This is a genomic window from Allobosea sp. 05T438 (assembly GCF_056396025.1).
Genome location: NZ_JBFTKQ010000027.1, coordinates 1 through 55218, shown reverse-complemented (window position 1 = coordinate 55218; position 55218 = coordinate 1). Strand labels below are relative to the sequence as shown.

55 protein-coding genes and 2 pseudogenes are annotated in these 55218 nt (G+C 63.7%); 16 read left to right on the top strand and 41 right to left on the bottom strand.

From position 1 onward, the window contains the following. Together AC1DIN_RS27505 and AC1DIN_RS27500 are read left to right on the top strand one after the other, a co-directional pair. Nucleotides 1-927: pseudogene (locus tag AC1DIN_RS27505) on the top strand (arylsulfatase); the annotation flags it as partial. After that, on the top strand, nucleotides 917-1222 hold the full coding sequence (locus AC1DIN_RS27500; protein WP_476812058.1) for a ribosomal maturation YjgA family protein: 306 nt from the start codon (nucleotides 917-919) through the stop codon (nucleotides 1220-1222). The pseudogene AC1DIN_RS27505 and the gene AC1DIN_RS27500, both read left to right, overlap by 11 nt. Here the strand turns inward: AC1DIN_RS27500 and AC1DIN_RS27495 are convergent. After that, a complete protein-coding gene (locus tag AC1DIN_RS27495; RefSeq protein WP_476812057.1) occupies nucleotides 1202-1891 on the bottom strand; it encodes a hypothetical protein in 690 nt (229 codons plus the stop codon). The two genes, AC1DIN_RS27500 and AC1DIN_RS27495, sit on opposite strands and share 21 nt — an antisense overlap. Before the next feature lie 411 nt (nucleotides 1892-2302). On the opposite strand from AC1DIN_RS27495, the gene AC1DIN_RS27490 reads away from it, so the two are divergent. The 3 genes from AC1DIN_RS27490 to AC1DIN_RS27480 are packed head-to-tail and all read left to right on the top strand — an operon-like array spanning nucleotide 2303 to nucleotide 5759. Then, nucleotides 2303-3385: a PspA/IM30 family protein gene (locus AC1DIN_RS27490; RefSeq protein ID WP_476812056.1), complete on the top strand. Its 1083-nt coding sequence runs from the start codon at nucleotides 2303-2305 to the stop codon at nucleotides 3383-3385. Beyond that, complete coding sequence (locus AC1DIN_RS27485) at nucleotides 3385-4035, top strand: OB-fold-containig protein (protein WP_476812055.1); 651 nt, start codon at nucleotides 3385-3387, stop codon at nucleotides 4033-4035. The genes AC1DIN_RS27490 and AC1DIN_RS27485 overlap by 1 nt, the downstream gene beginning before the upstream one ends. A 2-nt stretch (nucleotides 4036-4037) precedes the next feature. Then, nucleotides 4038-5759 (top strand): flotillin family protein, encoded by a 1722-nt coding sequence (locus AC1DIN_RS27480; protein WP_476812054.1) that lies wholly within the window; start codon nucleotides 4038-4040, stop codon nucleotides 5757-5759. Nucleotides 5760-6234: 475 nt separating this feature from the next. Here AC1DIN_RS27480 and AC1DIN_RS27475 read toward each other — a convergent pair whose 3' ends face one another. The 17 genes from AC1DIN_RS27475 to AC1DIN_RS27395 form a co-directional block, all read right to left on the bottom strand. Then, nucleotides 6235-7242: a c-type cytochrome gene (locus AC1DIN_RS27475; protein ID WP_476812053.1), complete on the bottom strand. Its 1008-nt coding sequence runs from the start codon at nucleotides 7240-7242 to the stop codon at nucleotides 6235-6237. Between the two features lie 292 nt (nucleotides 7243-7534). Beyond that, nucleotides 7535-7999: an autotransporter outer membrane beta-barrel domain-containing protein gene (locus tag AC1DIN_RS27470; protein ID WP_476812052.1), complete on the bottom strand. Its 465-nt coding sequence runs from the start codon at nucleotides 7997-7999 to the stop codon at nucleotides 7535-7537. Next, a complete protein-coding gene (locus tag AC1DIN_RS27465) occupies nucleotides 7975-8388 on the bottom strand; it encodes an autotransporter outer membrane beta-barrel domain-containing protein (protein ID WP_476812051.1) in 414 nt (137 codons plus the stop codon). Before AC1DIN_RS27465 ends, AC1DIN_RS27470 begins: the two co-directional genes overlap by 25 nt. 430 nt (nucleotides 8389-8818) lie before the next feature. Next, nucleotides 8819-9787 carry a Bug family tripartite tricarboxylate transporter substrate binding protein gene (locus tag AC1DIN_RS27460; RefSeq protein ID WP_476812050.1) on the bottom strand — a complete coding sequence of 323 codons (969 nt, stop codon included), beginning with the start codon at nucleotides 9785-9787 and terminating at the stop codon, nucleotides 8819-8821. A gap of 33 nt (nucleotides 9788-9820) precedes the next feature. After that, the gene (locus AC1DIN_RS27455) at nucleotides 9821-10630 is read right to left on the bottom strand and encodes an N-acyl homoserine lactonase family protein (protein WP_476812049.1); all 810 of its coding nucleotides are present in this window, start codon (nucleotides 10628-10630) and stop codon (nucleotides 9821-9823) included. A gap of 71 nt (nucleotides 10631-10701) precedes the next feature. Next, nucleotides 10702-11700, bottom strand: a complete 999-nt coding sequence (locus AC1DIN_RS27450) for a Bug family tripartite tricarboxylate transporter substrate binding protein (protein ID WP_476812048.1) — start codon at nucleotides 11698-11700, stop codon at nucleotides 10702-10704. A 68-nt stretch (nucleotides 11701-11768) separates the two neighbouring features. Continuing rightward, nucleotides 11769-12956, bottom strand: coding sequence for a tricarballylate utilization 4Fe-4S protein TcuB (gene tcuB / locus AC1DIN_RS27445; RefSeq protein ID WP_476812047.1), 1188 nt, complete (start codon nucleotides 12954-12956; stop codon nucleotides 11769-11771). After that, on the bottom strand, nucleotides 12953-14362 hold the full coding sequence (tcuA, locus tag AC1DIN_RS27440; RefSeq protein ID WP_476812046.1) for an FAD-dependent tricarballylate dehydrogenase TcuA: 1410 nt from the start codon (nucleotides 14360-14362) through the stop codon (nucleotides 12953-12955). The genes tcuB and tcuA overlap by 4 nt, the downstream gene beginning before the upstream one ends. A gap of 1 nt (nucleotide 14363) precedes the next feature. After that, a complete protein-coding gene (locus AC1DIN_RS27435) occupies nucleotides 14364-15182 on the bottom strand; it encodes an N-acyl homoserine lactonase family protein (protein WP_476812045.1) in 819 nt (272 codons plus the stop codon). 13 nt (nucleotides 15183-15195) lie between these two features. After that, complete coding sequence (locus AC1DIN_RS27430; RefSeq protein WP_476812044.1) at nucleotides 15196-16632, bottom strand: aldehyde dehydrogenase family protein; 1437 nt, start codon at nucleotides 16630-16632, stop codon at nucleotides 15196-15198. Between the two features lie 12 nt (nucleotides 16633-16644). Next, entirely contained in the window at nucleotides 16645-17448 is an 804-nt protein-coding gene (locus AC1DIN_RS27425) for an N-acyl homoserine lactonase family protein (protein WP_476812043.1), read from the bottom strand. A gap of 67 nt (nucleotides 17449-17515) precedes the next feature. Further along, complete coding sequence (locus AC1DIN_RS27420; protein WP_476812042.1) at nucleotides 17516-18430, bottom strand: NAD(P)-dependent oxidoreductase; 915 nt, start codon at nucleotides 18428-18430, stop codon at nucleotides 17516-17518. Between the two features lie 23 nt (nucleotides 18431-18453). Then, on the bottom strand, nucleotides 18454-19188 hold the full coding sequence (locus tag AC1DIN_RS27415; protein ID WP_476812041.1) for an ABC transporter ATP-binding protein: 735 nt from the start codon (nucleotides 19186-19188) through the stop codon (nucleotides 18454-18456). Beyond that, nucleotides 19181-19963 (bottom strand): ABC transporter ATP-binding protein, encoded by a 783-nt coding sequence (locus AC1DIN_RS27410; protein WP_476812040.1) that lies wholly within the window; start codon nucleotides 19961-19963, stop codon nucleotides 19181-19183. The genes AC1DIN_RS27415 and AC1DIN_RS27410 overlap by 8 nt, the downstream gene beginning before the upstream one ends. A 2-nt stretch (nucleotides 19964-19965) precedes the next feature. After that, nucleotides 19966-20946, bottom strand: coding sequence for a branched-chain amino acid ABC transporter permease (locus AC1DIN_RS27405; protein WP_476812039.1), 981 nt, complete (start codon nucleotides 20944-20946; stop codon nucleotides 19966-19968). Beyond that, entirely contained in the window at nucleotides 20939-21823 is an 885-nt protein-coding gene (locus AC1DIN_RS27400; protein ID WP_476812038.1) for a branched-chain amino acid ABC transporter permease, read from the bottom strand. The genes AC1DIN_RS27405 and AC1DIN_RS27400 overlap by 8 nt, the downstream gene beginning before the upstream one ends. 7 nt (nucleotides 21824-21830) lie before the next feature. Further along, complete coding sequence (locus AC1DIN_RS27395; protein ID WP_476812037.1) at nucleotides 21831-23060, bottom strand: ABC transporter substrate-binding protein; 1230 nt, start codon at nucleotides 23058-23060, stop codon at nucleotides 21831-21833. Between the two features lie 156 nt (nucleotides 23061-23216). Here AC1DIN_RS27395 and AC1DIN_RS27390 point away from each other — a divergent pair, with 156 nt between their 5' ends. The 4 genes from AC1DIN_RS27390 (at nucleotide 23217) to AC1DIN_RS27375 (ending at nucleotide 27805) form a co-directional block, all read left to right on the top strand. Beyond that, the gene (locus AC1DIN_RS27390; protein WP_476812036.1) at nucleotides 23217-24845 is read left to right on the top strand and encodes a GMC family oxidoreductase; all 1629 of its coding nucleotides are present in this window, start codon (nucleotides 23217-23219) and stop codon (nucleotides 24843-24845) included. Between the two features lie 38 nt (nucleotides 24846-24883). Next, nucleotides 24884-26437: an aldehyde dehydrogenase gene (locus tag AC1DIN_RS27385; RefSeq protein ID WP_476812035.1), complete on the top strand. Its 1554-nt coding sequence runs from the start codon at nucleotides 24884-24886 to the stop codon at nucleotides 26435-26437. 91 nt (nucleotides 26438-26528) lie between these two features. Then, entirely contained in the window at nucleotides 26529-27257 is a 729-nt protein-coding gene (locus tag AC1DIN_RS27380) for an IclR family transcriptional regulator (RefSeq protein ID WP_476812034.1), read from the top strand. Nucleotides 27258-27367: 110 nt separating this feature from the next. Beyond that, the gene (locus AC1DIN_RS27375; protein WP_476812033.1) at nucleotides 27368-27805 is read left to right on the top strand and encodes a PaaI family thioesterase; all 438 of its coding nucleotides are present in this window, start codon (nucleotides 27368-27370) and stop codon (nucleotides 27803-27805) included. Between the two features lie 7 nt (nucleotides 27806-27812). On the opposite strand, the gene AC1DIN_RS27370 is transcribed toward AC1DIN_RS27375, so the two are convergent. The 16 genes from AC1DIN_RS27370 to AC1DIN_RS27295 form a co-directional block, all read right to left on the bottom strand. Beyond that, nucleotides 27813-28616 carry an HpcH/HpaI aldolase/citrate lyase family protein gene (locus tag AC1DIN_RS27370; protein WP_476812032.1) on the bottom strand — a complete coding sequence of 268 codons (804 nt, stop codon included), beginning with the start codon at nucleotides 28614-28616 and terminating at the stop codon, nucleotides 27813-27815. Nucleotides 28617-28650: 34 nt separating this feature from the next. Beyond that, nucleotides 28651-29874: a CaiB/BaiF CoA transferase family protein gene (locus AC1DIN_RS27365; protein ID WP_476812031.1), complete on the bottom strand. Its 1224-nt coding sequence runs from the start codon at nucleotides 29872-29874 to the stop codon at nucleotides 28651-28653. A 28-nt stretch (nucleotides 29875-29902) separates the two neighbouring features. Continuing rightward, nucleotides 29903-30769 carry an HTD2 family dehydratase gene (locus tag AC1DIN_RS27360; protein WP_476812030.1) on the bottom strand — a complete coding sequence of 289 codons (867 nt, stop codon included), beginning with the start codon at nucleotides 30767-30769 and terminating at the stop codon, nucleotides 29903-29905. A gap of 14 nt (nucleotides 30770-30783) precedes the next feature. Further along, on the bottom strand, nucleotides 30784-31977 hold the full coding sequence (locus AC1DIN_RS27355; protein ID WP_476812029.1) for a CaiB/BaiF CoA transferase family protein: 1194 nt from the start codon (nucleotides 31975-31977) through the stop codon (nucleotides 30784-30786). Further along, the gene (locus AC1DIN_RS27350) at nucleotides 31974-33143 is read right to left on the bottom strand and encodes a CoA transferase (RefSeq protein ID WP_476812028.1); all 1170 of its coding nucleotides are present in this window, start codon (nucleotides 33141-33143) and stop codon (nucleotides 31974-31976) included. The genes AC1DIN_RS27355 and AC1DIN_RS27350 overlap by 4 nt, the downstream gene beginning before the upstream one ends. Before the next feature lie 14 nt (nucleotides 33144-33157). Next, entirely contained in the window at nucleotides 33158-34375 is a 1218-nt protein-coding gene (locus AC1DIN_RS27345) for an FAS1-like dehydratase domain-containing protein (protein WP_476812027.1), read from the bottom strand. A 159-nt stretch (nucleotides 34376-34534) separates the two neighbouring features. After that, a complete protein-coding gene (locus tag AC1DIN_RS27340) occupies nucleotides 34535-35332 on the bottom strand; it encodes an N-acyl homoserine lactonase family protein (protein ID WP_476812026.1) in 798 nt (265 codons plus the stop codon). A gap of 44 nt (nucleotides 35333-35376) precedes the next feature. After that, nucleotides 35377-36111: an ABC transporter ATP-binding protein gene (locus tag AC1DIN_RS27335; RefSeq protein WP_476812025.1), complete on the bottom strand. Its 735-nt coding sequence runs from the start codon at nucleotides 36109-36111 to the stop codon at nucleotides 35377-35379. Further along, nucleotides 36095-36883, bottom strand: coding sequence for an ABC transporter ATP-binding protein (locus AC1DIN_RS27330; RefSeq protein WP_476812024.1), 789 nt, complete (start codon nucleotides 36881-36883; stop codon nucleotides 36095-36097). The genes AC1DIN_RS27335 and AC1DIN_RS27330 overlap by 17 nt, the downstream gene beginning before the upstream one ends. Continuing rightward, on the bottom strand, nucleotides 36880-37851 hold the full coding sequence (locus tag AC1DIN_RS27325; RefSeq protein WP_476812023.1) for a branched-chain amino acid ABC transporter permease: 972 nt from the start codon (nucleotides 37849-37851) through the stop codon (nucleotides 36880-36882). The genes AC1DIN_RS27330 and AC1DIN_RS27325 overlap by 4 nt, the downstream gene beginning before the upstream one ends. Continuing rightward, complete coding sequence (locus AC1DIN_RS27320; RefSeq protein ID WP_476812022.1) at nucleotides 37844-38743, bottom strand: branched-chain amino acid ABC transporter permease; 900 nt, start codon at nucleotides 38741-38743, stop codon at nucleotides 37844-37846. Before AC1DIN_RS27320 ends, AC1DIN_RS27325 begins: the two co-directional genes overlap by 8 nt. Next, nucleotides 38740-39666 carry an NAD(P)-dependent oxidoreductase gene (locus tag AC1DIN_RS27315; RefSeq protein WP_476812021.1) on the bottom strand — a complete coding sequence of 309 codons (927 nt, stop codon included), beginning with the start codon at nucleotides 39664-39666 and terminating at the stop codon, nucleotides 38740-38742. The genes AC1DIN_RS27320 and AC1DIN_RS27315 overlap by 4 nt, the downstream gene beginning before the upstream one ends. 4 nt (nucleotides 39667-39670) lie before the next feature. Next, entirely contained in the window at nucleotides 39671-40420 is a 750-nt protein-coding gene (locus AC1DIN_RS27310) for an SDR family NAD(P)-dependent oxidoreductase (protein WP_476812020.1), read from the bottom strand. Nucleotides 40421-40479: 59 nt separating this feature from the next. Further along, a complete protein-coding gene (locus AC1DIN_RS27305; protein WP_476812019.1) occupies nucleotides 40480-41688 on the bottom strand; it encodes an ABC transporter substrate-binding protein in 1209 nt (402 codons plus the stop codon). A gap of 176 nt (nucleotides 41689-41864) precedes the next feature. Beyond that, nucleotides 41865-42494 carry a GntR family transcriptional regulator gene (locus AC1DIN_RS27300; RefSeq protein WP_476812018.1) on the bottom strand — a complete coding sequence of 210 codons (630 nt, stop codon included), beginning with the start codon at nucleotides 42492-42494 and terminating at the stop codon, nucleotides 41865-41867. A 124-nt stretch (nucleotides 42495-42618) separates the two neighbouring features. Continuing rightward, nucleotides 42619-43191 carry a cysteine hydrolase family protein gene (locus AC1DIN_RS27295; protein WP_476812017.1) on the bottom strand — a complete coding sequence of 191 codons (573 nt, stop codon included), beginning with the start codon at nucleotides 43189-43191 and terminating at the stop codon, nucleotides 42619-42621. 138 nt (nucleotides 43192-43329) lie between these two features. On the opposite strand from AC1DIN_RS27295, the gene AC1DIN_RS27290 reads away from it, so the two are divergent. Continuing rightward, nucleotides 43330-43494: a hypothetical protein gene (locus AC1DIN_RS27290; protein WP_476812016.1), complete on the top strand. Its 165-nt coding sequence runs from the start codon at nucleotides 43330-43332 to the stop codon at nucleotides 43492-43494. 9 nt (nucleotides 43495-43503) lie between these two features. On the opposite strand, the gene AC1DIN_RS27285 is transcribed toward AC1DIN_RS27290, so the two are convergent. From AC1DIN_RS27285 to AC1DIN_RS27265, 5 genes are all read right to left on the bottom strand, one after another. After that, entirely contained in the window at nucleotides 43504-44475 is a 972-nt protein-coding gene (locus AC1DIN_RS27285) for a Bug family tripartite tricarboxylate transporter substrate binding protein (RefSeq protein ID WP_476812015.1), read from the bottom strand. Nucleotides 44476-45177: 702 nt separating this feature from the next. Then, nucleotides 45178-46770, bottom strand: coding sequence for a hypothetical protein (locus AC1DIN_RS27280; RefSeq protein WP_476812014.1), 1593 nt, complete (start codon nucleotides 46768-46770; stop codon nucleotides 45178-45180). An 87-nt stretch (nucleotides 46771-46857) separates the two neighbouring features. Further along, nucleotides 46858-47391, bottom strand: a complete 534-nt coding sequence (locus AC1DIN_RS27275) for a hypothetical protein (protein WP_476812013.1) — start codon at nucleotides 47389-47391, stop codon at nucleotides 46858-46860. After that, nucleotides 47388-48101, bottom strand: a complete 714-nt coding sequence (locus tag AC1DIN_RS27270) for a hypothetical protein (protein WP_476812012.1) — start codon at nucleotides 48099-48101, stop codon at nucleotides 47388-47390. The genes AC1DIN_RS27275 and AC1DIN_RS27270 overlap by 4 nt, the downstream gene beginning before the upstream one ends. Nucleotides 48102-48115: 14 nt before the next feature. Next, the gene (locus tag AC1DIN_RS27265; RefSeq protein ID WP_476812011.1) at nucleotides 48116-48544 is read right to left on the bottom strand and encodes a hypothetical protein; all 429 of its coding nucleotides are present in this window, start codon (nucleotides 48542-48544) and stop codon (nucleotides 48116-48118) included. A gap of 340 nt (nucleotides 48545-48884) precedes the next feature. Between AC1DIN_RS27265 and AC1DIN_RS27260 the strand changes: the two genes are divergently transcribed. The 6 genes from AC1DIN_RS27260 to AC1DIN_RS27235 all read left to right on the top strand — a co-directional run bounded on the left by AC1DIN_RS27260 (nucleotide 48885) and on the right by AC1DIN_RS27235 (nucleotide 54783). Then, the gene (locus AC1DIN_RS27260; RefSeq protein ID WP_476812010.1) at nucleotides 48885-49265 is read left to right on the top strand and encodes a MobC domain-containing protein; all 381 of its coding nucleotides are present in this window, start codon (nucleotides 48885-48887) and stop codon (nucleotides 49263-49265) included. Beyond that, the gene (locus AC1DIN_RS27255) at nucleotides 49265-50938 is read left to right on the top strand and encodes a hypothetical protein (protein ID WP_476812009.1); all 1674 of its coding nucleotides are present in this window, start codon (nucleotides 49265-49267) and stop codon (nucleotides 50936-50938) included. Before AC1DIN_RS27260 ends, AC1DIN_RS27255 begins: the two co-directional genes overlap by 1 nt. A 419-nt stretch (nucleotides 50939-51357) precedes the next feature. Next, nucleotides 51358-51549 (top strand): hypothetical protein, encoded by a 192-nt coding sequence (locus AC1DIN_RS27250; RefSeq protein ID WP_476812008.1) that lies wholly within the window; start codon nucleotides 51358-51360, stop codon nucleotides 51547-51549. A 10-nt stretch (nucleotides 51550-51559) separates the two neighbouring features. Next, entirely contained in the window at nucleotides 51560-53011 is a 1452-nt protein-coding gene (locus tag AC1DIN_RS27245) for an SMODS domain-containing nucleotidyltransferase (RefSeq protein WP_476812007.1), read from the top strand. Nucleotides 53012-53290: 279 nt separating this feature from the next. Continuing rightward, nucleotides 53291-54052: a nucleotidyltransferase domain-containing protein gene (locus AC1DIN_RS27240; protein WP_476812006.1), complete on the top strand. Its 762-nt coding sequence runs from the start codon at nucleotides 53291-53293 to the stop codon at nucleotides 54050-54052. After that, the gene (locus AC1DIN_RS27235) at nucleotides 54049-54783 is read left to right on the top strand and encodes a DUF6602 domain-containing protein (protein ID WP_476812005.1); all 735 of its coding nucleotides are present in this window, start codon (nucleotides 54049-54051) and stop codon (nucleotides 54781-54783) included. The genes AC1DIN_RS27240 and AC1DIN_RS27235 overlap by 4 nt, the downstream gene beginning before the upstream one ends. 114 nt (nucleotides 54784-54897) lie before the next feature. On the opposite strand, the pseudogene AC1DIN_RS27230 reads toward AC1DIN_RS27235, so the two are convergent. Together AC1DIN_RS27230 and AC1DIN_RS27225 are read right to left on the bottom strand one after the other, a co-directional pair. After that, nucleotides 54898-55068, bottom strand: a pseudogene (locus AC1DIN_RS27230) (transposase); the annotation flags it as partial. 14 nt (nucleotides 55069-55082) lie between these two features. Then, nucleotides 55083-55218 (bottom strand): transposase domain-containing protein (locus AC1DIN_RS27225; protein WP_476811829.1); only part of this gene is annotated, 136 nt, incomplete at its 5' end.

Here is a 55218-nt window from a genome sequence, read left to right as displayed (position 1 = left end):
ATCACGCCGCCCAAGCTCGTCGATGGCGTCAGCCAGGATCAGCTCGACGGCACCAGCATGACCTATTCCTTCGCGTCCCCGACTGAGCCGGATCGCAAGAAGGAGCAGTATTTCGAGGTCATGGGCAGCCGCTCTTACTACAAGGACGGATGGATCGCCTCGGCATTCGGGCCGCGCGTGCCCTGGCAGACGGGCCTCGATCCCTCGATCATGAAATGGTCGCCGAAGAACGATGTTTGGGAGCTCTACGATCTCAAAAAGGATTTCTCGCAGGCGAGGGACGTCGCCGCCGCTCATCCCGGCAAGCTCGAGGAGCTGAAGAAGGCGTTCGAGGTGAGCGCGAAAGACAACAAGGTCGATCCGGTCGGCGGCGGGCTATGGTCCGCGATCTTCCACCCGGAGGACGCACCGTCCAACCCCGCCAAGTCGTTCAGCTTCACGCAGGAGGTCGTCGGCGTTCCCGAGTTCACCGCGCCGCGGCTCGGATCGCGCAGCAATCTCGTTGCCATCGATGCGGATTTGCAGCCCGACTCAAAGGGAGTGCTCTACGCGCTCGGCGCCATCTCGGGCGGTGTCGCCCTATGGGTCGAGAACGGGAAGCTCAACTACGAGTACAATCTGTTCGAGATCGAACGGACGCAGCTGGAGACCTCCGCCCCCCTCCCGACCGGAAAGGTCAAGATCGAGGTCGAAACACGCAAAGCCAGCGGCCTCCGTCCCGCGCCTCTGGACATCGTCATCCGCGTCGACGGCAAGGAAGTCAGCAAGGGGCGCGTCCCACGCTCGGCAGCGCTTACCTTCACTGCCAATGACGCCTTCGACGTCGGCCGTGACAGCTATTCCCCCGTCTCACTTGCATATTTCGACCGCAAGCCCTTCGCCTTCAATGGCAAGATCCGGCATCTGAAGGTCGACTATCTGGACTGAGCGCCGACCAGCCGTAAAGTATGGTGGCTCGCTGCTTTGGGGAATGATGGTCTACCTGCTGTTGGCGGCCACCGCCGTCCGGCGGCCTGCCACGCACCTTGCAATGCTGGCTGCGCTGATCGCGGTCAGCGTTGAACTGTTTCGCCTCTATCATACATCTTGGCTCGGCGCGTTCAGGTTGACGACATCCGGCGCCCTTCTGCTTGGCAGAGTGTTCTCGCTCTGGAACTTAGCGGCTTATGGGCTCGGCATTCTTCTCTGTATCTGGATCGACCTAGCAGTGAGAAGGCGTTAGCGCCGGAGTCGGCGAGTTGGAACTGCACGAACGGACAACTGTGCGACATAGCCTATGGGCGTGGCCGGGCCTTGAGCCGCTTTGCCAAGATGTCGGCTTCCGGTGCGATAGGCCACGGTCAGCTGTTGGCGCCTGCGCGCGCTGCCTTTCGTCTACATATGATAGAATTATCCAAGATGCCCAGCCCAGCAATCCGACCAGGACGCCTGCCGGCCTCTGCCGGCGCGTGCCGCTGCGGCTCGCCCACCCCAAATCGCTGACCAGTCGGAAGAAGCCGGAAAACGGCAGGCGCAGCGCAGCCCAGATATGCTCCAGCCAGGACAGGGGCGGGGCTTCGGTCAACATCCGGGCGGAAACGGCGGTCGCAAACAGGGCAATCGTCACCGAGAGCCAATTGATGTCTTCGATGACCGGCAGCATTCCGGCGGTCAGCAGGGCGACGGCGCGCCAGCGCCGCGCGGGCTCGGCGCGGACTGTGTTGAGACTGGCCGAAGCGGCGGCGAGAGCGGCGAGAAAGAGCGCGAGCGAGATCCCGAGCCTGTGCCCGTAGAACAGAGCATCCGCTAGAGTGACCAGGGCTGCCGCGGCTGTGAGCTGAATGGTCAGCCATCCGACCGGGCGCCTTACCTGCGGAAGGGCGGCGTCGCTTGTGGATGTATGGTTCGGCATGATGGTCGGTCTCGGCTGCAAGCGCCCTCGGCCGCGGCTGGCGCCTGGACCGGAAAGGCGAGGATTTCGGCATTGGCGGGCAACATCGCCGCCTCCAGCCACCAACCGTCGTTGACCAGCTTGCGTGGCAGCCGCGACGAGAAGGAGCTGGGGGTAACGATGTCCGCCATGCGCAATCCATGGACCCACCGCTTGCAGTTGCTCCGGCGGCGATCGGCGGAAGCTCAGGATTTTCGTGCAGTTTTTGCGCAGGCCTCGGATCTTCCACCGGTCGTCCCGCCCAGCCGGCGGTCTTCAGGTGCGAGAACGCCGTTTCCCGGCGGCATGATGAGCGGGAAATCGGCGCGCTATCTTGAAAGCACTAATGAAGTGCTTTATATTAGAACTATGATCGGGAAGCTGCAAACGACGATGGCTCTCATCCTGTCGCCATCATCCGAAGAGCGCGGCGCGCTCCAGGGGACGCTCGCCGCCTATCGCCAGGCCATGGCGATCCTCGACGGGACCAAGGGCGCCAATCTCGTCGCGCTTCATGAAGAGGCCTATGAGGAGATCCGCGCCAGGACCGGCTTGCCCTCGCGCATGGTGACGCTCGCCTTGCGCGATCATAGCCGGCGCGGGGTCAACACCCCGATCGATGACATTCCTCTCGATTCCAAGCTGTTCTCGGTGAAGGGGCCGGACAGTCTGAGCATCGCCACCATCGGCGGACGGGTCGTCGTCCCCTATTCGGTGGATGGCTATCGCAGCGGTTGGGACGATTTCGCCGAAGCCCGTCTTTGCTTCAGTGGAACGTCGATCAACATCCTCGTCGGCGTCCAGGCCGGCCTCCATCCCCAGAAGGAGACCAAGATGTCCAATGAAGGTATTCTGGCTCGCCTCGGGCGCGTCATCGCCGGCGTCGTCAACAATGCGGTCGATGTCGCGGAGGGCTCCAACCCCATCGCCGTCGCGCAGCAGGCGGTGCGGGAAATCGAGAAGATCGCCGACGAGGCGCGCGCGGCGCTCGGTGTCGCGATCGCGGCCGGTCACCGCCTGAAGGCCAAGGCGCAGGATCTCGATGCCGAGATCCGCGATCTCGACGACAAGATCAAGACCGGCCTTGAGAAGGGGCGCGAGGACCTGGCGCGCGCGGCGACCGGCGTGCAGATCGATCTAGAAGCGCAACGCGCCGCGCTCGCCAAGGCCATCGCCGAGAACGCCAGGGAGATCGCGGAGACCGAGGCGACCTTGCGCAGCATCGCCTCAGCCCGCGCCGATGCGACGAAGCGGCTGGAGGATGCCCGGCGCGCCGAGCGGGCGACGCCCGCTACCGCCACCCCCTCCCAGCGTAACGACCAGCGGCTCGCCGCCGCGCTGGCGGCGGTGGAAAGGGTGACAGGCGTTCCGGCCAAGCCGGTGCAGGGCTCCGCCGAAGTCGAGGAACTCGGCAAGATCCAGCGCGAGGATGCGATCGAGGCGCGTCTCAAGGCCTTCCGCGAGGGCCAGCGCTGATGGATTCCATCATCCAGCCGGGCACGGGGCCCTTCTGGGTGGCACTCATGGTCGTGGCCGGCCTCGGGCTGGTCGAGCTGATCTCGGTCCTGCTCGGAGCCTCGGCTTCCGGGCTGCTCGATGACGGCCTCGGCCATCACGGACCGGCCGACCACGAGGCCGGCCTGCTCGGTGGCTGGATGTCCTGGCTCAATGCCGGCGGCGTCCCGGTCCTGGTCCTGGCGGTGCTCCTGCTCTCGGCCTTCGCGGCTTTCGGCTTCGCCATCCAGGGACTGGCCGCGAGCCTGGTGCGGCCGTTGCCTCTCATCGCCGCCGGGCCGTTGTCGCTGCTGCTGGCCGTCCCCGTGACGCGCTGGCTGAGCCGCGGCATCGCCCGGATCATCCCGCGCGACGAGACGGCCGCCCTCAGCCAGGCCGAGTTCATAGGCCTCGTCGGGACCGTCACCATCGGACCGCTCGACCAGGGACATCCCGGCTCGGTGAGGGTCAAGGACAGGCACGACAACATTCACATCCTGCGCGCGCAGGCGGCCCCGGGCCATCTCATCGAGACCGGCGGCTTCGTCGTGATCGTGGACGGCTCGGACGGTCTCTTCCAGGCCATCCCCGCGCCGCAGGAATTCGGCAACGCTGATATCGACAGGGGCTGATAATGGACTTCATCTCTTTGGGCATCATCGCCGGCGTCATCGTCACGGCGATCGTCGTCATCGGCATCATCATGACGTCGCTCTATACGAGGGCGACGCGGGACAAGGCCTATGTCCGTACCGGGCTCGGCGGCAAGAAGGTGGTGCTCGACGGCGGCTCGGTCATCCTGCCGATCTTCCATTCCTATTCATGGGTCTCGCTCAGCACGTTGCGGCTCGAGGTCAAGCGCGCCGAAAACGAGTCGCTCATCACCAAGGACCGCATGCGCGCGGACATCACCGCCGAATTCTACGTTCGGGTGAAGCCGGATGCCGACAACATCGCGCTTGCCGCGCAGACGCTGGGCGATCGCACCAATGATGTCGACGCGCTCAAGACCCTGGTCGAGGCCAAATTCGTCGACGGCCTGCGCTCCGTCGCTGCGACGATGTCGCTGCGCGACCTGCAGGAGCAGCGCGCCGAGTTCGTGAAATCGGTTCAGGCCGCCGTGGCGCACGATCTCCAGTCCAACGGGCTCGAACTGGAATCGGTCTCGCTGACCCGGCTCGACCAGACCGACATCAAGCATTTCAACCCCAACAACAGTTTCGACGCCGAAGGCCTGACCGCGCTCACCAAGATCACCGAGGAGCGCAAGCGCGAACGCAACCAGATCGTTCGCGACAACGAGGTCGAGATCGCGACCAAGGACCGCGAGGCCTCGCTGCGGCGCCTGACCATCGAACGCGAGCAGCGCGACGCCGAACTGAGTCAGGAGCGCGACATCGCCAACAAGACCGCCGAAACGCGCGCCGAAGCCGCCAAGGCGGAGCAACTCGCGCGCCTCTCGGAGGAGACAGCGCGCCTCGACACGGAACGCGGCATCGCCGAACGCGACGCCGAGGCACGTCAGGCACGGGAATCCGCTCGCATCGCCGCCGAACGCGGCATCGCGGAGCGCGAGGCCGAAGCGCGCAAGATCACCGAGACGGCCCGTATCGAGGCCGCCATCGCCGTCGCCCAGAAGACCGAGGAGGAGCAGGCCGCCCGGGCCAAGGCCGACGAGGCCAAGGCCGGCGCCATCACGGCCGAGGAACAGGTGACGACCGCCCGCGAGGTCGAGATCGCCGAGCGCGCCAAGCGCATCGCAGTGATCGCCGCCCGCAAGGAAGCCGAACAGGAGGCCACCGCGATCACGGTCAAGGCCGAAGCGGAGCGCGAAGCCGCCGAAAACCTCGCAGCCGCGATGAAAATACAGGCGGAGGCGCAAGCCGAAGCCGCCAAGATTCGGGCGACCGGTGTGATCGAACTCGGCGAAGCCGAGGCTCGGGCGGAGCGAGCCAAGAACGAGGCCCGCAACGCCCTTGCCGCGAACATCATCGAGTTCGAACTGGCCAGGGCGCGCGTCGAGATCGTGCCCGAGGCGCTCGCGCAGGCGATGAAGCCGATCGAGAAGATCTCCGACATCCGGATATTCAGCACCGGCGGACTCATGGGCTCCTTCGGTGGCGGATCGGGCGAGCAGAGCGGCAACCCGGTCGGCGACCTGTCGAGCCAGTTGCTGAGCTTCACGGCACAGAAGCCGATCCTGGACGAGATCCTGGCCCAGGCCGGCTTCAAGGGGGCGGACCCGACCCAGGCTCTCCTCGCCGCCTCGCTCGGTGGTACTGTCGGGGGGAGCAGCAAGCCATCTCCCCGACAGGTTACGAAGCCAGCCGAAGCGGGAGACCGTGAGCCCGCTTGACCCCATCGATCGGGTGCAGCCTGTTGAATGGCTTAAGCGAGCGGGCAGACGTCATGGAATACCTGCGCCAGAAGATACTGGCGCAGGCGGCTCGATGGGGACCGCTCGCTGCCTGATAGGCGTGTGCTCGACTGGTTGGATGAGCAGTCTGGGGCGAGAGCGTTGCCCTCTCGCCGTCTTCCCGCGGTAGTTCCGAAGAGTTCGGCTCATTACCCGCGCCTTGAGGGAATATCAGCTTACGCCTTGAACCGGACATTCCTTCCGCTTCCCTTCGAATGATGCGCATTAGCGCCAGACTCGAGGGACTCTATCCTAGCCGCGCGCGCCTCAGCGCCGAGGTACGTTCGCCCTCGCTGTGTTCTCCTCTCTGACAGAATGGCCAACTATCGATCGACCATTCTCACAGGAGCGCCTCCCTTGCCGCTACAAGGGCTCGGTCGATTGGATGATTTATGGGAACTCTGCCTGTCCGCTCCTATCGCAGCGAGGTCGGTGCGGAGTTCTGCTTCAGCTTGGCGATCGCGTCGCGTATTGGCCCGAATGGCCCGTAGCGATGCTGATCCGCGCTGAAGCCATCGGCATACGGGCCGTAGGGAGCGTCGACCGGCTTCAGGAGCATGTCAGGAAAGTCCTTCTCCAACCCCGGTTTGATCGGCCGAGGATGCGAGAGCATGTAGGCGGCGACATCCCACGCTTCCTCGACGGAAAGCTGCGGATCGGTGAAGTCGGTGCCGTGAGGCATGTTGAAGTGGATGAAGTTCGCCGCCACGCTCAACCGAGCCATCCCGGCTCCATTGTTGAAGCTGTCGTTGCCCCAAAGAGGTGGGATCATATAGCCGAAGTCACTGGTCGGCAGGTTTCGTCGCACGCCCAAGCCGTCCGGGCCATGGCAGGCTGCGCAAACCTTCTGGAACACGCCTTGCCCCCGCGCCGGATCGGCTGCGCGGGACAATTCGGGCATAGAACCGGCTCCGAGCCCCGACAGCGTCTCGCCCTTTGAAACATTGCTGGAGAGGAAGTCGATATAGGCAACCAAGGCCAGCATTTCGGGCGCGTCGTCGGGCATCGCGCGTCCGTTCATGCTGCGTGTCATGCAGGAGTTCAGGCGATCCTCGACGGTAATCTGCCCGCCCGTCCGGCTGCTGTATTGCGGAAATAGGTGAGCCAGCCCGAACAGCGGCAAGCCGAATTTCCGGGTCCCTGCTGAGAGGTGACAATTGCTGCACGACAGGTTGTTCCCGGCGTAGCGTTGGCCCGGGCTCTCCACGTTCGGCCCGATCAGCGAGGGGGTCGCGACGATGAGATCGCGGCCCTTCTTGACGAGCTGATCCGCCGCGCTGTTGGAAAGCGCCGCCACGTCCGGAACGGTCCACTCGGTTATCTTCTGATGAGACTGAGCAAATGCGCCGGCCGTGCCGATGATCGCGGCCGCGGCAATCAGCGGGACGCCGACAATGTTGAGGGTTGCTCTGACGAGGTCCATCATAATCTCCCTGTGACCACCCGAGCCCTGACTTCGGCGCCGAGGCATCGCGAAGCGGATCGTACATGATCGATCCAATGAGATGTATTGCCGGCTGGGTTCGCCACGGGCGCGATGCAGAAGGTGCCAGCGCGGAATGCGATCCGCCGACCCACGGAGTCTGAATAGGGTGGTTTGCGCCAATTGCAGCCATTGGGCGGTCGCCTGAGAGCGGACATTCATAAGCGCGAACGCGGTGGCCTGCCGTACCCGAACCTCATGCCCGCAGGTCGCTGCTGGCTTGTGATCGCCTTCAGAACCTGACGTCTAGCCGTCCCTTGAAGGCCTGGTCGCGGATTCGCTCACCGATGGCGGCCGAGTAGGAGATCCCGAAAGTGGTCGAGGCGTTGGCGCGCCAGTCGAGCCCGGCTTCGGCGACCAGCGCATTGCGATCGATGGCCGCGGCGTAGACCCCGGCCGACACCGTGCCGGCGCCGAAGGCCGTCACGGTATTCGGCGTCAGATCGCCGAAGCCATAGCGCCAGCCGAGCAGACTCGGGGCGAAGAGCGGCATCGTGCCGAGTTGCGCCTCAGCGCGCAGGACCAATGTCGTGAATCCGTGATTCTGGTCGCCGGGGAAGACGCATCGCGCCGCAGCGCCGCCCTGCTCGACGTCGGAGCCGCTCGAGACCCGCAGCAAGGCGAGTTGGGCGAAGGGTTCGATGGCGAAGCGCTCATAGGTGAACGGATAGCCTAGCTCGGCGAAGGCCTGCGCCACCCGGCTGCCGCGGTCCGAGCGCAGCGTGTCGCCGAATCCACGGATCTGGACCTGGGGGGCAGGCTGGTATCGCCGAACGAATAGCCCAGCCCGCCGTCGAGCCGCCAGGTACCGAAGTGCGCACCGGCATAGAGCGCGGCGTGGCCGCTCTCGAGCCGGCCGGAAGGGAGCTTGGCGTCGACATCGAAGTTCGGCCGGGTATAGCCGCCGGCAACGCCGACCTTGAGCAAGCTCGCGCCGGTATCGTAGAGCTTGACGTTAGCGCCGAGGATGGCGCCGCCGGTGCGGTGCGACAGCCCCGCCGCATTGCCGTCCCCATCGGTGTTCGCCTGCGCTTCCACCGCCTCGCCCCAGATGGCGAAGCGCTCCTCGAAGCGCGGCGCCGGCATCAGGATATCGATAAACTCCTACGGGATCGGCAAAACTTCGTGAAGGCTCCCGATACAGATAAGCGTGTCTCGCGGGCCAACCCCGATCACGAGATAATCCGGCCGGTTGTTCCCGGGCAGCGTTCCTGCCGAGCGGTCAAGCGGAGAGCTCGGGGCTTTGGCTGTTTGCCTGGTTTTCGGGGTGGATCTTTGTGAGCAGGTGGCGCTTGAGCAGCTGACGACGTAAAGCCCGCCTTTTGAGGGGCGGGCTTTTGATTTGGTTGCGGGGGCTCGCAACCACCGATGCCGACATTCGCTGGAACTGGCTATCTGACGCCAAAAAGCCCCTTCTCCATAAGCGAATTCCAATCCTCTTGGGCGCGGTCGCAACGCCTGCTACAATCGGGCGAACCCCGCCAGACACCGATTCAGGGCGCGCTGTACAGGGGCCTCAGTCGACTTTCGCGCCGGACTCCTTGACGACCTGCGCCCATTTGACAAGATCGTCTCGCAAGATCTGGCTCAAGGACAGCGGGTCGCTCGTCTCGATATGAGCTCCCTGCGCAGCCAGCTTATCGACAAAGGTCGGATCGTTGGCGGCGTCTTTGATGGCCGCCGACAACTTGGAGATAATCGGCTCCGGAGTGCGTTTGGGCGCGAACAGGGCGACCCATAGGTCACCCGCAAAGCCCGGCACCGTTTCGCCCACTGTCGGTACATCAGGAAGTGTCTTGTCTCGTTGCGCGGAGCTGACACCGAGGGGTTTCAAGGCACCAGACTGCAGATGCGCCAGCACCGAAGGGATGCTGGCGAAGCCGAGCTTGACGTGACCGCCGAGCATGTCGTTCAGCATCGGTCCCACCCCGCGGAATGGTACGTGGACAAGTTTGAGATCGGATTTCGAGCGAAGCATTTCCCCGAGAAGATGGTTCATCGTCCCGTTGCCGGCCGAGCCGTACTGAATTTCGCCTTGGCGCTTTCCGAGCTCAACGAGCTCCGCCATCGTCGAGACGTTCAACGAGGGATGGGCCACGAGCACGAAGCCGGTCCGCGCCAGCATTGAGATCGGCTCGAAATCGGCGATCGGATCGAAGTTTGGCTTCGCGTAGAGTCCCGGCCCGATTGCCTGCGAGGCGGAGATCGTGAGCAGAAGGGTGTAGCCATCGGGGTTCGCGCGCGCGGCTGCCGCGGTTCCGATCGTTCCTCCCGCACCTGCGCGGTTCTCGACGATGAACCGCGACGACCCCAGTTTTGTGCCGAACTGCTCTGCGAGGAATCGGGCGACGATATCATTCGTTCCGCCGGCGGGTTGCGGCACGATCAGGGTCACCGGGCGACTGGGATAAGCCTCCTGCGCCACGGCCATCATGGGCAGCAGCATCGTGGCGACAAGTGCGAGAAAGCCTCGAATAGGACGCATGGACGTTTCCACTTCAGCGGTTTCTGGTTTTTTTCAGCTATCGACTGTCCGATCGAGGCGCACGGCGATACCGGAGAGCTCCGGCATGGCGGGCTCATGACGCCTCAAGACATCAGGATCGTGCCCCGCAATGATGTGCTCGTCGCTCTCGGCCAGTTCCCTGATCCGACGATGAGCCGCCAGCATCTCCACATTGCTCGAGGACAGCGCATAGGGGACTCCGCGAGTGAGCTCTTCCTTGTAGTGAAGCGCGTCCGAGGCCAAGACCAGCCATCCTTGCCGGGTGCGCACGCGCACGACCTCTTGCCCCGCGCAGTGTCCTCCGACCCAGTGGACGGATAGTCCGTCGGCAATCTCGACATCGCGTCCGTGAAGACGCAGGCGGCCGTCATGGAGGTAACCCACGAATGCCTGGATCTCGTCGGCATGGTAGGCATGGCGCAGCCAACCATGCTCCATCAAGGGCCCGGTCGTGTAAGCCATTTCCTCGGCCTGGAGATGGAAGGTGGCGTTGGCAAAGGCGTCCGAGTTGCCGGCATGGTCATAGTGCAGATGCGTCATGACGACGGTCTTGACCGTTGCGGGGTCGATCCCGAGCTTCCGCAACGCCTCTATCGGCTCGATGAGCAGGCTATGTCCCTGACGCTCCGCCTTCTCGGGCGCCATGCCAGTGTCGATGACGATCACATCGTCATCGCTGATGGCTACCCAGAAGAAAAAGTCGATCCCAAGCGCCGCGTTCGGATCCGGATCCCGGACGAATGCACCATTTCGCGTGCGTCCGGCATTGGTCGCATAGCGAATGGCTATGACGTTGTAGATCATTCCCTTCTCGTCCTGCATCTGGCACCTCCGGGTAAAGCTCGTCGGCGATCGGGGAGCTCAGCCCCGTCGCCCTCGCGGGTTCGCAGACCCTAGTTGTCCAGTTCTATGCCGAGCTTGCCGATGATCGGCTGCCACTTCGCAGCGTCCTGCGCGATGAAAGACTTGAAAGGCTGCGTGGAGTCCGCACGGACGTTAGCGCCCTCACTTACAAAAGACGTGACGGTCGCGGGTACCGTCATCGAGGCGATCGCAGCCGACCTGAGCTTCGCGAGAATATCCTCCGGCGTCCTGGAGGGCGCGAACAGCCCCAGCCAGACCGAGAACTCCGCATCCGGATAGCCCGCCTCGCCGATGGCGGGCACGTTCGGCAAAGCCTTGGACCGCTCGGGCGCTGTCACGGCCAGCCCGACCAGGGATCCCTGCTGAACATGCGACCCGAATACGCCGACATTGCCGAAGATCAGATCGATACGTGCGGACAGGAGATCGGGCAGCGTGTCGGCGACCGACTTGTAGGGAACATGGGTCAGCTCGATGCCGGCACGCATCTTCAACAGCTCGGCGGCAAGATGGGCGGAGGATCCGACGCCGCCCGAGCCGTAAGTCAGAGGCTTGCCCGCTGCTGCCCGCTCCTTTGCGAGGCTGACGAACTCGCTCAGCGTCTTCACTTTGAGGGAGGCGGGCGCGACGACGAGGTTCGGGAATTCGACCAGATTCACAACCGGGTCGAAATCCTCGCCCGGCTTGTAGCGCAGGTTCTTGTAGATGAACTTGTTCATCATCAGCGTGCCCTGCGTGCCGATCAGCAGCGTGTGGCCGTCCGGGGCGGCCTTTTGAGCCCGTAGCGTGCCGATGATGCCGCCAGCGCCGACGACGTTCTCGACGATGACGGTGGCAGACAGTGACTTCGCCATGCCTTCGGCAAGCCGGCGAGCGAGCGTGTCGGCCGGAGAGCCGGCCGAGTAAGGCGCGATCACCGTGATCGTCTTCGACGGGAACGACTGGGCGAAGGCCGGCCCGGACAGGGAGACGAGTCCCAATGCTGCGATCGACGTGACGAGAGCCGAGAGCCAGTTCTTCGAAAACACCCGTTCCTCCCCTGCCTTGTTGGTTTGACTTTGTACCGCCTCAAGGCCGGCTTGATTCAAGCTCGCGCTCAGCGCTTCGCGGCGGCGGCGAGTTCCCGATGCCTCTCCTTGGCGGCTCTGACGAGCGCAAGGAAGCGATAGATGCCATGGACAAACTTGCCGTAGGGCATGGTGACGAACAGCGCGAACACCACGCCGAGGTGCAGGGCGAGCAGCAGGCCCATCGCCGGTGTCGCGCGCAGCACGAGAAGGGCGAGGCCGGTGACGCTGGTCAGCAGCAGCATCAGCAGGAAGGCGACATCCATGGAGAACGGCGTGCCTTCGCGCAGCTTGGGGTCGCGTCGCCATTTCTCGGCGAGCAGCCCGATCGGGCCGACGATCAGGCCGATGCCGCCGGCCGTCCCGAGAAGGACGGGCAGATCGTACCAGGGATAAGGCGCCTGCATGCCCATCAGGTAGTGGTAGAGCGTCGCCGTCGATGTCGAGGCGAAGCAGAGCATGAAGCCGTAGAAGGTCAGGTGGTGATAGAGCCGACGCCGATCGCTTGGCTGCTCGCCATCATTCATGCAACCGGCCTTGCCCCCATCGAGATAGCGCAGGCTGCCGGCGTCCTTGAACGCCTGCCAGAGCGATCCGGGGTCGCGCAAAGTGGCGTCAGGCTCGCCGATATCGCGCCAGAAGGCCCGCACGCCCATGCCCATCGCCACGACGCAATAGAGGGTTGCGAGGCCGAAGATCGCGACCATCGTGTTGTGCGGCATCAGCTTGTAGAAGGAACCCGGCCCGGTATGGACGCCGAAGAGCACGGCGGGGTCGGTCCAGGCGATGAAGCCGGCGATGAAGCCGGTGACTGCGATCGCGAGCGCGATGGCGATGAACAGCCCATTGCGCTCGAAGACGCCGGCGAAGGCGCGGGGCCAGACGTAATGCGCGTAGGACTCGGTCCGGACCTGTGCCAGGGTCGCCGGCACATGAACCGCATATTGATGCGGCGGCGAGAACTGGCAGTCGTAATAGCAGGCGCCGCAGTTGTGGCAGAGATTGGCGAGGTAGTTGAGATCGCCGTCCGAGAAGGAGCGCCGCATCTCCATCGCCGGGAACACCGCGCAGAGCCCCTCGCAATAGCGGCAGGAATTGCAGACGGTCATGAGGCGATCCGCCTCGGCCAGCGCGGCACTGGCATGGTGAGTGGTCGAGCCGGCGGTTCCGGCCGGGCCGGACCCCACCGTGTCTCTCAGGAACGCGAAATCTGTCATGACAAGGCACTCCTCGCCGCTTCCCGTCCCGCGATGCGACCGAAGACGCCGCCGATGGTCATGCCGATGCCCGCGGCATAGCCTTCGCCGAGCACGTTGCCGGCCATGATCTCGCCGGCGGCGAACATGTTTGGTGCACCGCGGCCGTCGGCCATCTGCATCCTGGCCTCCTGGTTCACGCGCACGCCGAGATAGGTGAATGTGATGCCGGGACGCACCGGATAGGCGTAAAACGGCGCCTGCTCGATGCGGCGCGCCCAGTGCGTCTTGGGCGGGGTGAGCCCTTCCGTGCGACAATCGTCCAGGATCTTGTCGTCGAAGGTTCCCGGGCGGACGGCGGCATTGAAAGCCGCCAGCGTCTCGACCAGTGCGATGGGATCGAGTTCGAGTTTCTCTGCCAGCTCCGGAATGCTCGGCGCGCTGATCGGGGGATACAGCGACGGCATGAACAGTTCGAGGGAGGGCGCGTCGAAGATGATGTAGGCGATCTGGTCGCGTTGAGCGGCGACGAGGCGGCCCCAGATCGCATAACGCTTCGGCCAGATGTCCTCGCCCTCGTCGTAGAAGCGCTCGGCGTCGCGATTGACCACGATACCGAAGACGACGCAGTCGAGGCGGGTGATGATGCCGCCATCGTATTTCGGCGCGCGAGCATCGATCGCGACGGCGTGGCACTGCGTCGGATCGCCGACCTCCTGCACGCCGTTGTCGAGCAGCAGGCGCAGGATCGTGCCTTTGTTGTTGCGGGTGCCGCGGATCAGGAAATTATCCGCCGCCTCGCCCCAGTAGCGTTTGAGCCACTCGATATTGGACTCGAAGCCCCCGGCAGCTGCCACCAGCGCCTTGGCCCGCAGCGTCTCGCCGCCGACCGATAGCGAGCGGAAGACGCCATCTACGATCTCCAGCGCGGTCACCTCGGCCTCATAGCGGATCTCGACGCCGAGATTCTCCGCCGTGCGGTAGAGCGCGTTGAGCATGGCTCGGCCGCCGCCGAGGAAAAAGGAGTTGGTTCGGCCAAGAGACAGGGTACCGCCCAGCGAAGGCTGCCAGCGCACGCCCTGTTCCTCGATCCAGCCGAGCATCGACTTCGATTCCCGGATCATGAAGCGCGCCAGCGGCTCGTCCGTCTTGCCCTTCGTGACGCGCAAGAGATCGTCGAAGAACTCCTCCTCGCTGTAGGGACCTGACAGGCTCTCGGTCGCGGCGTCGTGAGCGCAGCGCATGTTGCGTGTATGGCGGGTGTTGCCGCCGCGCCAGAACCAGTCCGACGCCTCCAGGACAAGTACGCGCGCTCCCTCGCGGCGTGCGGAGATCGCCGCACAAAGGGCAGCGTTGCCGCCGCCGATGACGATGACGTCGTAGGTGTCGGAGCCGGTGTCCGATCGCCTCGCTGGTGCCGCCGTCATTCTAGCTCGCGGTCCCGGACGGGGCGAGATCGACGCGCAACGCGATGCCTTTCAACTCATCGCGGGCGGCCGGGTACTTCTCCACGACCAGCGGGTCATGGGCGACGATGACGTGCTCGTCGGAATCGGCGAGTTCTCGGATGCGATCATGGGCGGAGAGCATGTCGGCCAGGTTGAACACGACGGCGAAGGGCACTCCGCGCGTGAGTTCCTCCTCATAGTGCAGGGCGTCCGACGCCAGCACGACCCAACCGCGTTCCGTCCGGACCCGAACGATCTCCTGACCGGCCGTGTGACCGCCCACCCAGTGCACGCTGACACCGTCGGCGACGTCATGGTCTCGCCCGTGCAGGTGCAGCCGCCCGGCATGCAGATAGCCGAGGAAGCGTTGGAGCTCGTCGGCCTCGTAGGCATGCCGGAACATCGGGCGTTCCATGTGAGCGCTTGCGACATAGGCCATCTCCTCGGCCTGCAGCAGGAAGCGCGCGGCGGGGAAGTGTTCGGAATGCCCCGTATGGTCGTAGTGCAGATGGGTCATGATGACCGTCTTCACCGTCGCGGGGTCGATACCGAGTTTTGCGATGACCTCCGGCGGGCTCGCCAGAAATTGGTGTCCGAAGCGGGCGGCCTTCTGAGGAGCCATGCCTGTGTCGACGACGATCGCGTCCTCGCCGCTGACCAGAAGCCAGGAATAGAAGTCCATGGCGAGCGTCGCCGTCGGCTCCGTGTCCTTGATGAAGTTCAGATTGCGGGTCCGCACCGTGTTGGTGGCATAACGGATCGCGTAGATCGCCCAGGTCTTTGCGGCTTGGCTGGTCATCGACCGGTATTCCTCAGACGCCGTGCTTGATCGCGATGGTCTTCACGGTGCTGAAGCTGTAGAGCGCCTCCAGCCCCTTCTCCCGGCCGTGCCCGGATCCCCGGACGCCGCCGAAGGGAAGCTCGACGCCGCCTCCGGCGCCGTAGTTGTTGATGTAGACCTGACCGACGCGAAGCTTGCGCGCGAGGCGCATCGCCCGGCCGATATTCGAGGTCCAGACACCGGCGACGAGGCCGAACTCGCTGTCATTGGCGATGGCGAGCGCCTCGGCCTCGTCCTTCGCCCGGATGGCGACGAGCACGGGGCCGAAGACCTCCTCCTTCGCCAGCAGGTGATCGGCGGGCACGTTTCCGATCAGAGTCGGACGGACATAGTGGCCCGCAACCGGCACATCCTCCGGAAGCTGCCCTTCGGCGACGATGGTCAGACCGTCCTTGCGCGCGATGTCGAGATAGCTCTCGACGCGCTCCTTCTGCTTGGCGTTGACCAGCGGACCGAGGTCGCGATCCTGAGGGCCGGTGCCGATGCGGAACGCGCGAAAGCGCTCTGCGAGCATCTGCAGGAAGCGATCGTAGATCGCGTCCTCGATGATGACGCGAGAACCCGCAGAGCAGGTCTGGCCGGCATTGACGGCGATGCCGCGCGCCACGACGTTCGCGGCGTCATCGAGATCCGCGTCGGCGAAGACGAGGTGCGGAGACTTGCCGCCCAGTTCGAGCGTGACCGGTATCACGTTCTTCGCGGCGCAGGCCTGGATGATCGTGCCGACTTCGCGCGAACCGGTGAAGCTGATGTGGCGAATGCGGGGATGGCGCGCGAGGGCCGCGCCTGCCTCCTCGCCGAGGCCTGTCACGACATTGAAGGCGCCGGCCGGAAAGCCGGCCTCGACGACGAGTTCGGCCAGCGCCAGCGCCGTGAGCGAGGTGTCCTCGGCCGGTTTCAGGATGACGGCGTTGCCCATGGCCAGCGCGGGAGCGACCGCTCTTCCGTTCATCTGGAGGGGATAGTTCCAGGGCGAAATGACGCCGATGACGCCATAGGGCTCGTGAACGGTCGCGACCGTGAAGCCGTTCTGGAACGGAATGGTCTCGCCGTGGAGCTTGTCCGGCGCTCCCGCATAGTATTCGAAGTAGCGCGCACAGACGCGCGCGTCGTTGAGTGCGAGCGAGAGCGGCTTGCCGACATCGTCGCTCTCGAGCTTCGCAAGGCGTTCGACGTCGCGCGCGATCAGTTGCGACAGCTTCATGAGCAGGCGCCCGCGCGAAGCGGCGTCCAGGGCGCCCCATTCCCCGTCCATCGCGGCTTCAGCGGCCTGAACCGCGCGCTCCACCTCGGCCTCGCCGCCGCGGGCGATGTGTCCGATCACGGTGCCGTCGGCGGGGTTGAGCACCTCCAGCGTCGCGGTCGTGGGCGCCCAGGCGCCGCCGATGAAATTCTGGTGAGCATTCATCGTTATTGCCTTTCAGGCGGATGGGATGGTCGGAGCCACGTCCAGGCGAACGCAGATGCCTTCGAGCTCCGGCGTCGCGGCTGGATAGCGGCGCATCACTTCAGGGTCGTGCCCGGGTATGACGTGGTCTTTCGACGCCGCCAGCCTCTGGATCGTCCGGTATCCATCCAGCATCTCATCGACGCGCACCACATTCGGGAACGGCTTGGCTCCCTCGAAATGGGCGTAGCAATGGCTGGCATCCGAGGCGACGACGACCCAGCCGCGCTTCGTGTTCACCCGAACGCATTGCAGCCCGAGCGCGTGCCCACCGACGCGATGCACCGACAGGCTTGGCGCCAGATCTTCCGCGCCGTCGTGAAACACCACACGGTCCGCATAGAGGCGCCGTACGATCCCGGTCACATGCTCGACGTCATAGGGGTGACGGAGCAGGTGGTGGCACATCAGCCGCCCTGTCGCGTAGGCCATCTCGCGCTCCTGGAGATGGAACGAGGCGTTCGGAAACAGGTCGAAATTGCCGACATGGTCGTAGTGCAGATGCGTGAGGATGACGTCCGCGACGGAGTCGGGATCGATGCCCAGCCCGCGAAGGCCGACCGTCGGACACTGGATGAAATTGCGGCCCCGCTTCTTGCCGGTCTCTTCATTGAAGCCGGTATCGATGACGAAGGTCCGGTGCTCGTTCCGGGCGACCCAGACGAAATAGTCCAGAGGCATCGGTCCGTCATGGACATCGCCAATGAAGTTCTGCCGCGCGGTCCGCGGATGGTGGGCGTAGCGGATGGCGAAAAGCTCGTAGATGTCGTCGGACATGGCGTCGTCCCTGTCGCGTGTCGTTTCGCCGCGAAAGCGCAGCTGGCAGGTTGAGACCTGGTCCCGGTCAACCGTCCTTCTTGAAGGAGACGTCGAGCCACTTTTCCCAAAGGCAGCCGATCGACGAGTAGTCCTTGTTCGCCAGGCCCTCGCGGGCAGCGATCTCGTACACCGCATGCGTCGCCTGGATGGCGAAGAGTGGAACGCCGAGTTTCTGCGCCGCGTCGATGACGAGCGCCGAATCCTTGCAGGCGTTCGTGGTCGACATGCCGCCCTCGAAATCGTGGTTGCGCAGCCGTTCGCCGAAGCGGTGCGTCAGCGGGCGCATGAGACCGGACTCGCGCTCCATCAGCCGATAGAAGACGTCCATCGGGATATTCTGCGCCGCAGCGATGGCGGCCGCCTCGACCAGCAGGATGTAAGCTGTGTGGGAGACCGAGTTCGCGACGAGCTTGGCACGCATGCCGTTGCCTCTCGCGCCAAGGAAGAACAGCTCTTCCGCCATCGCCCTCAGGATGTCTCCCACCGGGCCCGCTTCCTCTTCCGAGACGCCCGCAAGGAACACCCCGCGCCCATCTGCAAGCTTGTGCACGCCGCCGATCACGGCCGCATCGACCACGCGTGCGCCGGAGCCACCGCAAATCTCGTGGATCGCCTCGACATCCTCCGGCCGCACCGTGCTGGTCTCGAGGATCGTCTTGCCGGGGCCGACGACCTCCTTGAGCTGCTGCGCGACGGAGATCGAGGCGGCCGGCGTGGGCAGCGACAGGATGATGACGTCAGAGTTTGCGGCAAGCTCCGAGACGCTCGCCGCGAGCTTGGGCGCGTGTCCGGTAGACGTCCCAAGATTGGCGAGCTTCGCCGCGTCTCGGTCGTAGACATGAACCGGAAAGCGCGCGGCGAGCGGGCGCAACATCGCCTTGCCGGCATTCCCCAGGCCGATCAGGCCAACCTTCACCGCGTCATTGTGTTCAACCGGCATTTTCAGAGTTCCATGAGGACGAGTCACGCCGCGGCCGCGGCGCCGAAATAGGCGGAGATGATCTTGCCGTAGCCTTCCGGCGTGCGCAGTTCGTCAGCCGTGTGGTGCCCGACGATATGACCGCTGCGCATGAAGTAGGCGGTGTCGGCCAGACGCATCGTCAGCCGGTAGTTCTGCTCGACGAGGATCACCGTCAGATTGAACTGGCGCTGTAGTTCGGCGAGCTGGTTGAAGACACGCTGCACGAGAAGCGGCGCCAGCCCAAGCGATGGCTCGTCGAGTAGCAGAACCTTCGGCCCGGCCATGAGAGCCCGGCCGATCGCGAGCATCTGCTGCTGGCCGCCGCTCAATTGCCAGGATGGCGAGATGAGGCGCTCGGCCAATTCGGGGAAGAGTCGCAGGACCAGATCGCGCCTGGTTTCCAGCTCATCCTTGGGAACGTGTAGTCCGCCGAGCGTGAGGTTCTCGTTGACGCTGAGCGACGTAACAATTTCGCGCCCCTCGGGAACATAGGCGATCCCTGCGCGGACGAGCTGGATGGCGGAGTGGCCGGTCACATCCTTGCCCTGGAAGCTGATGCGCCCCGAGAAGACCGGCATTAGCCCCGCGATGCACTTGAGCAGGGTCGACTTGCCCGCGCCGTTGGCGCCGAGCAGCGCGACGATGCTACCGGCTGTGGCCGAGAAGGCGATATTCTCAATCGCGGCGGCGCCCCTGTAGCCGGCGGTCAGATTTTCGACGCGAAGAATCTCACTCATCGCCCGCTCCAAGGTAAACCTCCGCCACCGTCTTGTCGGCTCGGATTTCGGTGGGCGTGCCGGAGGCGATCAAGGCTCCGAAGTTCAGGACGTGGATGACGTCGCAGATCTGCATGATCAGATCCATGTCGTGCTCGACCACAACCATCACGAGATCGGGGGCCGCGATCTTGCGCAGCATCTCGATCAGTTCGCGCGTCTCGCTGGAATTCAGCCCTGCCGCCGGTTCGTCGAGAAGCAGCGCGCGAGGCTTGCCAACCATCGCACGGGCGAGTTCGACAAGTCGCAACGTACCGGGGGCGACGAGATGTGCGGGCCGGTCGGCGATTGCGGCCAACCCCACTGCCTCAAGCGCAGCCATCGCGCTGTCGCGCGTCGGAGCACGGTCCGAAAGGCCCGAAGGCAATGGGACGAACGCATCGACGAGCCCGCTCGTCCGGGACGCATGAAGCCCGAACATGACGTTCTCGACCACGCTGAGCTCGGGGCTGAGAGCGACGTGCTGGAAGGTCCGGGCAATGCCGAGACGGGCCCTGCGCGGGGGCGTGATGCCGTTCAGCGCCACGCCGTCTAGCGAGATCGCGCCCTTATCGTTCCGGTAGTGGCCGGTGAGACAGTTGAAGAAGCTGGTCTTGCCCGCACCGTTCGGACCGATCAGGCCGGTGACCTGGCCGGCGGCGAAACGCACGCTGACGTCCTTCAAGACCTTCACGCCACCAAAGGCCAGATGGACGCCGTCCGCGGCCAAGCCCTGCTGTGTGTGGGGATTCGCCATGCTCAGGCCTTTCGCCGGCGGATCGCCGCCTGGATTGAAGGCACGACGACATTCGCCATGTAGATCACACCGAACAATGCGAGCCCGTAGATGATGGGGACGATCTCGCCGTATTCGGACATGAGCAGCGGAACCAGCGTGATGAACATTCCGCCCACCACCGCGCCGATGATCCGCGTCGAATAGAGACTGACGACCGCCCCAACCAACAGATAGACGGACGTCCAGAAGGAGAAGCTGTTGGGCGATACGGTCGACGATGCGAAGGCCAGCACGCTGCCGCCGAACCCGGCGATGCCAGAGCTGACCGCGAAGACGAGCAACCGCACCCGTGGGAGGGACATGCCGAAGGCTTCGGCCGCCTTGGGATTGTAGCGCGCCGTCAGCAGCGCGAGCCCATAGCGGGAGCCACGGAAGCGGGCGAGAGCGATCGCGGCTATCGCAAGTCCGGCGAGCGCGACGTAGAATTGCTGAACGCTTGCCGCAAGACCGGGGATGAGGTTCGGCTCGACATAGAGGCCCTCGAAGCCGCCTGTGACGGAAGACCACTGCAACAGGATTTCCGGAACGCAGAGCCCCAGAGCCAGCGTTGCCACGCTGAGATAGACGCCCGAGAGATTGCGCGAGGGCCAGGAGAAGACCAGCCCGGTCAGCACCCCCGCGACGGTTCCCACGATGGCCCCGATCGGAAACGGCACGCCGTACCGCGTCTGCAAGATCGCGACCGCGTAGGCCCCGCCCGCGGCGAAGAAGTTCTGGCCGATCGAGACCTCCCCGCCGTAGCGGATCAGGAAGCTGACGGACAGGATGCCGATCGCATTCGCGAGCGTGAGAGAGAGCGTGTAGGTCCAGAAATTGGACAGCCAGAACGGCAGCGCCGCGAGGGCGAGGACCACGAGGATCTCGGCCTGCACGACCGAGAACCCTCGCGGCCGGGCGGCCCCTTTCGAGCCGCTGGTGGAGGAAAGCAGCACCTCAGACACGGGCACCTACCGTCTTGGACAGGATACCGCCGGGGAAGAAGCTCAGCGACAGCAGGATCAGCGCGAGGAGGAACGAGTTGATGAACTCCGGCGCCACGTAGAAGGTGAAGAGGTTCGAGGCGATGCCGACCAGGATGCCCCCGACGACCGCTCCGGGAAGGCTCTCGAAGCCGCCGATCACCGCGGCCGCGAAAGCCTGGAGCATGAACGTCGCCACCGTAGTCGACGACAGGAAGGTCGTCGGCACGATAAGAAGCGCGGCCACGACTCCGAGGATCGCCGAGGCGACCCAAGAGAAGAGGTGCACCTTCCTGACGCTGAGGCCGCAAACCGCCGCCGCAAACGGGCGTGTCGACACCGCGCGGAAGGCGATGCCGAGGCGCGTCCGGTCGATCAGCCAGAAGAGCGCTCCCACCACGATAGCGGTGACAATGAGAACTGCGACGTCGTAACTCGACAACCGGACACCGACGACGGTGGTCGACCAGGCCGGCAGGGGGAGATCCAGGCTGACGATGTTCGAGCCGAAGGCCCAGAGGATGATCCCCTCCATCATCAGACCGAAGCCCAATGTCGCTATGGTCGCCGTCGTCGCGTTGTCCTTCAACGAGTCGGAGTCGTTCAGCAGCGGTGCGATCGCCAGATAGGCGAAGCTGGCGACCCCGATCGCTACGACCAGCGCCAACGCGACGCCTGCGAGCCAGGGCCAGCCCAGCGATCCCGTCGTCGCCACATAGACGACGAAGGCGCTCAGGCCAGCGATGGCACCATGTGCGAAATTCACCATCTTCGAGCTCTTGAAGATCATCACGAGGCCCATGGCCGCGATCGCATACAAGAGCCCGGTGACAGTGCCCTGCCAAAGCAACGAGATCATCGCGATCTCATTCCGGCTTCGCGTTGAAGACGACGGACGGATAGGGCGTGAAGTCGCGCACCACTTTGAACTTGCCGTCCTGCGCCTGGATCATCGTCTCCTGACGCGTCCCGCGATGGTCGTCCTTCGTAAAGGTCACGTTCTTCGAGGCCCCGACGGCGACGTTAGACATGCCGTTCAGCGCGTCCATCAGCCCCTCGCGGCTGGGTGTCCCGCCAGCGGCCAGCATGCGCTCGAAGGCCGCCGCGAAAAGCGAAGCCTGCGTCCAGCCATTGAGTCCGAAGACACCCATCGGATCCTTCGGATAGTATTTGCCGATGGCCTCGCGGTAGGCTTGGACGTTGGCGTTGTCGGCATCGACCGGCATCAGCCACGACGAGAAGTGCACGCCGTTCAGCAGGTCCTTCGCCAGCCCGTAAGTCGAGGGGTCGGCCGTGAAGAACGGGGCGAACCAGTCGCACTTGTATCCGAGCGTGTTGGCCGCCCTAAGCGCTGAGGCGAGGTTGGCGTTCGAGCCAAAGATGATCGTGACATCGGCATTGGCTTCCGCGGCACGCCGAACCTGGGCAGAGAAATCCGTCGACCGCACGTTGAAGGACGCGTCGACGATCGTCTCCTTGTTCACGGACTTCAGATAGAGGTCGATGCCGCGCTTGGCGGCGCGTCCGAGCTCGTCGTTCTCCCAGAGAAGCGCGATCTTGTCCTTCTTCAGAACGTTGAGGGCGTATTCCGTGCACGCCGACCCCGAAAGCGCGTAGTCGGGCAGCAGCGGGAAGATGTTCGGCTCGGCCACCAGCTTCGGCGATCCGCCGGACGGACCGACGATCGGAAGGTTGTGCTGCTTGGCAAGCGGGATGATCGCGACGTTCTGCGCCGTGCCGTTGCTCGCCACCAGCGCGAAGACTTTGTCGTCCTCGATTAGGCGCTGCGTGACCGCGACGCTTCGTGCCGGCTCGTAGCCGTCGTCGCGAACGACATACTCGACCTTCCAGCCCTGGATGCCGCCCTTGGCATTCAGCTCCTGGAAATACGCCTCGGAGGCGTGGTTGATCACGGTGTAAAACGGGACAGGCCCGGTCACAGGCGCGAACGCGCCGACGCGGACAGTCTTCTTGGCCACATCGATACCGGGGGCGCCCTGCGCCATCGCCAGTCGCGGCGACGCGATGACGGCGCTTGCTGCCGCTGAGGTCGCGAGAAAGCTTCTCCGGCTCAATCCGCTACGCATAATCGTCATGTCCAACCTCCCATATCGTTCTATTCTGTGAAATGCGTATTGCATTTTTGAAGAATGGGCGTCAAGAAGGGCCATGCCGTTTTTTGAAACGGACATTTCATAGAGCGGCATGCCAAGCGCCAGTTGGGCGTCGGCAGGTTGTGAGGAAAAGCCTGGATGGCGTTGGAATTCGATTATGTAATCGTCGGGGCGGGCGCGGCCGGGTCGGTGCTCGCCAATCGGCTTTCGGAAGACGGCAAGACGACTGTCTGCGTGCTCGAAGCCGGGCCCCGCGACCTCAGCCCCTACATCCATATCCCGGCGGGCTACATCAAGACGCTGTTCGATCCGGCCTACACCTGGCAGTTCAAGACAGAGCCGACCGATCGCACCGGCGGACGGACGATCAGCACTACGCAGGGCCGAACGCTCGGCGGCGGATCTTCGGTGAACGGTTGCGTCTACAACCGCGGCCAGCCCGCCGACTTCGACGGCTGGGCCCAGCGCGGAAATCGCGGCTGGGGCTGGCAGGACGTGCTCCCCTATTTCAGGCGCTCCGTCAGCCGGATCGGCGTCGCGGGCGAGGAGAATGGCGGCCCCGTCAAGGTTTCGCCCATGGACTGGCTGCACCCCGTTTCGGCGGCCTTCATCAAGGGCTGCATCGCGGCCGGCATTCCGTTCAACAGCGACTACAACAATGGCGAGCAAACCGGCGTCGGCTATTTCCAGCGCACGATCTCGAATGGGTTGAGGGTTAGCGCCGCTAGGGCTTTCCTTCATCCGGCGTCGAAAAGACGAAATGTCGAGGTATTAACGAACGCCCGAACGAGCTCGATCCTGTTCGAGGGCACACGCGCTGTGGGCGTGACCTTCTTGCGCGAGCGCCGTGGCGCTCCTCAGGAGGTCCGGGCCAGGCGCGAGGTTCTAATATGCGCCGGCACGGTCAATTCGGCGCGCCTGCTTCAGGTTTCGGGCGTGGGCCCAGCCGCGCTCGTCGGGAACATCGGCAAGCCGGTCGTGGTTGATCGCCCGGGTGTCGGCGCCAACTTCAGGGATCATTATGCAGTCCGCGCCGTCATGCGGGCCAAGCCCGGCACCGTGACGCTGAACGAGCTTTCGCGAGGCGTCCGGCTTGGCGGCCAGATTGCACGTTGGGCACTACGGCGCCCCAACATTCTGGCAACGTCCCCATCTCAGGTCTTCGTGTTCTGGAAGACGTTCGAGGGACTGGACGCCCCTGATATTCAATGCGTGTTCACGCCGGGCTCGTACGCGCAGGGCAAGACCTACGTGCTAGATGACTATCCCGGCGTAACGGCGGGCCTGTGGCCGCATCGGCCCGAGAGCACGGGCCATGTCCACGCCCGATCGGCCGACGTCTTCGAGGATCCGATCATCCAGCCGAACTATCTGGCGTCCGACGCGGACAAGCGCGTGACGATCGTCGGGCTTCGCCTGGTCCGCCGGTTGCTGGCATCCTCTGAGCTGGCCAAATTCGTAACCGCTGAAACCCTCCCCGGCCCACAGGTCCAGTCGGACGACGAGCTCCTCGACTTCGCCTACGCGAACGGAAGCACCGCCTTCCACTTGATCGGCACCTGCAGGATGGGCCCCGCTAGCGACCCGCAGGCCGTGGTGGACGATGAGCTCAGGGTTCACGGAACGAGCGGCCTTCGCGTCGTCGACGCCTCCATCATGCCCAGCATGCCCTCGGCGAACACTTACGCCACCACGCTGATGATCGCCGAGAAGGCCGCCGACATGCTCCGAGCCGACTCTGCCGCTCTTCGTCCGGAAGCCGCGTGACTGATGAATGGCCTCGATAGCGCAAACCGGATAATGAAATGACCGTTTCGCAGAACAGAATATCAGAAATGGAAGCGTCGATGCCTCTGCGGTCTGATGAAGCATGCTCGCCGATAACCGAGCAGGTATCAAGCCATTCGGGCAATGCCGGCTCCGACACCGTCCCGTTTTTCGTCGGAGGCGAGAAGCGACTGGGTTCGGCTGCGGCCTTCGTCTCGCGCAATCCCGCGACCGGCGCGGCCAATTACAGCGTCGCTTCCGCAAGCGCCGATGACGTGAAAGATTGCATCGAGATTGGTCGCCGCGCCGCGCAGCAACCGTCCTGGAAGCGCTTGCGGCCGCATGAGCGAGCCCGACTCCTGCATGCGATTTCCGATGGCATGACGAAGAACACAGAACGTCTTGCGGAAGCCCAAATGCGCGAGAATGGCAAAGTCATGGCTGAATGCCGTGCTCAAGTCGCCAGCGCGGCCGCCACGTTCAGGTACTACGGCGCGGTTTGCGAAACGCTCGTATCCGAGCTGACGCCACCTCGTGGCGAATATCTGTCTATGACGACCTACGAGCCATACGGCGTCGTAGCGGCGATCACACCGTGGAACTCGCCGCTGACGATGGAGGCGCAGAAAATCGCGCCTGCCATTGCGGCCGGCAATGCGGTCGTGGTTAAGCCGTCGGAAGTTACGCCAAGCCCGGCCCTGCAAGTCGCTGAGATCGCCCTTGCGGCGGGTCTCCCACCGGGCATCCTGAACGTGCTGACCGGCACCGGACAGGAAACCGGCCTTCCGCTCATCAATCACCCCGATGTGCGCATGATCTCTTTTACCGGCGGCGTCGGCGCCGGACGCGCCATCGGCCGCGTTGCTGCAGATCGACTCGTTCCCGTGGTCCTCGAGCTTGGCGGAAAATCACCGAACATTGTCTTCGCGGATGCGGATATCGAGACAGCGCTGAATGGCGTCGCCGGAGGGATCTTCGAAGGTAGTGGGCAATCTTGTGTCGCCGGATCTCGCATGTTCGTGCACAGATCGATTTTGGATCGGGCGATTGAAGGGATGAGACGCCGCGCCGACGGCATCCGCGTCGGCTTGCCGACGGACCCCGAGAGCCGGATGGGGCCGATCGCCTCGTTCCAGCACCGCGAGCGCATCGAGGACTTCGTGAGCTCCGCTCGATCGGAAGGCGGTGAAGTCGTCGCCGGAGGACATCGCCCTGACGAGGCTGGTCTGGCGTCTGGAGCGTTCTACCGCCCGACGGTCATTGCGGGATTGACCAACCAGGCACGCGCCTGCCGCGAAGAGATTTTCGGGCCCGTACTTTGCATCTTGCCCTTTGACGACGAGGACGATCTCATCGCTCAAGTCAATGACAGCGCCTTCGGCCTGGCCTGTGGCATCTGGACCGCTGACTACAAGAAGGCCTTGCGGGTGGCATCTGCGGTGCAGGCGGGAACCGTGTGGGTGAACACCTACAAGCAGCTCAGCATTTCGACGCCATTCGGCGGCTTTAAAGACAGTGGCGTCGGCCGCGAAAAGGGAATCACGGGCATGCGCCTGTACCAGCAGTCAAAAAGCATCTATCTCGGCCTGTGACCATGCTAGGCCGTATCCTATCGTGCTGCGGCACTAAAGCGCTTCACCGCCGCGCGCTTCACCGTTTCGTCGCCATCGACAGGGTGCGTCATTGTCGGCCATAATCACCGAGAAGTCCGCTTCCCAGCACGATGGCGTGGCCGCCGTTTCGCGCGCTTTCAGCGTTTTGATGGCAGTCGCCGATCAAATCGAGCCCAGTTCGCTCGCCGAAATCTCGCGCGCGACAGAGCTTCACAAATCAACGATCCTCCGACTTCTCGGAACGCTTGAGAGCGGCGGATTTACCTCGCGCCTGCACGACGGGACTTATCTTTTGGGACCGTCGGCCTATCGGCTCGGTCTTGCCTACGAACATCAGAACCCATTGCAGCGCCAAGTCATGCCTGTTTTGCAGGACCTCGTTGATGCAGGCACCGAGAGCGCTTCATTCCATGTTCGGCACGGTCCGAACACGCGAATCTGCATGTTTCGCGTGATATCACGCCATTCCACGGTTGATCGACTGGAGCCGGGCACCGTCCTTCCGCTCGATCGCGGGGCTCCCGGGAAACTTCTGATGGCGTTCGATGCGAAGCGCCCTCCAGAGTTCGAAACCTTGCGGCAGGCGGGCTACGCCGTTTCGCATGGTGAGCGCGATCCCAGTTGCGCAGCGGTCGCAGCCCCTGTCTTTGGACCCGATGGCAGGATCGCCGGCGCCATCTCGCTATCGGGTCCGGGCGAGCGCTTCACAGAGGAGGCGATCGAGCGCATGCGAAACATACTTATCCCGACGGCCGAGCAACTCTCACGGACGCTCAGCGGCAAGGCCTCCAAGCGCTGAGTTGATGGCGGCTCGGCCGGACCCAGCCCAGGAATCGGCAGCGATAGCGAGTTCTGGCGGGGCCGCTTTATGTTAGTCCGAATACGCGGCGCGATCAGGAGAACGGCAGGTTGCTTGGTGACGAATTCCCCTCATCTGACTGGATCCAGCATCAGGACGAAGGTTTTATCGAGTTTATCGGCCCCTTCTGGGAGCGGATGACGGAGAAGGGGCCGATCCTGGCGTTTCGTGCCGAGCCGAAGCATCGGAATCGCCGTGGTGTCGTGCAGGGCGGCGTCTTGATGGCTTATGCCGATCGGGCGCTCGGAATGTATGCACGCCATGCGACCGGCGAGCTGGCGCAGGCAACGGCCCAGCTGGATGTTCATTTCGTCAGTTCGGTGCAGATCGGTGAGGTCGTTTCGCTCCAGCCGGAACTGATACGCCGCACCAGCAGCATCATGTTCCTGCGAGGCACCTTGGTCGTCGATGACAGGGTCGTGGCGATGGCAAGCGGTGTCTGGAAACTGTTGCGCCCGCAGCAGCAGTCCGAGACGACCCGGCCGTAGAACCCCTTCAAGCACGGGCCGCTAGCAACTTCCTGGCCCGATCCATCACCGGCTTGTCGACGAGCTTGCCGTCGACCACGGTCGCCCCTTGCAGACTGGCAGCGGCGATGACGCGTTCTGCCCAGACCAACTCCTCGGCGCTCGGCGAGAAACCAGCGTTCACTGGCGCGACCTGACTGGGGTGTATGCAAAGCTTCCCACCGAAACCGAGACGCGTTGCGCGCGCAATATCGAGGTCGAGCGCGGCAGCGTCCCTGACCGAAAGCGTCACACCCTCAATCGGCGCCGGCAAGCCTGCGACGGCGCTCGCTATGACGAGCTCTATGCGGATACCATTGAGGTCGTCACCCAGATCCTTCATCCCGGTATCGGCACAGAAGTCGACAGAACCGAAGGCTAGGCGGCCCACCCCGCGAGCCCGAGCGATCTCGACGCGGTCGACATAGCCGGCCGCCGTCTCGACGAGCGCAATGAGTTGCTGGCCCCGGTTCAAGCGAGCGGCAACAGCCTCGACGGTAGCCTTTCTCTCCGCTTTTGGGAGAATGATGGCTGTTACCCTTGGCAGCGACACGGCGAGCGCCATGTCTTCACTGAACCAGCTGGTGCCGGTGTCATTGACACGCACCGCGACCTGAACTGGCCCCTCTTTCGAGAGCCAGTTCGCGACGTTGTCCCGGGCGACCGCCTTTGCTTCGGGCAGCACGGCGTCTTCGAGGTCGATCACGATCCGATCGGCCCCTGCGCTCGCAGCCTTTTCAAAACGCTCCGGTCGATCGCCCGGAACGAAAAGCAAGCTTCTGTCTTCAGGCATCAGATCGCTCGCATTCCTGGAGATCGGTCGGTGCTCACGCCGTTGCGGCGCGCAGCGGAGCCCAGACCGGCACTCCGGCCTTCGGTGTGCGCACCGCCCCGGAGGCGATGGCGAATTCGATCTCGGCATCGCTGAAGCTCAGCGAACGCAGGATGGTGCCGCTATGCTCACCCAGCAGCGGAGGCGGCAGATCCGTCGGGGCTTCGCCCTCCGATTGGAAAGGCAGTTCCGGCAAGGCGAAGTCGAAATCCTGGAAATCGAGCCGGGCCAGCTTGTTGCCATGGCGCGCCTGAGGCGCGTCAAGAACGCGATCCATCGCCAGCACCTCCGTAAAGCCGAACCGCGCTGCGGTGAGTTTCGCCGCGATGTCGTCGAAGCTCCAGCGCCCGACGGTCTCTCGCATCAGCGCTTCCACGCGCTCGCGTTCCTTCTTGCGCTGCCGAAGCGTCGCCAATTCCTGATCGACGGCTTCGGCCATGGCGGCCCAGAAATCGCTCCAGTGCCGGTCGGTCAGCATGACGAGATAGATCCAGCGCCCGTCGGAGGTCTGATAGGCGCCGTAGCCGGGCATGCTGAACTCGCCCGACGGTTCCGGATCGGGGCGGCCGGTGAGATGCATCTTGAGCTGGATGCCCGCGAAGTCGCGCGCCGCCACATGAAGGCCGGCCTCGTAAAGGCCGACTTCGACCTTCTTGTGCGCAGCCCCGGTTCGCGGGTCGAGCAACGCGCCCATGATTCCGATGACGGCATAGCAGCCGGCGAACTGGTCGTGATAGGACGGTCCGAGCCGCGTCGGCCGGCCATCGATGCGGTGCTCATGCATCACGCCGGTCGCCGCCTCCGCGATCGGATTGGATGCCAACTCATCCGCCTGAGGGCCATCATTGTAGCCCCGAATATGGCAGAACACGATCTCCGGATTGAGCTCGGCGCACTGCTCATACGTCACCCCGAGGCGTCGAGCCGCGCCGGGCGCCAGATTGTGCAGGACGATGTCCACGGTGGGGATCAACCGGCGGAAGACCTCGCGCCCCGCCTCCGAGGCGAGATCCAGGCAAAGGCTTCTCTTGCCGCGGCTATAGGCGATGTAAGTGCCGCTGGGGCCGCCGCGAACGAGGCTGCGCGTCGGATCGCCGACCGGGGATTCGAGCTTGATCACATCGGCACCGAGCTGCGCCAGGATATGTGCGGCAAATGGTGCCGCCAACATCGAGCCGATTTCGAGCACGGTCTTGCCGGAGAGGATGGAGCGGTTCATGTCGGGATTCCGGCAGAAGATGCGAGGTTCAGGTGAAGACGGCGTTGCCCTGCATGGCGAGGCCGCCGGATTTGTCGCGGATCCACAGCGCCATCGTGTTCTCGGTCTCGCCAGCCGCCGCCTCGACATGGAAAGAGGCATCGACGAACGTTGGCGCCAACCCGCGGAAACTGAATTCCCGCATGCGCGCCGCAGGCCGCGACGCGCGCGCCAGATCCTGCAGCAGCGTCGCAAGCAACGGCCCGTGCACGACGAGGTCGCGATAGCCTTCCTCGTCCTGCGCATAGGCGCGGTCATAGTGGATGCGATGTCCGTTGCAGGTCAGCGCGGAGTAGCGGAACAGCAGCACAGGATCGGGATGGACGTCGAAGCCCCAGTTGGCTGCCATCGGGGCTGGCTCCGGCACCAGCGCCGGCCCACCGAGCTGCGCCGGTTCGCGATAGACGATGTCCTGCTCCTCGACGACACAGCTCTTGCCGGCGACGGCGATCGTATGCTGCACGGTAACGAAGACGAGGTGCCCTCGGCGACCCGACTTCTGCTCGATCTTGATGATCTCGCTCGTCTTCGTCGCTTCCATGCCGATAGGGATCGGGTGGAGATATTCGATGCGTCCGCCCGCCCACATGCGCCGCGGCAGCGGCACGGGTGGCAGGAAGCCGCCGCGTTTGGGGTGACCGTCCGGCCCGACCTCGCTCATCGGGACGAACCCGTTGAAAAAGATCCAATGCCAGCCCGCCGGCAGCGCCGACGCCTTGGCCGGCGCCGGATGCCCCAGCGTCGCGGCGAGATCACGCACGCGCACGGCCGAGATCAGGTCGGTGGCCGTCTCGCGTTTCCCGATCCAACTCGACCAATCCTGCTGCGATCCTGAACTCAGGGATACGTCATTCATGCGCGCTGCTCGCTTCAGAAAATGATCTGGGCATCGACCATGCGCCGACGCTCCGCCGTGCTGATGCCGAGTATCTCGCCGAAGACGTAGTCCTCGTCCTCGCCAAGCTTGGGCGTGCCTCGGACGATGCCAACCTCCGACGTCTCGGAGAACCGCACCGGCACGCCGATGGCCGCCCGGACCCGCCCGTCCGGCTCACATACGTCGACGATGGCGCCGCGCGCGCGCAGATGCGGATCGGCGGCGATGTCCTCGGTCGTCCAGGAGACATGCGCCGGAATGCCTCGGCTCTGCAGAAGCGTCGCGGCCTCTCCGGCATCCTGCTTGGCAGCCCAGTCTCCGACGATCTGATCGACGAGGTCGGCGTGCGCGAGACGATAGGAGCCCGATGCGTAAGCCGGATCGACGGATCGACCCGAGCCGCCGATGAGCTCGGCTAGCGCCAGCCATTGCTGGTCGTCGGCGACGGCAATCGTCAACCAGCGATCGGGCACCCGCGTCGCGAACACGCCATGGGGCGACATGCGCAGATCGGCATTTCCCACACGCACTGGCATGCGGCCGGCCGCGGTCTCCAGCAACGCCTCGCCGACCATCGCGGACGCGACCTCGCGCGCCGCCACGTCGACATGCGTCCCCTGCCCCGTCCGACGGCGCTGCAGCAGCGCCGCGACAGTCGCCATGGCGGCGTTGAGGCCGACGGAATGGTCCATCACATGACGCATTTCCACCGGAGGGCCATCCGCATAGCCGGTCAGGTAGCCGAGGCCGCCCCAGGCCCCAAAGAGCGGGGCATATCCGGCAAAATGGGAGTCAGGTCCGGACTGGCCGGAGGAGGAAACCGACACCATGACGATGTCTTCCTTCACCGCGCGAAGTTCGGCGTAGGACAACCCCAGTCGAGCCATCACGCCCGGACGAAAGCTCTCCGCGGCGACATCTGACGTGGCGACGATGCGCTTAGCCAGCGAGATCCCATCGGGATTCTTCAGGTTGATGCGCACCGAAAGCTTGTTCGACGCCACCTGGTCGAAGCTGGCGGGGCCATTGCGGCCATAGACGGGGTGGGGCTTGCGGAAGATGTCCGGGCGCAGGGCGCTCTCGATTTTGATGCACTCCGCCCCGAGCTGAGACAGCATGTGGGTACAGAAGGGGCCTGCGGCATGTACTGTGAAGTCCGCGATGCGGACCCCGGCAAGAGGTTTCATCCAGCGGCCCTCACCTTTCCACTCACGGCCTGCGGCTTCGCGCCGGCCCCAAGCTGCGGCACGCCTTGTGTCAATTCCAGCGGCGCCCCCCCGAAATGATACGGTGCCACCAGCATCGGCAGCGCACCTCCCGAACTGACGTCGACCGGCTGAAACAGGCCTCGGGCGCGCTCATGCGGACCGCTGAGCACGTCGGAGGGAGAATTGTAGCGCGCCATAGGCACGCCGAGTGTCTGCGCACGAGTCACCAGCTCCGTGACATCGTGCTCGATGGCCCAGGCGCGGATCCGCTCGTTTAGCTCCGGACCGCGGCGGCTACGTTCCAGCCCGTCTTCAAGCGCGGAATCGGTCGCCCATTCGGGCCTGCCCATGAGTTCGACGAGGCCACGCCATTGCCGCTCCTCGAGAGTCAGCAGTTCCACGAAGCCATCCCGGCATTCAAGGACGCCGCCGTATTTGAAGGAGCGGACGGCCCTGTGTTCGACGGAGCCGTCTCCGAGACGCTGGATGGCGAAGCATCCCACCGCCAGCGCAGCGTCCTGGGCGGACACGTCGACGCTTTGGCCATTGCCCGCCCAAAGCGCGGACAGGGCCCCGAGGGCGGCGGCGATGCCGCCCTGCATCTCGGCGAAATGTCCGTAGATCTTCAAGGGCGGTCGGTCCGGAAACATTTCGACCGACAGCCCGTTCGGCAGCAGATAGCCTTCGCCGGCGGCATGGATGAGATTGACCTCCTCCGCACGCCAGTCCGCCTTCGGGCCGGAAGCCCCGAAGGGAAGGACCGAGACGTTGACGAGCGCGGGGAAGCGCTGCGCCATCGTGTCGGGATCGAGCCCGTACTGCCAGGTATCCGCGGCCGGCACATCGTGAATGAAGACATGGGCTTCCCGGAGCAGATCGTCCGGTACGACCCCTAATGCATCATCGGGCTCGTAGATGCGGCTGACCTTGCCCGCCGCCAGATAGGCGAACAATGCACTGCTGGTCGCGGCCGCATCGAGAAAAGGCGGCTCGGACCGGAGCCTGTGCCCGCCCGGCGGCTCCAGAAGCGTGACCTCGGCGCCGAGCACGGCCAGGATACGGCCGCAATAGGCGGCCGCGACCCCTTGCGAGAACTCGACGACGCGCGTTCCTTCGAGCGGTTTCTGGCTACGGGGCGCGGACACCGGCGGCACCATTCTCAGCGGACGACAGGAAGGTCGAGGTCCAGCGCGGAACCGTCGAAGGCGACGCGCAGCTCGGCACTGCGCGACGGCAGGACGACCGTGGCGAGGCCGGGGGTGGTCAATTCGCCGCGCTGGTTCTCACCCCAGATCTCGATGTCCACCAGGGCATGCCCATCCTTGATGTACTTCTTGACGACCTTGCCCTTGCACCAGGTGCAGTCGCCCATGGTGTTGAAGCGGCGCATCTCAGTGCGGACGCGCTTGAGGAAGCCGGCGTCGCCCATCCAGTTGGTGACGAGGCTGCACATCCAGGAGGAGCGCTGCGGGCCGTAATCATAGGTGCCGGGCACGCCGACTTCCTTCGCAACGGATTCGCGGTGATGGCCGATACCGGTATATTCGATGCCGCCGCCGGCCTCCGGGTTCCGGAAGAAATGACCGGGGTGCTTCACCGCCGCCTTCAGGACGACGCCATGGGTGTGGCCGCGGCCGCAGCCGACGAGGAAGCCCATCGTGTCCATCAGCGAGAGCGGGCCGCGCACGATGCTCGGCAATGTCTCGCCCTCGGTGACGTCTTCCCAGTAGCGGACATTGGCGCCACGGATCAGCCTGTCCTCGTCGAGGATCGCCGCATCGATCTTCTCGAACTCCTCGGGCGAATACTCGTAGGGCTTGATGTCCGCATACTTACCGGCATCGCGAGCGGCCTTGCGCTCGTGACGGGTGCAGGTGCCGAGCGCGCGGGCAACGAGCTCGCCGCGCTGATTGCTGTAGCTCGCCTCGACATACTGCAGCACCAGCCGGCCGGAGAACTTGCTCTCCTTCTCCTCGACGCCGACCACCCGCTCGATCGCCATGATCCGGTCGCCCGGACGGATGTGGCGGAACAGCTCCCAGTCATTGCCGGCATAGAAACCGTGAACGCCGGGCAGGCCCCAGCGCGTGCGGCCGACCCAGCCGAAGGCCATCGGGAACATCGGATGGCCCAGCTGCGTGCCGTAGCGGCTGACGCGGCCGTACTCGCCTTCGCGATACAGCGGGTTGAGGTCGCCGATGCCATTGCAGAAATTGCGCAGCGTGTCGGCGGTCGCATCCTGGAGATACGGACCTTCTGGGCGCAGCTGCAGGCCGATCATCGCACGCGCATCGGCGACCGCCTGGTCCGTGATCTTACCTTCCGCCGGGGCGGATCCGACATTGCTGTTGTTGGCGACGGCCTCGACGGCACTCATGGGTTTCTTCCTCTGTTCAAGTCTGGCCTGGACGCGACACGTCCCCTGGCGATCCACAATTCCTGGCGCCTTGCCGCCGATGCGGCTCAACTAAGAATGCACAATGCATCTTAATTCGTGATAGTCAATGGACTGACTTCGCCTGCCTAGGCGGCAATTCTAGTCGAGCCKGCAGATCCGCTCGGCCAGCTCCGGGGAGGCGGCCGGATAAATCTCCATCACCCGGGGATCATGGGCCGCGACGACATGCTGATCGGAGTCAGCGAGCTCACGGATCCGGTCATGCGCGGTCACCATATCTGCGACGTTGAAGGCAACGCTGAAGGGCACGCCGCGCTCGAACTCCTCATAGTAATGCAGCGCGTCCGAGGCGAGCACGATCCAACCCCGGCGGGTCCAGACCCTGACGAGCTCCTGCCCGGCACAATGACCGCCGACCAGATGCACCGAGAGCCCCGGAGCAATGGTCTTGTCCGGCCCATGCAAGATCAGCCTGTCGCGGTGCAGCAAGTCGACGAAACCAGCCAGTTCATCCGGCTCGTAAGCCCTTCGGCACCATGCCTTTTGCATGAAAGGGCTGACGACATAGTCCATCTCCGCCTTCTGCAGCTCGAACACTGCGTTCGGAAATGCGCCGACATGGCCGATATGATCGTAATGGAGATGCGTGATGATGACGCGCTCCTGCTCGGCCGGCTCGACGCCGAGCGCTCGCAGGCTCTCGACGGGGCAATGCAGGAATTCGTGTCCGTGCCTTTCGGCCTTGGCTTTCGCCATGCCCGTGTCGATGACGAACGTGCCGGCAGGGCCGATCGCGACCCAGCTGTAGAAGTCGAGTGGCTGCGGCTCGTCAGGTCGTGTCTCGAGGATGAAATTCTGCCCGCGGGTGCGCCGCTGGTTGGTGGCATAGCGAATGGCGTAGAGTTCGAACGGGGCCGGAGCCTCGGCAGCCTGCATGGCAGCACCCCTTGAATGCATTATGTACTATCCGACGTGTGTCTTCAGGCGGCGCTCTGGGCGGGTCCGAGATAGCTGGCGATCGCCTGCTGCCGAGCTGCGGCGCTGCGTAGCCCGCTCGCGGGCTGTCGGTTGAGCACGCGGCCTCCTCGCATGAAGTAGACCTCCTCGGCCAACTGCACGCTCATGCGGAAATTCTGCTCGACCAAAACGATCGAGAGCTCGGTTTGGCTTCGCACGGTCTCCAGCCTTTCGAAGACCCGCTTGACCAGCAATGGCGCCAACCCGAGAGACGGCTCGTCCAACAGCAGCAGCCGCGGCCCCGCCATGAGCGCCCGCCCGATCGCGAGCATCTGCTGCTCGCCGCCGCTGAGCATCCAGGCCGGCCCGTTCACCCGGTTGGCGATCTCGGGGAAAAGTTCGAGAACCATCCGCTGGCGGCGCGCGCTCGTCGCGGCGTCGACATGGTATCCGCCGAGGGCAAGATTCTCGCCGACGGTGAGCGGAGCTACGATCTGCCGGCCTTCCGGCACGTAGACGATGCCGAGCCTCACCCGCTGCTGGGTCGAGAGATGGCCGATCTCCTCGCCGTCGAAACGCACCGATCCTTCCGACGGCACCAGGCCGGCGAGCGCCTTCAGCGTCGTCGATTTGCCTGCGCCGTTCGCGCCCAGAAGGCAGGCGACGGAACCGAGGCCAAGTTCCAGATCGACAGCGCTGACCGCGACATAGCGACCATAGCGCGCGGTCAGCCCCGAGACCTCAAGCAGCTTCGTCATCCTCCGCTCCCAGATAAATGCGCTCCACCTCGGGATCGCGCTGGATCTGCTCCGGCGTGCCATGGGCGATGAGCTGGCCAAAATTCAGCACGTAGATCCGGTCGCAGATCGCCATGATCAGATCCATGTCGTGCTCGACGACGACCATGACGAGCTGCGGATTGACCAGTTCCCGCAGCGCGAGCGTGAGTTCGCGGGTCTCCGCCGCGTTCAGACCCGCCGCCGGCTCGTCCAGCAGCAGAATGCGCGGCGAACCGACGATCGCCCTCGCGATTTCGACCAGCCGCAACACGCCGGGCGGCAGTTCGGCCGGCAGAAGGTTCGCGGCATCGCCGATGCCGAGCCGCCGCAGGGCCTGTGCCGCCGCGGCGCGCGCCCGCGCCTCCTCCCTGCGCGCCGAGGGCAGGCCGAGCAGCGCACCGGCCCAGCCACTCTTACCGTTCCGACCGAGGCCGAACATTACGTTCTCGATCGCAGTCAGATCCGGGCAGAGCGCGACATGCTGGAAGCTGCGCGCCATGCCGTGCTGCGCCCGTTCGCTGGCTCTGAGCGCGCCGAGATCGATGTCGCCGAACGAAATGCGCCCCCGCTGCGGCTGGTAAAGACCGGCGAGGCAATTGAAGAAGCTCGTCTTGCCTGCCCCGTTCGGGCCGATCAGCCCGGTGACTTTGCCGGGCTCGAACACGGCGTCGAGTTCCTTGAGGACGGTGACGCCGCCGAAGTTCAGCGACACCTCCCGCGCCTCGAGCCGTGGCGGTGCGCTCTCGTTCATGACGACCTCCCGGCCGTGCGTAGCCGCGGCACGAAATGGCCTGCGAGGATGAAACCGAGCAGCGCCACACCATACAGGACCGGGATCCAGTCACCCGCACCCGCTAGCACTTGCGGCACGAGCGTGACGAAGGCCCCTCCGAGCAGAGCCCTGACGAAACTCAGCCCGTAGACGCTAACGACGGAACCGACGAGCAGGAAGATCGAGGTCCATAAGGTGAAGCTGTTGGGGGAAACCGTCGAGCTCGTGAAAGCGAGCGCTGCGCCGGATGCGGCGGCTAGGCCTCCGCTAATCCCCATCACGGCCAGCCGTGCCCAGCCGCGGCGCGTGCCAAAGGCTTCGGCTGCGGCGGGGTGCGAGCGGGCAGTCAGCAGGGCCAGCCCTTGCCTGGATTGGCGAAGTCGGGCGACGAGACAAACCGCTGCAACGAGCAGGATCAGCGAGAAATAGTACTGCTGCAGTGGCTTGGGCAGCGACGGAACGATGTTTCGGGAGACATAGAGTCCTTCGAATCCGCCCGTCCACACTCCGCCTTGCAGGATCAGTTCTGGCAGAGCAAGCGCCACCGCCATCGTCGTCACGGCGAGGTAGATTCCGGAGAGACGCCGCGACGGATAGGCGAAGGCGATGCCGAACACGACGCCAATCGCGACCGCCGGCAACACCGTGACGGTGGCGGGAATGCCGTACCAGCGATCGGCCATGGCGACCGCATAGGCGCCGGCCGCGACGAAAAAGCTGTGGCCGATCGAGACTTCGCCGCCATAGCGGACGAGAAAAGTAACCGCGAGCACGCCGAGCGCATTGGCGAAGCAGACACCGAGGCTGTAGAGCCAGAAGCCCTGCAGCCCGATCGGCAGAGCAGCGAGCGCCAGCGCCACGCCCACGGGTGCGGCGACGGGGAGCACCCGCATCAGATTGGACGCGCGCGGCGACGCCGCCGCCATCGACAGAACCTCGTCAGACACGGGAGCCCACCGCTTTCTCCAGCAAACCGTTGGGGAAGAGGTTCAGCGTCAGCAGGATCAGCACGAGCAGGAAGGTGTTGCTGAACTCGGGCGAGACATAGAACGTGAAGAGATTGACCAGAATGCCGACCAGCATGCCGCCGAACAGAGTGCCGGGCAGGCTGCTGAAGCCGCCGACAACCGCCGCAGCGAAGGCCTGCAGCATGAAGGAGGAGACGGTCGTCGAGCTGAGGAAGGTGGTCGGCACGATCAGCAGCGCCGCCACCACGCCGAGCATCGCCGACACCATCCAGGCGAAGACATGGACCGAGCGCAGGTTGAGCCCGCAGATCTGTGCCGCGAAGGGATTGGCCGAAACGGCGCGGAAGGCAATGCCGAGCCGCGTCCGATCGATCACCAGGAACAGCMCTGCCACGATGACGAGCGTCGCGGCCAGGATGGTCAGGTCGTAGGATGTGATGCGCTGGCCAAGAATCGCCGTGCTCCAGCGCGGGATCGGCAAATCGAGATTGACGATGTCCGCGCCGAAGATCAGCTGAATCAGCCCCTGCACGATCAGACCGACCCCAAGCGTTGCGATCGTCCCGGTCAGATCGGACTCGAACACAAGCGGCGAGATCAACGCATAGGTCAGCGCGGCGAGCGCGACGATGATCACCAGCGCCATCAGCACCGCCGAGCCCCAGGACAAATTCAATAGCGCTCCGGTCGAAAACCCGTAGACTAGGAATGCCGCCAGTCCCGCGACATTCCCGTGAGAGAAGTTCACCACCCGCGAGCATTTGAAGATCATGACGAGGCCGAGAGCGCCGAGCGCATACAGGCAACCGGCGATCAGGCCCGCCCACGCAAGCGACGTCAGGTCGCCAAGCACGCCTGCGAGCCCGCTCATGACGCTGCGCCCGCATCGCCCGCCACCGGCAGGGCGGCGCCGGCTTCGATCAGCTCAATTACTCCCGGGAAATAGCGGCCACTGCCACCGCCCGCCGCCGACGCCCGGTAGTAGCGCTGGGCGAGTTCGGCCATCCGCGCCTCGACGCCGGAATCCCTCGCCAGCTCGAGCACGTAGCCGATGTCCTTGAGCACGTATTCCGGCGGGAAAGCCTTTTCCGGAAACTGCCGTGGCAGCATCGCGTTGCGCCCGTGATTGCGCAGCACGAAGCTGTCACCGGAGCCTTTCGAGACGGCGTCGAGCATAGTCTCCGGATTCACACCGGCCCGCTGCGCCACGACCATCATCTCCGCGAGCGCGACCACATGCTCGAACACAAGCATGTTGTTGACGAGCTTCAGCACCTGCCCGGTACCGACCCCTCCCCCGTGAGTGATGTCGGTGGCTATGTACGCGATCAACGGGCGGATCCGCGCAAAGAGCTCCGGCTCGGCACCGACCATAACGCTGAGCTCACCCTTGCGGGCAGCCTCCCGCGTGCGGGCGACCGGGGCATCCGCGAAGGCCAGCCCCCGCTGCGCAAGTGCCGCAGCGATCTCGCGCGCTTCGGCGACCGCCGTCGTGCTGAGATCGACGACGACCGTGCCGGGCGCTGCATGCGCCGCGATGCCGCCCTCTCCCAGGCAGACCTCGTGCACCTGGCGCCCGCCCGGCAGAGACAAGAAGATCACGCTCGCTTGGCGCCCAATGTCGGCGGTCGCGGCGCACCATTGGGCCGGCGTGCCGCCCAGAGCCTCGTCGAAGCTCGCGCGGTTGATATCGCTGGCGAGGACCATGCCGCCATGCTTCGTCGCCATGTTGCGGCACATCGGCCCGCCCATGACGCCGAGGCCGATGAAGCCGATGGTGGGAGACTGGGTCATCGCATCAATCCATCAACATGCCGCCATTGACGTCGAGCACCGTCCCGGTGATCCAGTTCGACGCTGGCGAGGAAAGGAAGAGGATCGACTGAGCGATGTCCTCGGGCTGGCCGTAGCGGCCGAGCGGCACACTGCCATGCGGCGACGGTGCGGCGCGCTGGGTCACCTTCGACCACATCGGCGTCTCGACAGGCCCCGGCGCTACGATGTTGGCGTAGACGCCCTTTCCGGCGCCGGCCTTGGCGACCCACTTCATCAGCCCGTGAACCGCCGATTTGGCGGAGACGTAAGACGGACCGGACGCGACGCCGCCGATCTTGGCGGCGATCGAGCCGAGCGCGACCATCTTGCCGTAGCCGCGCTCGGCCATGATCGGGAACATCTTACGGACCGGATTGACGACGCCGAACAGATTGACGTCGAGGATCGCGCGCCACTCGTCATCGGTGGAGTCGACGAGAGAGGCGTGGGAGATCGTGCCGGCGCACAGGATCAGGATGTCGATCTTGCCGTGCTCGGCGATCACCGCGTCGATGACGGCTGAGGTGTCGCCGGCCGAGGTCACGTCGCAGCGCCGGAAGAAGGCGCCTTTAGGCCAGGCGCGCCCCCCCTCCGCGATATCGGTCGCGATCACCGTAGCGCCGGCCGCCGCCAGAGCCTCGACGGTTGCACCGCCAATCCCTCCTGCCGCTCCGGTGACGAGCGCGACTTGACCGTCGAGGCGCGCTGCCCCGCTCAGATGGACATTCGACATGAAGAGTCACTCCTGCGGCCGGCCCCTGCCGGCCCCTGCTGCTCAACGGAAGGGCGAGATTATTCGCCCTTGGCGTCGAAGACGACCGCGGGATACGGCTTGAAATCGCGAACCAGCTCGAAGCCGCCGCCCTTGGCGCGGATGATCGCCTCCTGGCGCGTGCCGCGATGATCACCGGGGCGGAACGAGACCTTGCGGGACCCGCCGACATCTGCGTCGGTCAGCCCATCCAGCGCCGCGATGAGATTGTCTCGCGTCAGCGGCTTGCCGCTCTCCAGCAGCTTCTCGAAACCGACGGCGAACAGCGCCGCGTTGCTCCAGCCGTTGAGACCGAAGACGCCGACAGGATCGTTCGGATAATACTTCTTGATTGAGTCGCGATATGCTTTCACCTGCGCATCGTCGCCCGAGACCGGCAGCAGCCAGGACGAGAAGTAGACGCCGTCCAGCAGATCGCCCGCGAGCTTCTGCGTCGAGGGATCAGCGGTGAAGAAGGGCGCGAACCAGCTGGCCTTCAGCCCGTTGCGGTCGGCGGCCTTGAGCGCCGCCGCCAGGTTGGCGTTCGAGCCGAACAGGATCACGCCGTCGACATTTGCGTTCGAGAGCCGGCGGATATGGGGCGTAAAATCCGTTGTCTTGACCTCGAAGGGCACCGACTCGGCGATCTCGAGCTTCTTGTCCGCCATGTAGCGGTCGAAACCGCGCTTGGCCGAACGCCCGAGTTCGTCATTCTCCCAGAGCAGCGCGACGCGCTTGAGCTTGAGGTCGTTGATCGCGTACTCGGCGTTCGAGGCAGCGGACCAGCCGTAATCGGGCAGCAGCGGGAACAGGTTGCGCTCCACGAAGAAAGCGCTGGCCCCGCCGATCGGTCCGATGACAGGAAGCCCAACCTCCTTGGCATAGGGAATGACGGCGACGGTCGTCGCGGTGCCGACCGGTGCGGCCAGCGCAAATACCTTGCTTTCCTCGACAAGACGCTTCGTCACCGCCACGCTGCGGGCAGGCTCGTAGCCGTCGTCGAAAGTGACGTAATTGACCTTCCAGCCCTTGATGCCACCGTTCTCGTTGAGGTTGCGGAAGAACGATTCCGCGGCCCGCGTCAGAATCGCATAAAACGGCACCGGCCCGGTCAGCGGCGTGAAGGCGCCAACCGTGACGGTTTTGTTGGCCATGTCGATGCCTGGCGACACCTCCTGCGCAGACACCGCCCCGGCAGAGACCGCCAGCGCAAAACCAGCCGAAACGGCGAGCTTCTTGAGAAACTGCATGTTCTCCTCCCCTGGATGATTAGCTTCATTTTTATTGGCGCCAAGCTAGCGCAATCGACAAAGACGCACAATGCACAATGCATAAATAATATCGATACAGCCATGCCCCAAAGCGCAGACGTGTTCAGCTCACTGAAAGGCAGGCGCCAGCCGCTTCGGAGTAGGTTGTGCGGGCGTCACAAAGTGGAGCGGAATTCAGTCCAGCCGCTCTCGATATGGCGCCGTGTCGTCAACATGGCGCCGGCGACGTCTCCACTGACGATCTGGTCGAGGAGCTCGGTATGCTCGGCGGCGGCGCGCTCGGCGCGCCCCTCGATCTTATTGATCAGGTCGAACGGGTACCGCGCCCACAGGATCTGCACGAAATGCATGGTCTGCGGCATGTCGGCGATGTCGTAGATGCGGCGGTGAAGGCGATAGTTGATCGCTCTCGCAGCAGAGCTGTCGCCGGCCTTGGCCGCAGCTTCGAATTCCGCTGCGAGGCTCCGAAGCTTCTCCACGTCCTGGGTTTGCAGCCGCTCGGTTGCTCCGCGCACCAGTTGCGCCTCGAGCAACATGCGAAGATTGAGCACCTCGGTCGAGGTGCCGACATCGAAGGGCACGACGGTCGCGCCCTTATACGAGCCGCCGGTAATATAGCCTTCGGCCTCCAGAAGCTTGAGCGCCTCGCGCACGGGCGTGATGCTGGTCTTCAGCATCTCGGAGATCTCGACCTGCTTCAGCCTGGCCCCGCGCGGAAACTGTCCAGACAGGATCCCCTCGCGGAGAAAGTCGGCAACCTGCTCTTCCTTCGTGCGGTAATCCATGGGGTCCGGTTATCGACAGCACCGTCCTAAGACGGAAAGGTGGTACGGGAACAGGAAACGCTTAGCGTTTGCCCATAATGCACAATCGCTTGGCTGTCACCCAGTTCCCGTCAGGCTCCGCTCGTCAGAAGCTGATCGTGTCCGAAGTCGCGATCGTCGCGTAACGCTTCAGCCCCGCCAGCGCGAAATTGTGCTCGTCCTCGGTTGCGCCGCAGCAGCAGTCCTCGAGCAGCGTGCAGGCATAGTCGCGATCGTGGCCTTCACGAATGGCGGCCTGGACGACTCCGTTCGTCGATACGCCGGAAAGGATCAGCTCGCTGATACCATTCGCGCGCAGCACCGGCTCCAGACGCGTGCCGTAGAATGGGCTGACACGATGCTTCACGATATCGACGTCGCCGTCCTGCGGCGCGAACTGCTCGTAGACCTCGGTTCCCCATGTCCCGAGCTTGAAGAGGCCGACCTCCCTGGCGCGTGAAAAGACCGGAGACCCCGGAGGGCATTCGCGATAGTCCGGCGAAAAGCCGACCCTGACATAGCCTATGAGGACGCCAGCCGCGCGGGCCTTGCCGATGACGTGCGCCGTCGCCTGGTACATGCCCTTTGCTTGGCCGCAGACGACATAGGTTTTGGCGTTTGGCCCGTCCGGGTGGACCAGGTCATTGATCATGTCCATCACGAGCAGCATCTTCGACATTGAGACCTCATAGGGTGGCGTCCCGGGCGGTCCCGGCCGACATGCGAATTGCAGATATCTGTGCACTGTGCATACTGAAAGTGTCAACGCAATGACCCATGCCGGAAGAGCGGTGGGCGCGGTGACACGGAGGATGCCATGGCAGAACGATCGGTCGACGGCCCGCCCGGTGATCGAGACCTCGAAGACATCTTCGGGGCCGACCCGGTTCTTGTGTTGTGGCACCAGTGGCTTTGGTGGAGCGGTCTCGTCTGCTTTCTCGGCTGGCTGGCTTACGTCGTGACCAACCAGCCAAGCCAATGATCCGCGCGGCTAATCGAGCGAGATATTCAGCTCCCGGATGACAGGTTCCCACTTCTTGCCATCCTCGCGAATGAATTCTCTGAAGCCGACTTTGGCATCCGACTGGATCTCAATTCCCTCAGCCGCGAACAAGGCGCGGTTCGCCGGTGCAGCCATTGCTTGCACAGCGGCCTGCCTCAGCTTTTCCTCCATGCCGTTTGGCAAGCCGGCAGGCGCAAAAAGGCCGAGCCAAACCGAGAATTCAGACTTTGGGTAGCCGGTCTCTGCAATGGTCGGCACATTCGGAAGGATCGGGGAACGCGCCGAAGACGTTACGGCCAGCGCAACCATCTCCCCCTTCTCGACCATCGGCGCGAATGTGCCGACGCTGCCGAAGATGACGTCGAGGCGTCCGCCCAGCACATCGGACGTCGTGTCTGCGATCGCGCGATATGGAACGTGGGCAAGCTCGATGCCCGCTTCCATTTTCAGTAGCTCCGCCGCCAGATGCGACGACGACCCTAGGCCCCCGGAGCCATAGTTCAGCGGCTTCTTTTCGGCGGCGCGAGACTTCGCCAAGGCAATAAAATCACTCATCGTCTTAATGTTCAGCGATTTCGGAACAAGAACGAGATTTGGGAACGAGACCAGATTTGTAATCGGAGTAAAATCCTTGTCCGGATCGTAACGCAAATTCTTGTAAATATATTTGTTCATCATATGAGTACCTTGGGTGCCGATCACCAAGGTATGGCCATCCGCGGGCGCCTTCATCGCCCGCATCGTGCCCACAACGCCTCCCGCGCCAACGGTATTCTCAATGACGAAAGCGTTCTTCAGCAGCTTGGACATGCCGTCCCCGACTCGGCGCGCCAAAATGTCCGACGCCGCACCCGCAGAATAAGGCACGATGATGATGACCGGCCGCGCCGCATCAAGGCCCTGAGCCCGCGCACCTGAGGCCGTAGGCAGGCCGAAAACGGCGAGCGAAAAGGCCGCCAAAGCGGCTCCAACACCTGATCGCAATGAAACCTCCCGTGATGTTCAGATCTTATTTTTTTGCTGGCAGGGGTCCATTGAGGCCTCCACCAGATGCTGAAGACGCTTCCCCCTCGAGCCATCAAGTATCGATAACGGCAAGGGTGGAACTGGTTGGCGGCGGCCTTCGCTTTCTCTCAGGTACGCTTTCCCAGCTTGCGATGCACACAGCGTATCCCAAAACATATAATGCATAATGCATACTATCCCACATCGTCAATCGGGTGCTTTAAATCGGCATTCTGTCGCAGCGCGTCTTTTTGCGACGCTGTCCCGCAGGCATGGAACCAACCGATATGCTGGCGAAGTGCGACATGGCCGTCCGCTCTGTCCGCCGGCTTGGGACGGCCAACGCAACGGACAGAGCGGACGGCATGTCCGGGCGGACGGACCTCATGCCAATCGCCTCGTCACTGATCGTTTGCTGCGGCTTGCTGAGATTCGAAATTTCGAGGCTGGCGGTATTATCTGCCGAAATGCTGCGTCCGTTGCGTCCGCTTTGTCCGACCTGCGGACGGAACGAACGCAGTGGACGCAATCAAACTCTTCGTTCGTTGTTTCATGAGCTCGGCGGTCCCAGGCAGTCGTCTCTACCGCCAGCAACGGTGCGATGCCGGGCTAAATTCCAGCGAAAAGCGAAGGTGCGTCGTAGCTTGACTGATCGCCTTATCTACCCTCGTTGACGGATATCGTGATCAGCCTGGTCCTGTCCTTGCTGGGCGCTTGATGGGAGCGGACATCAATCCCCCGCCGACGGAGCACCGGTGCCAGCCGATCGAGTTTGATCGAGAGGCGCTGGGCATTGGGCGGCAGGGGCTGAAGCCGACGCTGCGAGCGTGTCCGGCCGCTGTCGAGCAGTACGAGGAGCTGCGTCGCCGTCCCCGTCCAGGACGAGCGCTGAGACATCATCTCGACGATCGCGATACCGACGTCATTGACCTGTAGGAGATCCGTGTTGCCGTGCGCAATGTTCGCCTCGTAGGCGGCCATGAAGGATCCCTCCGGCCAGTGAGCGCGTTCGATGGCGCTCCCCCAGAGGGCGAAATCCGCCATCCGAGGCAGATCGGACACGATGGTCTCCGGCAGCCGCTTCAGGCCGAAGGCGACCAGGTTGAGGAGCCCTGCCATAATGGCGGGCGCGTCCTGCTCGAAGCGCCGCCAGAAGACTTGCCGGGTCAGCCGCTCGCTCTGCGGAATGAACGGAAGCTCGATGAAGATCGCCCTGTCCACGAGGTCAGGCCGCGTGATCACATTGGCGATCCCGTTCACCAGGATTGGTCGCATCGCCTGGAACACGACTTCATCGCTATCGGTGAACAGCTGGCGCCGGCCATCCTCCTCGCCTGTCGCGAGCCGGGCGAGATTGTCGGACATGGTCGGGGAGATGTAGGAGACGTTGTCGAAGGACAGGAGGTGAGCGTGCCGGGCGGCGGCATCGAGATCCCGCTTCGACGACGGCAGTGGCCGGCCGCCGAAGGCATTCCCGTCCAGGAGGCGTCGCAAGACCCCAGATGCCGAGGTTTTCGCAGAGCCCTGCTCGCCCGAGAGCACGAGGAGGGGATACGGGCCTGTCGGACACATCGCGAAAGTCAGCCATGCGACGATCAGCTGGAACTCGGCATCGCTGACGTTGAGGTGATGACGCAGAAGACCGAGGTCTCCGGGTCCTGCCGGCTCAACCAGTCGACCGGACGAAGACCTGAACATGGCCGCCGGAGAAGCCGTCACCTCAAAGCCGTCCGGCGTGATCGTCACGGCCCGCATTCCCGCTCCACCGAGGTTGAGGCAGACCCCTTCAGATGTCGGCGCCGTCCGCAGGTAGAGCGTTCGCTCCGGCTCGTTCAGGGCCTTGTCGATCAAGGCCTGAAGCGCTGCCCCGAACGCGGCCTTGCCGAGCAGGCAGGCCGTTTCGGAACGAAAGCGGCTGCGGATCAAGGCTCCGAACTCTCGCGACCGCAACGCCATGATACGCGTGCCCACCTTGTCGGACAGGACGGCATAGGCTTCGCCGCCGCTGCGGAACGGCGTAAGGTCGTCCTCGACGAGCGAGAGCGCGAACTCGCCATCTCCCAGCTGCCGCGCGGCATCCTGCTTCTGCCTCGTTGTCGGGGGATCCGTCGGAAGCGGCTCGGCCTTGCCAAGGCCGAGTAGTCCGTCACGTAGTTCCCGCGACGTCTCGAAATCCGTCGCGTCGAACCGCTCGGGCTTGCCGTCGCGGTCGGGACTGTGCTCTGGCGGATTCTGATCGGAGATCGACATGTCATGTTCCGTTCGCTGTCCGGCGGCGTGAAGCGGCGCAGGTTGATGAGCGGTCTTGCGTGCGTGTTAGGGACGGCACGGCGAGGATCATTCGGAAGGGTTTGGACGCTGATTGGGGACGCCGAACATCCGCTTGCTGGCCGGGTCGACGCCGGGCACACACTGATGCTCGACCTGAGACCAGCCAGGCAGCTTGCATTCGATCAGGAAGGGGACGACGCCGACGTCGTAGAGCAGGCGCGCGCCGAGGCCAGCGGGTGTGGTCGCCCAGGCGAGGTCCTTAACGACCATCCCATCGCGCACCGCAAATCCACGGCGATGGCCGGCCTCGTAGACCGACCAGCCGATGACGCCGAGCGCGATGACCGCCACCGCGATCCACGACCGCAAGCGCGTCAGCGCGCTCACGAGCGTTTGGTCGCGCACTGCCTTGTACGCGATGAACTCCAGCCGCGTAGCCAGGTCTCGCTGCTGGACGAGACCCAGTAGATAGGCCTCCTCACCCGAGCGTAACCTGACGACTTTGCACTGCCGTTCGAGATCTTCGAGTTCCGCCCGCGACAGTCGACGTCCCAGGATCGCGTAGGCAAAGTCGTCGATGTCCTTACGGGCGATGGTCACAGCCCGAGCTCCGCAAGCATCGGCTCAAGCGCGCGCTCGACCTTGAGACGCATGAGCGGGACACGCCTCTGAAGTTCGACGCCGCCCTCGAGGACCATGCGCGAATGAGACATCCGGCCATTGCGGAAGGCCGAGACGATCGCCGGAGAAATCACAGGAAAATCGAGGACACGGCGCTCTGCGATCAAACGCGCTCCGATCTTCGAACTGTTGAAGGCCGCAAACTCCTCCGCAGCTCCCCATACGAGGTTCCGCAAAACCCAGACGTGCTCCTGACCGACGACGTCGATCACATCCTGAAGATGGATGAAGCTGTCTTTGGTCTTGTCCATCGGCCAGATCACGAAAGTCTCGCGACCAACCTCGTTGGCGACGGCCTGCACGATGGGCACGTTCTCGATGAAGGTCTCGATCCCTCCACCCGGCGCCGAGATCAGGATCGAGCCTTCGATCGCGGGATCGTGAGCGAGTGCGCACAGCCGGCTGTACCCATACTCGTTCAGCAGCGGAATCACGTCGCAAGGCACTTCGCCGTTCAATGCCTTGTAGACATCCTGATGATCGTCGTCGGCCTCGGCGACGTAGAGCGGGTGTCCGCGCACCTGCATCAGATGAGCGAGGGTTGCGATGACTTCGGTCTTGCCGACCCCGCCATTGCCGTTCTTCCCGAAGATGATTGGTCCCTTGGTCGACTTCTCGGTGCTGGCCATGTCATTGCTCCTTGCTATTCGGGGTCGGGCTTGACCCGGGTGGTGGACTGAGGATGGCTTCCCGGCGGCTTAGGCAGGCCGGCGATGTGGGAAGGGTTGGGCTTGGCAGGCGCGTGGGGCGATGCGCCGACCTGTCCGACGCGGGCGCCCCGAATGGGCTGCTGCGCTTCGTCATCAGGCCAAGGGGGCAAGTGCCCCATGTTCACCATGGTGGTGTAGGTCTTCACCGTGTTCGGCGGGATCTTTCGGCCGCACCAGCGCTCGAGCGCTTCCGCCGCCTTCTTCCACGACCGTTCGGCTTTGCTGACTGCGAGAATCTGAGGGTGAAAAGCACGCACGGCGTCGCGGTGGTTGCGGATGCTGCTCTCGCGCTTCTGCGCCGCCTCTGCAGCTTCCTTGCTGGCGACCCGGCGCGCAGCTTTGAGATCGATCTCGTCCGTCATTTCACGTTCTCCACGATTTATTCTCGTCGGACCGGCCGGGTTCGTCTAGATTTATAAAAAGTATATTTTTGCTGTTCCCGAGTATTTACATTTGCTATCTGGATACATCTAAGTTCTATACGCTGCATATCCGGATATATTTTGGCGACGAACCAAGATAATAGTAATATACATTGACCAAAACTCAGACTTTGATTTCATGAGAGGGCAAGTCCGGTCCCTGTTAACTGCGATGCAGCAACAGGGAATTCTTGCCAAATGGGCTCTGCCCCCTGTGGAACCCCCAACCCTGAGCCGGGTGCGCCCTTGGGCGCCGGCTTCGCCGAGATCGGAGATCGAGATGACCGCGAAGAACGAGAGGAACCGCTTCCCCCATCTGGTCGCGTTCCGGGTCGACGGGCCTACGCACACCATGCTGAGCACCCTCGCCGAGACTGACGGCACGCCAGTCGGGGTTTGGGTCCGTACCCTGGTGCTCAAGGCGGTGGACTCGAAAATGAAGGCGCCGAGGATCCGTCGCGCAGCAGCGAATGCTGTGCAACTGGACGCGATCCTCAACGAGTTGCGGACGCAGGGTCGCAACATCAACCAGATCGCAAGGGGTGTGAATACCACCGGCTCGTCGGCGCAGATCCAGGCGGACACAGCGACGATGGGGGCAGCGCTGGAGGCGCTCATGGCGCGCATCCTGGACCTGCTCCGCATCGACGAAGATGCGTAATGTATATCGAAACGATACCGCGTCAGCTGGGTGGCCTCGGCCGGCATCTGATGGACACCGGCCGAGGCTCGAACGAGTTTGTTATCGTGCGGTCGGATCTTAGCCGTGATGTGCCATCCGACGTTCCCCTGGCACTGCGGCTCCTGGCTGCACCCGCCCGTCGTATCCGGCGCATGACGAACGATGTCGTGCACGTCGTCATCTCGCCGGAGCGAATGCTTACCGCCGACGAACTCGCCCATATCTTGCGGACGTTCGAAGCGGAGTACAAAATCCCCGCGAACAACGCTCGTCTGGTCGTTGAACACCACAAGGGCGAGCGAGCGTGGCACTACCACGTCGTGTATTCGATGGCCGCGGACGGCACAGGGAAGGCATTGCGCTTTCCCCGCTCCGGCGACCGCGACGAGATGCTCGCCCGCCGGTTCGAGATCGAGCTTGGTGAGGCGCTCCAGCCCAGCACCCGAGTCGAGAGGACCGTGGAGCTGCTGCGCGAGCGTAAGCTCGACGATCTTGCTGACATCGCCGCGCACGGCCCCGTCGCCAAGAAGGGGCTGCGTCGGTCCAAAGCCGAGATGCGACAGGATGCCCGACTCGGAGTTGATAGCCGCCTGCTCGACAAACGCCTTCAGCATGCTTGGCGCCAAACCGATGGTGATATCCTTCGCCTGCGCGGCGAGCTCGAGACCATGGGGTTTCGTCTCGCAGCCGGTGATAAGCGTATTGCCGGCGTACCAATCGTTATGCTGGTCGATACCGAGAGGGTGAAAGACGGGAGCTTGACGCGGCACCTGAACCGCCTGGCGCTCTACGGCGACGGGCCTAAATTTCGGGAGGTGGCAATCGGCGCTACCTTCGGCGATCTTCCTCCGCTCGCAAATACGAAAGCTGCCCTGCGGAAGGAGGCTCCCCAGCGCAGCACTTCCGCCGTGCTGGGCGAGTTCGACCATCTCATTGCCGAGATGGAGCTCGACGGCGAACGCGAAGAAGCACAGAAGGCTCGCAAACGACGGGCACGCGTCGCAGCCGGGCTTTCGGCCCAGGAAAAGGTCGATCTGCGAATGATCCAGAGGCGGGCTCGGGATCCTTACCGGCTTCGGGATCTCATACGCCGAATCCGCGTCAGACGTGCTTTCCTCGCAGCCTCGCTGTTCGGAAGTCCCGATATGCGAAAGGCTGCCTTCTACCTTGTCGCAATCGGCGTTCTTGCCACCGGTGCGGGCTTGATGGCCGCCCTCGCCGCAGCTGGCTTCGCGGTGGCTGCTATTCCAACGTTCACGAGCGCCAAGAACATGCAGACCGCTGCTAATCGGGCGGCCATCGCAGAGCGGAACGATATGGCCGAAGATGTCCGGAGAGAGACGCAGCGCTTCTTCCGGGAGCGTGCCGTGGCCAGACGGCTGGCAGAGCAGCGGGAAAACGAGCGCAGGGCTCGGCAGCGAGCCGAACAGGCCCGTCAGCAACGCGCTGCGCAGGCTGACCTGCTGCGTCGGCAACAGCACCTGCAGCGGCTGCGCCAGCTCGCTCAGCAGGAAGCCCAGGCTCGACGGCGTGCAGTCCAAAGCAGACCCGGCCCAGCCCTCCCCGGCCAAGATGGGGTCGGTGCCAGTCAGGTCCGGCGCAGGCCTACCCCGGTCCGACAGAGACCGCGCGGCCGTGACATCGAGCAATAGGCGGCCGTCGATCGCCTTCGCATCTTGCCCCTCGCCCTTATCGGGCGCATGTTCGATTTGTGCCAGCCAGGACATCCGGATCGCATCCGTTGTTTATCTGGCTGGTATCTCGCCGATTATTTCGGGCTATCGGCTTCGTGCACCGATTACGCCCGTGCAAATTTTCCGGGAACCCCTCGTGTAACAGCGCTGCTCTTGGCGCCCCAGGTAGGCGCGTAACATGCGCTTAGCCATGGCCTTAACTCCGTGCGACTAACTCGGCCAAGTGCCGACTTAACAGGCGACGGTCCGTCCTTTCCGGCCTTTAGTTCAGAGTGAGCCGAACCGATCACGGAAAGCCTTCGCATGGTCGGCCTATGGAAAAGCGTCTCGGATACCGACTTCACAAATCAGCAGCCAAGGCCATCAACGAGGTCAGGATGCGTCTCGTGACCGCCGAGGGGCAAGGCTACCCTGAGGCTGACGTCCTTCTGGCGATGGTCGACTACAACGCCGCAGTCGAAAGCGCGCCTGAGAGCGTGCCCTACGCCTACAAGCTCAGCGAGAAAAAGCTCAACAAGCTGTGGGCGGAATACAAGGTCGATCGCGAAGCCGCACGTCAAGAAGGCTAGCCGGGGGCATATGAAGCACGTTGATCTATTCAACGACTTTCTCAAGGAAGTTGTAAATCTCAACACCACTCGGATAGGAGACCTTGAGCGCACGACTGAGGCCATCAAGAAGGCCATTCGGGAATCTGATTGGGAGCCGACGATCTCCAGCTGGATGCCTCAGGGCTCCTGGGCGCACAAAACGATCATCAGGCCTGTTGATGCGGGAGAATTCGACGCCGACCTGCTGGTCTTCGTATATCCAGTCGATGGCTGGAGCGCTGCGAAATACATCGACGAGCTGTATAATGTCCTAAAGGCCAATGGCGTCTACGCCAACAAAGTTCGCAGGTGGTCACATTGCGTGACCATCACCTACGCGTCGGAGCAAAAGGTCGACGTGGCGCCGTGCATCATCAACCGGGGTGGGTATCAGCGGCTCGAGGTGTGCAACCGCGACAGCGATAAATTCGAGCTGACAGAGCCCCGGCAATACACGGACTGGATTATCGAGCGAAACGGCTACACCGGCGGCAACAGTTTCCGGAAGGCGACCCGCCTCATCAAGTACCTGCGGGACATCAAGACGACGTTCACCTGCTCATCGGTGCTGCTGACAACTATCCTGGGCCAGCGGATCAGCGCATTCGACCAGCACGGCAGCGAGTTTGCCGACACCCCGACAGCGTTGAAGACGCTTTTCAGCCGCATGGACGACTGGGCACAGGCAAATTCCAGCAAACCCGTGGTCAGCAACCCATTTCTTAACACGGAGAACTTCGCCGACAACTGGACCGACGATCAGTACGCCAATTTCCGCGACGTCATTAACCGCTACCGAGGCTGGATCGACGACGCCTATGCCGAGACTTCACGGAACGCCAGCATCGCTAAATGGCGGCGCGTTTTTGGCGAGGACTTTGCCAGCGACGTCGTGATCGAGACGGCTAAGTCCGTTAGCTCCACGGCGCTTGTGCATATCCGAGAGACTGCAGTGGCTGCCGTGCAGTTCGCCGGCGACCTGGTGATGGCAGTGAAGCAGTTTGGGTCGCGCGCGCTACCGCCCGAATTCAACCGCATGCCGCATATGAAGCAGCCCCGGTGGAAGGCTGCTTCAAACTCGGTCGCTGTGCAGGTCAGGGCGGAACTCTATCGATCGAAGGGGTTCAATAGGGTCGGACTGATACAGTCGCTCGATCCGGTAGGCGCGGGCAACTGGATCCAGTTCAAAGCGGTCACCTCGATGGGGCTCCCGTTCCCCGCCAATGAGTTTCGGGTCAAATGGCGGATCACCAATACCGACCAAGCGGCCTACTCCGCTCGCGCTTTGCGGGGTGATTTCTATGATTCAGATACCGCGAGCGTCCGGTGGGAGCAACTGCAGTACCGAGGCGTGCACCTCGCTGAAGCCTTCGTCATCCGAAAGCGCGACAAAGCCTTGGTTGGGCAGAGCGCGCCGTTTCGTGTCGTGATCGACGCGTAGGTTGGTCACTGCGCCAGCCTCAAACTTGCAGCCGTGTCGCAAAGTTAAGCAACCCAGAACCAGACCTTCTAAGCGTCGGGAATGGGCCGATAAAACCGCCCTTCCCGCTCCCGTTCGGAGTGCGCCACTTCCGGACATTGAGCTCCCGCCTGCAAGCGGACATTCACTGGAAATCCGTAACCGCTCCGCTGGGCTAGCAGCCCCGTTGCCGACCAAAGAAGCAGTGCTTCTCGATTGCGATCCGGGCGTCCGATGACATAGCATCCCGGTGGGGGAGAGATGACCGAAAACGAATATCTTCAGAACATTCTAGCGCGCGAGCGCGTCGACATCAGTTCCACATCTCCGCTGCGCGGCTGTGCTGGAGTCGTCTTACCGCACCTGCGAGCATGGGCCGGAGATCATATCCGCGAAGTCACCCCAAGCGGCTCATTTGCCAAGGGCACGGCCGTGAAGAGCGGTACGGATATCGATCTGTTTATTTCGCTGTCGCACACGCTGACTGCGACACTTGAGAATATCTACACGACGCTATTCAACCGGATGAACCAAGCAGGCTTCAAGGCGCGCAGGCAGAATGTTTCGATCGGCGTCACAATAGGCGGCCACGACGTCGATCTGGTGCCGGCTCGCCGGCAGGATGGCCAGAGCCAGGACCACAGCCTGTATCGGAACCGGAAAGGCGGTTGGACCAAGACTAACATTGCTACCCACATCAACTTGGTGGGCAACTCGGGCAGGACGAATGAAATCCGAATTCTGAAGCTCTGGCGGAACCAAAAAGGCTTGGATATCCCGTCGTTCTATCTTGAGCTGCTGGCGATCGATGCGCTGTACGGTAAGAGGGCCGGCGATGTCGGCCGCAACGTGATGGCGGCGCTGGCCTATATCCGAGACAACATCGGCGCGGCGCGCATTGTTGATCCGGCCAACACGAACAACATCATCTCCGACGATCTGAGTGCGGCTGAAAAAGCAACAATCGCCAAGGCGGCTGGAGCTGCGGCGCAGGCTGCGACTTGGGGAGAGATCGTCCGGTGAGCTGGTCCCTTTCAGACCTCCTGGCGGGTCTTCACGACGAAATTCAAGGCAAGCTGGCTGCGGCACGTCAACTGCTGGGCCATTCTGTAGATAAGGGCGATGCCAGCGAAGGAGCCTGGCTAGAGCTGCTGAGCACCTATCTGCCGGCGCGCTACAAGGCCGATAAGGCGCATGTGGTCGATAGCGAGGGAAATTTTAGCCATCAAATGGATGTGGTGGTCTATGACCGTCAGTACTCGCCGTTCATCTTCGTCATGAAGGGCACTAAGGTGATTCCGGCCGAGAGCGTCTACGCGGCCTTTGAGGCCAAGCAATCGCTCAATGCTGATCAGGTCGCCTACGCCCATAAGAAGATCGCCAGCGTGCGGGCGCTGCACCGCACGAGCCTGCCGGTTCCCCATGTCGGCGGGATAGCGGCGCCAAAGCCGCTCCATCATATCCTAGGCGGGCTCCTGACGCTTGAGAGTGACTGGAAGCCGGCAATGGGCGACGCACTGCGGGATGCCCTGGCAAGGGCCGCCGCAACCGAGCAGATCGACCTTGGTTGCGTCGCGGCGCATGGCCACTACAGCCGAGACGCGGATGGCGTCTATACGCTCACTTCGGAGGGCAAGCCGGCAACAGCGTTCCTGTTCGAGCTGATCGCACGGCTGCAGGCGCTGGCCACGGTGCCGATGGTTGATATCAGAGCTTACAGCCGCTGGCTGAACTCTGATCAACAGAAAAGCTAGGGCTCATCCGCAGAGACAGCGGGTCGCATTTGCTATCCGCCGATATCGTTGAAAAAGTCGGCCATCTGAGCGCAGCGGCGGCGTGGCGGATTTGGCCGATCGAGGCTCGGCCTCTCAAACTGGCCTGATCTGAGGTCCGTTCGGCAGGAGCTTCGCGAGCTTCCTGAGGTTTTGGGCTGCTGCGGCGAGGTGGAACTCGTCTCTGGCGCCGTTGGGTCCGCGTAGGCGCAGCCGGTCGAGCCTCAGGATGCGCTTGAGATGGGCAAAGAGCATCTCGACCTTCTTCGTAAGCGGTGTTCTCAGGCCACGGCCTTGAGCGGCTGAGGCGCATAGGCCCATGGCAGCAGGTTGTCGATCTGGCTCTGGGGATGGCCGGCAACGATACGGGTGATGACGTCGACGAGGTAGGCTTGCGGATCGACGCCGTTGAGTTTG

Excerpts from the sequence above, each read along its gene's own strand:
- AC1DIN_RS27310 (WP_476812020.1), bottom strand. The coding sequence starts at position 40,420 with ATGTCGAATGTCCATCTGAGCGGGGCAGCGCGCCTCGACGGTCAAGTC.
- AC1DIN_RS27265 (WP_476812011.1), bottom strand. The coding sequence starts at position 48,544 with ATGACGGACGAGATCGATCTCAAAGCTGCGCGCCGGGTCGCCAGCAAG.
- AC1DIN_RS27300 (WP_476812018.1), bottom strand. The coding sequence starts at position 42,494 with ATGGATTACCGCACGAAGGAAGAGCAGGTTGCCGACTTTCTCCGCGAG.
- AC1DIN_RS27305 (WP_476812019.1), bottom strand. The coding sequence starts at position 41,688 with ATGCAGTTTCTCAAGAAGCTCGCCGTTTCGGCTGGTTTTGCGCTGGCG.
- AC1DIN_RS27435 (WP_476812045.1), bottom strand. The coding sequence starts at position 15,182 with ATGACCAGCCAAGCCGCAAAGACCTGGGCGATCTACGCGATCCGTTAT.
- AC1DIN_RS27395 (WP_476812037.1), bottom strand. The coding sequence starts at position 23,060 with ATGACGATTATGCGTAGCGGATTGAGCCGGAGAAGCTTTCTCGCGACC.
- AC1DIN_RS27280 (WP_476812014.1), bottom strand. The coding sequence starts at position 46,770 with ATGTCGATCTCCGATCAGAATCCGCCAGAGCACAGTCCCGACCGCGAC.
- AC1DIN_RS27270 (WP_476812012.1), bottom strand. The coding sequence starts at position 48,101 with ATGGCCAGCACCGAGAAGTCGACCAAGGGACCAATCATCTTCGGGAAG.
- AC1DIN_RS27365 (WP_476812031.1), bottom strand. The coding sequence starts at position 29,874 with ATGAACCGCTCCATCCTCTCCGGCAAGACCGTGCTCGAAATCGGCTCG.
- AC1DIN_RS27240 (WP_476812006.1), top strand. The coding sequence starts at position 53,291 with ATGACCGAAAACGAATATCTTCAGAACATTCTAGCGCGCGAGCGCGTC.
- AC1DIN_RS27425 (WP_476812043.1), bottom strand. The coding sequence starts at position 17,448 with ATGTCCGACGACATCTACGAGCTTTTCGCCATCCGCTACGCCCACCAT.
- AC1DIN_RS27255 (WP_476812009.1), top strand. The coding sequence starts at position 49,265 with ATGTATATCGAAACGATACCGCGTCAGCTGGGTGGCCTCGGCCGGCAT.
- AC1DIN_RS27400 (WP_476812038.1), bottom strand. The coding sequence starts at position 21,823 with ATGATCTCGTTGCTTTGGCAGGGCACTGTCACCGGGCTCTTGTATGCG.
- AC1DIN_RS27330 (WP_476812024.1), bottom strand. The coding sequence starts at position 36,883 with ATGAACGAGAGCGCACCGCCACGGCTCGAGGCGCGGGAGGTGTCGCTG.
- AC1DIN_RS27485 (WP_476812055.1), top strand. The coding sequence starts at position 3,385 with ATGGATTCCATCATCCAGCCGGGCACGGGGCCCTTCTGGGTGGCACTC.
- AC1DIN_RS27370 (WP_476812032.1), bottom strand. The coding sequence starts at position 28,616 with ATGCCTGAAGACAGAAGCTTGCTTTTCGTTCCGGGCGATCGACCGGAG.
- AC1DIN_RS27410 (WP_476812040.1), bottom strand. The coding sequence starts at position 19,963 with ATGGCGAATCCCCACACACAGCAGGGCTTGGCCGCGGACGGCGTCCAT.
- AC1DIN_RS27360 (WP_476812030.1), bottom strand. The coding sequence starts at position 30,769 with ATGAATGACGTATCCCTGAGTTCAGGATCGCAGCAGGATTGGTCGAGT.
- AC1DIN_RS27455 (WP_476812049.1), bottom strand. The coding sequence starts at position 10,630 with ATGCAGGACGAGAAGGGAATGATCTACAACGTCATAGCCATTCGCTAT.
- tcuB (WP_476812047.1), bottom strand. The coding sequence starts at position 12,956 with ATGACAGATTTCGCGTTCCTGAGAGACACGGTGGGGTCCGGCCCGGCC.
- AC1DIN_RS27290 (WP_476812016.1), top strand. The coding sequence starts at position 43,330 with ATGGCAGAACGATCGGTCGACGGCCCGCCCGGTGATCGAGACCTCGAA.
- AC1DIN_RS27430 (WP_476812044.1), bottom strand. The coding sequence starts at position 16,632 with ATGAATGCTCACCAGAATTTCATCGGCGGCGCCTGGGCGCCCACGACC.
- AC1DIN_RS27420 (WP_476812042.1), bottom strand. The coding sequence starts at position 18,430 with ATGCCGGTTGAACACAATGACGCGGTGAAGGTTGGCCTGATCGGCCTG.
- AC1DIN_RS27385 (WP_476812035.1), top strand. The coding sequence starts at position 24,884 with ATGACCGTTTCGCAGAACAGAATATCAGAAATGGAAGCGTCGATGCCT.
- AC1DIN_RS27295 (WP_476812017.1), bottom strand. The coding sequence starts at position 43,191 with ATGTCGAAGATGCTGCTCGTGATGGACATGATCAATGACCTGGTCCAC.
- AC1DIN_RS27465 (WP_476812051.1), bottom strand. The coding sequence starts at position 8,388 with ATGCCGGCGCCGCGCTTCGAGGAGCGCTTCGCCATCTGGGGCGAGGCG.
- AC1DIN_RS27315 (WP_476812021.1), bottom strand. The coding sequence starts at position 39,666 with ATGACCCAGTCTCCCACCATCGGCTTCATCGGCCTCGGCGTCATGGGC.
- AC1DIN_RS27335 (WP_476812025.1), bottom strand. The coding sequence starts at position 36,111 with ATGACGAAGCTGCTTGAGGTCTCGGGGCTGACCGCGCGCTATGGTCGC.
- AC1DIN_RS27390 (WP_476812036.1), top strand. The coding sequence starts at position 23,217 with ATGGCGTTGGAATTCGATTATGTAATCGTCGGGGCGGGCGCGGCCGGG.
- AC1DIN_RS27480 (WP_476812054.1), top strand. The coding sequence starts at position 4,038 with ATGGACTTCATCTCTTTGGGCATCATCGCCGGCGTCATCGTCACGGCG.
- AC1DIN_RS27345 (WP_476812027.1), bottom strand. The coding sequence starts at position 34,375 with ATGAGTGCCGTCGAGGCCGTCGCCAACAACAGCAATGTCGGATCCGCC.
- AC1DIN_RS27245 (WP_476812007.1), top strand. The coding sequence starts at position 51,560 with ATGAAGCACGTTGATCTATTCAACGACTTTCTCAAGGAAGTTGTAAAT.
- AC1DIN_RS27460 (WP_476812050.1), bottom strand. The coding sequence starts at position 9,787 with ATGCGTCCTATTCGAGGCTTTCTCGCACTTGTCGCCACGATGCTGCTG.
- AC1DIN_RS27250 (WP_476812008.1), top strand. The coding sequence starts at position 51,358 with ATGCGTCTCGTGACCGCCGAGGGGCAAGGCTACCCTGAGGCTGACGTC.
- AC1DIN_RS27415 (WP_476812041.1), bottom strand. The coding sequence starts at position 19,188 with ATGAGTGAGATTCTTCGCGTCGAAAATCTGACCGCCGGCTACAGGGGC.
- AC1DIN_RS27475 (WP_476812053.1), bottom strand. The coding sequence starts at position 7,242 with ATGGACCTCGTCAGAGCAACCCTCAACATTGTCGGCGTCCCGCTGATT.
- tcuA (WP_476812046.1), bottom strand. The coding sequence starts at position 14,362 with ATGACGGCGGCACCAGCGAGGCGATCGGACACCGGCTCCGACACCTAC.
- AC1DIN_RS27260 (WP_476812010.1), top strand. The coding sequence starts at position 48,885 with ATGACCGCGAAGAACGAGAGGAACCGCTTCCCCCATCTGGTCGCGTTC.
- AC1DIN_RS27495 (WP_476812057.1), bottom strand. The coding sequence starts at position 1,891 with ATGCCGAACCATACATCCACAAGCGACGCCGCCCTTCCGCAGGTAAGG.
- AC1DIN_RS27355 (WP_476812029.1), bottom strand. The coding sequence starts at position 31,977 with ATGAAACCTCTTGCCGGGGTCCGCATCGCGGACTTCACAGTACATGCC.
- AC1DIN_RS27490 (WP_476812056.1), top strand. The coding sequence starts at position 2,303 with ATGGCTCTCATCCTGTCGCCATCATCCGAAGAGCGCGGCGCGCTCCAG.